This window comes from Candidatus Izemoplasmatales bacterium, assembly GCA_041649275.1.
Classification (GTDB): domain Bacteria; phylum Bacillota_I; class Bacilli_A; order Izemoplasmatales; family Hujiaoplasmataceae; genus UBA12489.
On sequence record JBAZNL010000012.1, the window covers coordinates 1 to 46,700 of the forward strand.

Annotated in this window: 37 protein-coding genes and 2 riboswitches; of the genes, 5 read left to right on the forward strand and 32 right to left on the reverse strand. The window is 62.1% G+C overall.

What is annotated here, in order from left to right:
• The 15 genes from WC509_06760 to WC509_06830 all read right to left on the reverse strand — a co-directional run.
• Positions 1 to 512, reverse strand: a 512-nt coding sequence (locus WC509_06760; protein MFA5007150.1) for a hypothetical protein, incomplete at its 3' end; no start/stop codon positions are given.
• 67 nt (positions 513 to 579) lie between these two features.
• Positions 580 to 1,524, reverse strand: coding sequence for a hypothetical protein (locus WC509_06765; GenBank protein MFA5007151.1), 945 nt, complete (start codon positions 1,522 to 1,524; stop codon positions 580 to 582).
• 45 nt (positions 1,525 to 1,569) lie between these two features.
• Positions 1,570 to 2,532: a hypothetical protein gene (locus tag WC509_06770; protein ID MFA5007152.1), complete on the reverse strand. Its 963-nt coding sequence runs from the start codon at positions 2,530 to 2,532 to the stop codon at positions 1,570 to 1,572.
• A 72-nt stretch (positions 2,533 to 2,604) separates the two neighbouring features.
• Entirely contained in the window at positions 2,605 to 3,369 is a 765-nt protein-coding gene (locus WC509_06775) for a hypothetical protein (GenBank protein MFA5007153.1), read from the reverse strand.
• Between the two features lie 163 nt (positions 3,370 to 3,532).
• A riboswitch (cyclic di-GMP riboswitch) is annotated at positions 3,533 to 3,610 on the reverse strand.
• 182 nt (positions 3,611 to 3,792) lie between these two features.
• Positions 3,793 to 4,674: an alpha/beta hydrolase gene (locus tag WC509_06780; GenBank protein ID MFA5007154.1), complete on the reverse strand. Its 882-nt coding sequence runs from the start codon at positions 4,672 to 4,674 to the stop codon at positions 3,793 to 3,795.
• A 16-nt stretch (positions 4,675 to 4,690) separates the two neighbouring features.
• Positions 4,691 to 5,512: an alpha/beta fold hydrolase gene (locus WC509_06785; GenBank protein MFA5007155.1), complete on the reverse strand. Its 822-nt coding sequence runs from the start codon at positions 5,510 to 5,512 to the stop codon at positions 4,691 to 4,693.
• Positions 5,499 to 6,821, reverse strand: coding sequence for an acetyl-CoA hydrolase/transferase C-terminal domain-containing protein (locus tag WC509_06790; GenBank protein ID MFA5007156.1), 1,323 nt, complete (start codon positions 6,819 to 6,821; stop codon positions 5,499 to 5,501). The genes WC509_06785 and WC509_06790 overlap by 14 nt, the downstream gene beginning before the upstream one ends.
• A gap of 94 nt (positions 6,822 to 6,915) precedes the next feature.
• Complete coding sequence (locus WC509_06795) at positions 6,916 to 8,295, reverse strand: ABC transporter substrate-binding protein (GenBank protein ID MFA5007157.1); 1,380 nt, start codon at positions 8,293 to 8,295, stop codon at positions 6,916 to 6,918.
• Positions 8,296 to 8,347: 52 nt separating this feature from the next.
• Positions 8,348 to 9,124 (reverse strand): ABC transporter ATP-binding protein, encoded by a 777-nt coding sequence (locus tag WC509_06800; protein MFA5007158.1) that lies wholly within the window; start codon positions 9,122 to 9,124, stop codon positions 8,348 to 8,350.
• A complete protein-coding gene (locus WC509_06805) occupies positions 9,124 to 10,707 on the reverse strand; it encodes an ABC transporter ATP-binding protein (GenBank protein MFA5007159.1) in 1,584 nt (527 codons plus the stop codon). The genes WC509_06800 and WC509_06805 overlap by 1 nt, the downstream gene beginning before the upstream one ends.
• Positions 10,691 to 11,761: a branched-chain amino acid ABC transporter permease gene (locus WC509_06810; protein MFA5007160.1), complete on the reverse strand. Its 1,071-nt coding sequence runs from the start codon at positions 11,759 to 11,761 to the stop codon at positions 10,691 to 10,693. Before WC509_06810 ends, WC509_06805 begins: the two co-directional genes overlap by 17 nt.
• A gap of 1 nt (position 11,762) precedes the next feature.
• Positions 11,763 to 12,848 (reverse strand): branched-chain amino acid ABC transporter permease, encoded by a 1,086-nt coding sequence (locus WC509_06815; GenBank protein MFA5007161.1) that lies wholly within the window; start codon positions 12,846 to 12,848, stop codon positions 11,763 to 11,765.
• Positions 12,841 to 13,872, reverse strand: a complete 1,032-nt coding sequence (locus WC509_06820; protein ID MFA5007162.1) for a 3-oxoacyl-ACP synthase — start codon at positions 13,870 to 13,872, stop codon at positions 12,841 to 12,843. Before WC509_06820 ends, WC509_06815 begins: the two co-directional genes overlap by 8 nt.
• Before the next feature lie 29 nt (positions 13,873 to 13,901).
• On the reverse strand, positions 13,902 to 14,621 hold the full coding sequence (gene fabG / locus WC509_06825) for a 3-oxoacyl-ACP reductase FabG (protein MFA5007163.1): 720 nt from the start codon (positions 14,619 to 14,621) through the stop codon (positions 13,902 to 13,904).
• Between the two features lie 39 nt (positions 14,622 to 14,660).
• Complete coding sequence (locus WC509_06830; GenBank protein ID MFA5007164.1) at positions 14,661 to 15,869, reverse strand: acetyl-CoA C-acetyltransferase; 1,209 nt, start codon at positions 15,867 to 15,869, stop codon at positions 14,661 to 14,663.
• 306 nt (positions 15,870 to 16,175) lie between these two features.
• Here WC509_06830 and WC509_06835 point away from each other — a divergent pair, with 306 nt between their 5' ends.
• Positions 16,176 to 16,802, forward strand: coding sequence for a TetR/AcrR family transcriptional regulator (locus WC509_06835; protein MFA5007165.1), 627 nt, complete (start codon positions 16,176 to 16,178; stop codon positions 16,800 to 16,802).
• Between the two features lie 78 nt (positions 16,803 to 16,880).
• Here WC509_06835 and WC509_06840 read toward each other — a convergent pair whose 3' ends face one another.
• Genes WC509_06840 through WC509_06855 form a run of 4 tightly spaced genes read right to left on the reverse strand, consistent with a single transcriptional unit; the run spans position 16,881 to position 28,962 of the window.
• Positions 16,881 to 18,392 carry a GGDEF and EAL domain-containing protein gene (locus WC509_06840; protein ID MFA5007166.1) on the reverse strand — a complete coding sequence of 504 codons (1,512 nt, stop codon included), beginning with the start codon at positions 18,390 to 18,392 and terminating at the stop codon, positions 16,881 to 16,883.
• Complete coding sequence (locus WC509_06845) at positions 18,389 to 20,962, reverse strand: EAL domain-containing protein (GenBank protein MFA5007167.1); 2,574 nt, start codon at positions 20,960 to 20,962, stop codon at positions 18,389 to 18,391. Before WC509_06845 ends, WC509_06840 begins: the two co-directional genes overlap by 4 nt.
• A gap of 27 nt (positions 20,963 to 20,989) precedes the next feature.
• Positions 20,990 to 28,270, reverse strand: a complete 7,281-nt coding sequence (locus WC509_06850; GenBank protein MFA5007168.1) for a hypothetical protein — start codon at positions 28,268 to 28,270, stop codon at positions 20,990 to 20,992.
• A gap of 14 nt (positions 28,271 to 28,284) precedes the next feature.
• Positions 28,285 to 28,962 carry a hypothetical protein gene (locus tag WC509_06855; GenBank protein ID MFA5007169.1) on the reverse strand — a complete coding sequence of 226 codons (678 nt, stop codon included), beginning with the start codon at positions 28,960 to 28,962 and terminating at the stop codon, positions 28,285 to 28,287.
• 187 nt (positions 28,963 to 29,149) lie between these two features.
• Positions 29,150 to 29,230, reverse strand: a riboswitch (cyclic di-GMP riboswitch).
• 183 nt (positions 29,231 to 29,413) lie between these two features.
• Here WC509_06855 and WC509_06860 point away from each other — a divergent pair.
• Positions 29,414 to 32,818 (forward strand): immunoglobulin-like domain-containing protein, encoded by a 3,405-nt coding sequence (locus WC509_06860; GenBank protein MFA5007170.1) that lies wholly within the window; start codon positions 29,414 to 29,416, stop codon positions 32,816 to 32,818.
• Positions 32,819 to 32,909: 91 nt separating this feature from the next.
• Here WC509_06860 and WC509_06865 read toward each other — a convergent pair whose 3' ends face one another.
• From WC509_06865 to WC509_06875, 3 genes are read right to left on the reverse strand one after another with little or no spacing between them, the layout of a single operon-like run.
• Entirely contained in the window at positions 32,910 to 33,836 is a 927-nt protein-coding gene (locus tag WC509_06865) for an HD domain-containing protein (protein MFA5007171.1), read from the reverse strand.
• Position 33,837: 1 nt separating this feature from the next.
• On the reverse strand, positions 33,838 to 35,928 hold the full coding sequence (pulA, locus tag WC509_06870) for a type I pullulanase (GenBank protein ID MFA5007172.1): 2,091 nt from the start codon (positions 35,926 to 35,928) through the stop codon (positions 33,838 to 33,840).
• Positions 35,915 to 37,108 carry a CCA tRNA nucleotidyltransferase gene (locus tag WC509_06875; GenBank protein ID MFA5007173.1) on the reverse strand — a complete coding sequence of 398 codons (1,194 nt, stop codon included), beginning with the start codon at positions 37,106 to 37,108 and terminating at the stop codon, positions 35,915 to 35,917. The genes pulA and WC509_06875 overlap by 14 nt, the downstream gene beginning before the upstream one ends.
• An 88-nt stretch (positions 37,109 to 37,196) precedes the next feature.
• Here WC509_06875 and WC509_06880 point away from each other — a divergent pair, with 88 nt between their 5' ends.
• A complete protein-coding gene (locus WC509_06880; GenBank protein ID MFA5007174.1) occupies positions 37,197 to 37,802 on the forward strand; it encodes a YigZ family protein in 606 nt (201 codons plus the stop codon).
• Between the two features lie 28 nt (positions 37,803 to 37,830).
• Here WC509_06880 and WC509_06885 read toward each other — a convergent pair whose 3' ends face one another.
• Together WC509_06885 and WC509_06890 are read right to left on the reverse strand one after the other, a co-directional pair.
• Positions 37,831 to 38,055 (reverse strand): hypothetical protein, encoded by a 225-nt coding sequence (locus WC509_06885; GenBank protein ID MFA5007175.1) that lies wholly within the window; start codon positions 38,053 to 38,055, stop codon positions 37,831 to 37,833.
• Positions 38,056 to 38,057: 2 nt separating this feature from the next.
• Positions 38,058 to 38,531, reverse strand: a complete 474-nt coding sequence (locus WC509_06890) for a NusG domain II-containing protein (GenBank protein MFA5007176.1) — start codon at positions 38,529 to 38,531, stop codon at positions 38,058 to 38,060.
• A gap of 110 nt (positions 38,532 to 38,641) precedes the next feature.
• On the opposite strand from WC509_06890, the gene WC509_06895 reads away from it, so the two are divergent.
• Both WC509_06895 and WC509_06900 read left to right on the forward strand, forming a co-directional pair.
• Positions 38,642 to 39,787 (forward strand): FAD:protein FMN transferase, encoded by a 1,146-nt coding sequence (locus WC509_06895; GenBank protein ID MFA5007177.1) that lies wholly within the window; start codon positions 38,642 to 38,644, stop codon positions 39,785 to 39,787.
• A gap of 137 nt (positions 39,788 to 39,924) precedes the next feature.
• Positions 39,925 to 41,595: a sensor domain-containing diguanylate cyclase gene (locus tag WC509_06900; GenBank protein MFA5007178.1), complete on the forward strand. Its 1,671-nt coding sequence runs from the start codon at positions 39,925 to 39,927 to the stop codon at positions 41,593 to 41,595.
• Between the two features lie 54 nt (positions 41,596 to 41,649).
• Here the strand turns inward: WC509_06900 and WC509_06905 are convergent, their stop codons facing one another.
• From WC509_06905 to rpsP, 8 genes are all read right to left on the reverse strand, one after another.
• Positions 41,650 to 42,180, reverse strand: a complete 531-nt coding sequence (locus tag WC509_06905) for a Gx transporter family protein (GenBank protein ID MFA5007179.1) — start codon at positions 42,178 to 42,180, stop codon at positions 41,650 to 41,652.
• A 41-nt stretch (positions 42,181 to 42,221) separates the two neighbouring features.
• Positions 42,222 to 42,644, reverse strand: a complete 423-nt coding sequence (locus WC509_06910; GenBank protein ID MFA5007180.1) for a permease prefix domain 1-containing protein — start codon at positions 42,642 to 42,644, stop codon at positions 42,222 to 42,224.
• Positions 42,641 to 42,973, reverse strand: coding sequence for a PadR family transcriptional regulator (locus WC509_06915; GenBank protein ID MFA5007181.1), 333 nt, complete (start codon positions 42,971 to 42,973; stop codon positions 42,641 to 42,643). Before WC509_06915 ends, WC509_06910 begins: the two co-directional genes overlap by 4 nt.
• A gap of 8 nt (positions 42,974 to 42,981) precedes the next feature.
• Positions 42,982 to 43,836 (reverse strand): DegV family protein, encoded by an 855-nt coding sequence (locus WC509_06920; GenBank protein ID MFA5007182.1) that lies wholly within the window; start codon positions 43,834 to 43,836, stop codon positions 42,982 to 42,984.
• An 85-nt stretch (positions 43,837 to 43,921) separates the two neighbouring features.
• The gene (locus WC509_06925) at positions 43,922 to 45,553 is read right to left on the reverse strand and encodes a DEAD/DEAH box helicase (protein ID MFA5007183.1); all 1,632 of its coding nucleotides are present in this window, start codon (positions 45,551 to 45,553) and stop codon (positions 43,922 to 43,924) included.
• Between the two features lie 116 nt (positions 45,554 to 45,669).
• On the reverse strand, positions 45,670 to 46,092 hold the full coding sequence (locus WC509_06930; protein ID MFA5007184.1) for a DUF523 domain-containing protein: 423 nt from the start codon (positions 46,090 to 46,092) through the stop codon (positions 45,670 to 45,672).
• Between the two features lie 37 nt (positions 46,093 to 46,129).
• Positions 46,130 to 46,378: a KH domain-containing protein gene (locus tag WC509_06935; protein MFA5007185.1), complete on the reverse strand. Its 249-nt coding sequence runs from the start codon at positions 46,376 to 46,378 to the stop codon at positions 46,130 to 46,132.
• 13 nt (positions 46,379 to 46,391) lie between these two features.
• Positions 46,392 to 46,658 carry a 30S ribosomal protein S16 gene (gene rpsP / locus WC509_06940; protein ID MFA5007186.1) on the reverse strand — a complete coding sequence of 89 codons (267 nt, stop codon included), beginning with the start codon at positions 46,656 to 46,658 and terminating at the stop codon, positions 46,392 to 46,394.
• Positions 46,659 to 46,700 lie beyond the last annotated feature (42 nt).

Below are 46,700 nucleotides of genomic sequence, written 5' to 3' on the forward strand. Positions count from 1 at the left end.
AGCCTTACGCAGTCGACGACCGCGTCCTGGAGCGGATTGACGTTCGCGGCGGAAGCCTCGTAGTTCATGACGGCGACGGTCACGGCCTTGTCCTGCGACAACAGCCAGACCGAGAATTCGATGTACTGGCCGGGAACTGCCGGATCGGCGGACGCCGCGGTCGTGAGGTCCTGTCGGATCCAGGAGGCGCCGTCTTCGGTCGTGATCGGCTGGAAGACGATGCTGTCGAAGAGATACTCGGCCTTGATCGCGTCGTTCGTCAGCAACGTCACATAGTTCGCGGGGTTGTCGAGGTACGCCTTGTCGGTCGGATCGCCGTAGTCGTAACCGCCGGCGCTCATGTCGTCCATCATGATCATGAGCGACGTCGAGGTCTGGATCGTCATGTCGATCGGACCGACGGCGGACGCCAGGCCGATCGTGAACCAGGCGTAGGTGGCGCCGATCATGGTGAGAAACGAGAAGATCGCGACCATGCCCGCGAGAAGGATCTTTTTCTTGAATGAGCTCATTCAGTTGCCTTCTTTCCGTCGATTCCGTCTCCCCGCCGTCGGACGGCGGGGAGGACCGGGATCGAACTCATTCGATGATCTCGAAATTGAACGAGACGTTGAATTTGGACGCGAGGATGGCGTTGGTGGTCTGGGCGTCCCAGCCCTCGATGTAGATGCGTACGGTGATGAGCGAGGGCGTGTCGGCGTTGAGGGCTGCGAGCGCGGTCGGGACCGTCGACGAGGAGATGTTGGCGGAATCGAGTCCGTAGAAGAGCGAGTGCTGTCCGATCAGCGCGGTGCGCTGGTCGACGGTCAGCGAGTACGGACCGGAGATGGTCGGCTCGTCGGGCGTGTCGGCGGCGCCGCGCATGCCGGCGGTGAAGGCGAAGGCGTAGTCCGGGTTGGTGCTGAAGATCAGGGCCGGATTGACGACCGGAGCATCGAGCTCCTGCGACATCCAGACGGCGAGATTGACCGCGTAGATGACGTTGTCCTGGGTGTCGAGATCGTTCGTGGCCGCCTCGACCGTGACGGCCAGGTCGGACAGGTAGATCGTGTTGTTGGACACCTGGGACAGGAGCCAGAACTTGAGTTCGACGAAATCGCCGGTGGGCGAGTTCGCGTTGGTGGTGGTCGTGAGCGCCTTGGTGATGACGTTCAGCGTCTTCAGATTCTGGCCGTCGAGGTCGTCGTAGGCGGCGTTGGCGGCCGTGACCGGGCCGAGCCGGTAGCCGGCGAGGCCGGCGTACTCGGTCGTGTCGGTGATGTCGGTGGAAACGAGATTGTTGCGGTACGTCGCCGCGTCGAGCAGGCTCTCCTCGTCGAGGAGGTCCTGCGCGGCGTCGCCCTCGAACTCCCCGTCGTAGACGCGGATGAGGAGCGAGGTGTCGGTCTTGACGTTGATCTGCATCTGACCGACTTCGACGGTGTTGGACACCGTGAACCAGGCGAAGGTCGTACCGAACGAGGCGATGATCGCGAACAGCAGGACGAGACCCGTCATGATGACTTTGGTTTTCAGGTTTGTCATGGTATCATGCCTCCTTCATATGATATGTGTCCTGAAGAAGGATTATCAGGCGATGTCCTGGAGCGAGAACTTGAAGGAGATGTTGAAAGCGGCGGCGAGCACGCCGTTGGTGGTGTCGGAATCCCAGCCTTCGATGTAGATGCGGACCGTGAAGAGGGTCGGAATGTTCTGCGAAAGGGTGTAAATGACATCCGCTTCGGCGAGGGTATCTCCAGAGACGTCGGCGACGTCGGCGGAACCCTTGAACAAGGCGTGCGCCGTCACGAGATCATCGCGGGAATCGGCAAGAATCGAGTTGTTGGTGGGAACACCGGAGTCATATCCTCTCATACCGGCGGTGAAGGTGAAGTCGTAATCCGGATCTTCTGAGTAGATGAACGCGGTGCCATCAACGGCATTCTCTTCGGTCTGGGAAACCCAAGTCGCGAGACGGACGGCATTCACGATGTTGTCTTGCGTATCGGAGTTCGCGACGACGGTGTCGATCGCGAGGTCGGAGAGGACGACGTCCTCGGTGCCGGTGCCCTGCGAGAGGACCCAGAACTTGAGTTCGACGAAGTTGCCGGTCGCGCTATTGGCAACGGTCGTGCCGGTGGCGGACCAAGCCTTGGTATCGATATTCAGCGTGCGCAGGTCCTTGACGTTCCCGAGCGTGGTTCCATCAAGGGCGGTCGTTGCGGTGACATCGGTCATGTACCAGGTCGAGAGATTCCAGTAGAGCTCGGTGGCGGCATGGGTGCTGTTGCCGTCGCCTTCCGGGTCGGTGATGTCGGTCAGAGCGAGGTTTGCCTTGTAGTTGTTGGCATCAAGCAAGGCGGTTTCGTCGCCGACTTCGTTCTCGTAGACCTTGATGAGGAGCGATTCGGAGGTCTTGACGTTCAGCTGCATCGCAGCGACGGTGACGGTATTGGACACGGTGAACCAGGCGAAGGTCGAGCCGATCGTGGCGACCAGGGCGAAGAGCAGGACGAGTCCGGACAGGATGATCTTGTTTCTGAGTGATTTCATGATTTTTCTCCTTTTCCCTATCTATCTTTTTTTTCGTATAACACTTTGTCTGTCGAATCTTGCTGCCGACCCTTAGAACTCCTCGTAAACGTGGGTCACCGTGAAGTCCATCTGGAATTTGATGCCGCCGCCGACGATGTTCAGGTTGTGGTCGGCGTCCTCGCCCTCGAACCACAGGACGACCGTGATCTTGAGGACGGCGCCCGGCTGGAGGGCGGTGTAGTTCTTCGTCATCACCGTCGTCATGCTCGTGAACGGTTCGGTGCCGATCTCCGGTTCCCCGGGGCGGTCGCCGTCGTCCGTCTGGAGCTTGGCGAAGGTGAGACCCACGTCGTCGAAGATGACGCGGACGCGGATCGCCTCTTCGGCGCCCTTGGTGGCGGACACCACCGTGATCGCGGCTTGCATGTCGACCATCAGGTCGCCCGCGTTCTCGAGGTAGAAGGTGTACACCATCAGCGATTCGCCGTTGTTCGACCCGTCGACCGAAGTCAGGTACGAATCGTCCGGGACGCAGACGTCGTGACCGAGTTCGAACGTCGAGTATTCGGTTCCGCACAGGGCGGTCATGCCGTCGGCGCTTTCGACCTTGCCGGAGATCAGGCGGGAGGTGTATTCCCGCGTGACCGCGCTCTCGTAGAGGGTGATGCCGGCGCTCTGTGCCATGCGGTCGACGGTGAAGGTGAAGTTGCCGACGACCTGGCCGTAGTACGAGATCGCGAAGATCAGGAAGGTGAGGACGCCGCTGGCGATGATGCCCCACCGGCTGGCTTTCGCGACCCGGGCGGCCCGCGACGCGGCGACGACGCGCTGCGCCAGTTTCGTTCTGAGGCTCATACCGTGCGTCCATCCCCCCGTTCCGACGTCGGATGTGGCTTTCCAACCTAATAAAAAAGCCACCATCCTTTTCCGACGGGGTGCGCTCCTTATGCCAGAACCGCGCGATGTGGATACACCGCGTCCCTGGAAATAAAAAAGCGCCCTCATCTCAGAATCAGATAACGGCAACTGGCTGCCATCTTGCGAAGGCCCTATAGCTTTGCGTCGCTAGATTTCTCTAGTTTTGCTCTTTACGGAAGTAATTATAAATCCGATTTTCGGCATTGTCAAGCGGATTGGATCGATTTTTTCATATTTCGCGCGATTTCATCCGCAATTCGGCTGCAAATCCGGGGAAAAAGCGGCATTCCCCCGAAGACGTCTCGCCCGGGGACGCGCGGCCTGCGCGTCCCGCGGGTGAAACGGAGCGTCAATAGGCGCTCAAAGGAGGAAACGGACGATGTGTTCGGCGAGTTCGTCGGGCTTGTCGACGAGCGGCGAGTGGCCGCAGTCCTCGAACCGGACGTACGTCGAGGGACCCGGGATCGCCCGGATGTTGTCCTGGACCATCGCTTCCGGGACGGTCCGGTCGAGCGTCCCCCAGAAATGCAGGACGGGGCAGTGGATCCTCGCGATCGCGTTGTTCCCGGGGCCGTAGAAGTTCGGTTCGGACGCCATGTTCAGGCTCGCGAGCGCGAAGTCGACGTCCGGCAGGTTGCGCTGCTTCATGGTCTCGCCGATCCAGCGGGCGTTCTCCTCGGGGGTCGGCTTGTTCTTCGCGTAGATCGTGACGTCGTAGATGTAGGTGAGGAACGCCGCGTTCTGCGCCGCGATCGCGTCGACGACCGGCTTCACCTGGAGCGGGTCCAGGGCCATCTCGTCGGCGGAGGCGTAGGCCTTGCCGACCTCGGGCTGGAAGGCCGCGTTCTTCCTGAAGATCGGGTAGCCGCGGTGGGTCGTCGAATCGATCAGGATCAGCCGTTCGGTGACCTCGGGCCAGGCCGCCGCGAACTCCATCGCGACGCCCCCGCCGAGGCTCCATCCGAGGATCGCGGCCCGCGTGACGCCGAGGGCGTCGAGGAACTGCTTCACGTCGCCGGCGAGTTCCCTGAGAGACCCGACGCGGGCGAGGTAGGTGGAGTCGCCGAAACCGCGCAGGTCGGGGGCGAGCACGCGCAGGTCCGCCGGAACCCGCGCGATCAGCGGCTCGTAGTAGAGCGACGAGGACAGATTGCCGTGGATCAGGACCAGCGTCTTCGGTCCCGTTCCGCTTTCGAGATACGCGTAGGTCTCGCCGTTGGCGAGGCGGATCTGCTTCTTCATGAGGTTTCCTCCCTGGTCAGATCTGGTATTCGGTGTCCGCGACGTTCACGAACCCGGTGACGAGGGTCGCGAACAGGAGCGGGCGTTCGTACATCGAGGCGTGGCCGGCGACCGGGATCTTGATCCATTCGGAGCCGGGGATCAGGCGGTAGAGCTCCTCCTGCCGGTCGACCGGGGTGAGGTAGTCCTCCTCGGCCGAGACGATGAGCGTCTTGGCCCTGATCCTGCCGAGGTCGGCCTTGACGTCGTAGTCCTCGGCCGAGAGCGTGAGACGCTCCATCGCGTCGAGGAAAGCTGGCGTCGAGAAGATCGGTACGAGCAGCTTCTCGCGGTTCTTCATCCACTCGAGGCGGGAACGGTAGTAGTGCGGGGAATAGATGACCGGGATCGTCGTCTGGTAATAGGCGGCGCCGTCGCGGGTGCGGCCGGTCGCGATCCAGCCGCGGCCGATGTCCCTGAGCCAGGGGCCGGTGGCGGCGGTGGTGTTGAAGAGGACGAGGCGGTCGACGCGGTCGGGATATGCGATCGCGAGCCGGATGGCGACTTCGCCGCCGTAGGAGATCCCGACGAACGAGGCCTTTTCAAGGCCGAGGTGGTCGAGGAGTCCAACGAGCAGGTCGACCTGGACGTCCTGGGTGTAGGTCTCGCCCTCGAGCCGGTCGCTCTGCCCCTGGTCGAAGAAGTCGACGCGGAAAAGCGTGTTGGCGGTGGACAGCGAGCGGACGAACGGCGTCCAGCTCTTCGTCGACATCATGATCCCGTTCAGGATCAGAAGCGGCTTGCCCGCCCCGTCGGTCGTGTAGAAGACGCGCTTCCCGCGATGCTCAAAAAAGCTCATGGAGGTAGCCCGCCTCGATCGCCTCGCGGGTCAGCTGTTCGCGGAATTTCGGATGGGCGATCGAAATGAGAAGCTGCGCGCGCTCGCGGATGTTCGTGCCGCGGAGGGCGGCGACGCCGTATTCGGTCACGACGTAGTCGACGTCGTTCCGGGAGAGCGAGACGGCCGCGCCCGGCTTGAGCGTGGCGACGATCTTGGAGGTCTCCTCCTTCTCGCCGGTGGCCGGGTTTTTGACCTGGGCGGTGGAGTAGAGGCAGATGAAGGAACGCCCGTTTCTGGCGTTCTGGGCGCCGATCGCGGTGTCGCTCTGGCCGCCGGTGCCGGAGAACTGGCGGGTGCCGATCGACTCCGAGCAGCACTGGCCGGTGAGGTCGATCTCGAGCGTCGAGTTGATCGAGACCATGTTGTCGTTCTTTCCGACGACGGCGGGGTCGTTCACGTACGAGCCCGCAAGCATCATCACGGACGGGTTCTGGTCGATGAAGTCGTAGAGTTCCCGGGTGCCGAAGGCGAAGGCGCAGACGTGTTTTCCGGGATGGAGGGTCTTCTTCCGTCCGGTGATGACGCCGGCCTTGATCAGGTCGACCATCCCGGAGGTGAACATCTCCGTATGGATGCCGAGGTCCTTCTTCCCGAAGAGCGCCTTCGAGACGGCGTTGGGCATTCCGCCGATGCCGAGCTGGATGGTGTCGCCGTCGTGGATCCGTTCGGCGACGAAATTGCCGATGATCGTGTCCTTCTCGGTCGGAACGGCGTTCGGAATCGTCGGCGCCGGATAGTCGGCGTCGACGAGGTAGTCGACATCGGAGAGATGGACCTCGAGGTCGCCGTAGGTGCGCGGGAAGTTCGGGTTGATCTCGACGACGACGATCTTCGCCGCCTCGATCATCTGCTTCTCGTAGACGTTCGAGAGCGACAGCGACATGAAGCCGTGCTTGTCCGGCGGCGTCGCCGCCGTCACGAAGAGGTCGGGCTTTTTATGGAAGAGACGTTTCGTCCCGGCGAAATGGAGATGGTTCGGGATGAACGAGATGTTTCCGTGTTCGTGGACCTTGCGCAGGACGTTGGTGTAGAACCAGCCGTCGAGGCTGAAGTTCTTGCGCCATTTCTCGTCCATGAAGAATTCTGCGTTCGCGATCGGAAGGCAGTTGGTGACGGTGACGCCGGTGACGCGGTCGCCGGCCTTGTGGAGGTTGGACATGAACAGCTGCGGTTCGTTCGCGGCCATTCCGACGACGATCTCGTCGCCCGACTTGACGAGCGCGATCGCCTCGTCGACGGTGATCTTCCGGGGGTTTTTTCCGTACATGGGCTCTTGTCCTTTCAGGCTCTGCGCATGCGCGTCAAGGGAGACCGGCGGCCGGTTCTCCCTTGACGGTTCATGCGGAATTCGTTTGCGCGGATTACTTGGCTTCGATCGTCGCGATCGTTTCGATCTCGCGGACCTTGGCGAACGCTTCGCGGAGGAAGTCGGTCTCGACGACGTCGGTGGTCGCCGGGTTGTCGCCGTAGGAGAAGCCGTACTTCAGGAGCGACATCGCGGCGATGCCCCAGCGGTGTCCGCCGGAGAAGTCGACGACGCCGCCCATCGGGATGGCGATCTCGCTGTCTTCCATGGCGGCGATGTAGTTCTCCCAGGTCAGCTCGACTTCGGCGTCGGCGACACGCTGGAGGCCTTCGACGAAGACGGTGGCGGCGATGTAGCCGGCCATCGCGTAGGCGTTCAGGGCGTACTGGGCCTGGCCGTTGGCGGTCATCGCGCCGGCGAAGGCCATGTAGCCGGCGAGTCCGGCCTCGGTGGAGGTGTCGAGCCAGGCGTTCGTGTAGATCGGCCGGGCGACGTTGTAGCGGAGGTGGTCGACGGCGGTGACGTCGGCGTTGACGTAGGACGTGAAGATCGGGACGTTGTAGGCGAGGTTGGCCATCGAGGTGAGGGCGTAGCCGAACGGTTCCTGGTTCATCGCGAGGATGACCGCGGCGCAGCCGGAGGCGCGCAGGATGGTGACGGCGGTGTTGTACGTGCCGGCGGTGATCGCCTGGTAGACCATGTCGGCGGTCTTGCCGAGGATTTCGGCTTCAGCTTCGATGCCGGCCTTGATCGAGAGTCCGACGTCGTCGTTCGTGTAGATGACGCCGATCTTGGCGCCGGCGGCGAGTTCTTCGTCACCGTTCACGCCGTAAACGGCTTCCTTGATCGCGCGGGCGGCCATGATGCGGCCGTCGGTCATGTAGATCGGCTGGACCGCCATGACGGGATTGCCGACGGACTCGGCGAAGTAGAGGCCGTTGATGCCGGTCGCGGCGTAGACCATCGGGATGCCGACTTCCTGGATCAGCGCGAGGGTGGCGCCGACGGTCGGAGTGCCGAAGTGGCCGACGAGGGCGAACACTTCGTCCTCCTCGATCAGCGTCTCGGTGAAGGCGAGACCGGTGGCGGCGTTGAAGGTGTCGTCGTAGGTGACGAACTGGATGGTCCTGCCATCGATGCCGCCCGCGGCGTTGACCTGGGCGAAGACGGCCTTCATGCCTTCGTTGAACGGCACGCCGACGGCGGCGTACGGACCGGAGGTGGCGGCGGTGTTGCCGACCTTGATCGAGGTGGCGGTGACGCCTTGGACGACGATCGGGGCCTCGGTGGTCGTGGTGATCGGGGCTTCGGTCGTTGTGGTGACGACGGCGCCGGACGTCGTGGTGACGACGGGGGCTTCGGTCGTCGCGAGTTCGCAACCGACGAACGCAAACGCCAGAAGCATGAATGACGCGATCAGAACTAGTTTCTTCATGTTTTCTCCTTTTTATTTTCTGCCGGCTTCACCGGCGATTTCCCTGTCTTGGTTACTTCTGCTTGCCGAGGTAGGCTTCGACGAGCGCCGCGTCCGCGAGCATCGTCTCCGCCTTGCCTTCGGTCTTGACCTTCCCGAGTTCGAGGACATAGACATAGTCCGCGATCTTGAGGGTCTGGTAGGCGTTCTGTTCGACCATGAGGATGGTGTTGCCGTCGGCCTTGATCTTCCGGATGATGGCGAAGATCTCCTGGACGATCAGGGGAGCGAGACCGAGCGAGGGTTCGTCGAGGAGGAGCAGCTTCGGCCGCGCCATCAGCGCCCGGCCGATCGCGAGCATCTGCTGCTCGCCGCCGGAGAGCGTCGACGCCTGCTGGGTGCGGCGCTCGCGCAGGACCGGAAAGTAGCCGTAGACCTCGTCGAGCGCCTCCCTGCGACGGCGGCGGACGGAGATCCGCTTGAAACGCGGCAGGCCGTCCTTGCCGACGGTCGCGCGGCGCTCCGGCTTGAGCGAATAGGCGCCGACCATCAGGTTCTGCTCGACGGTCAGGCCCTTCAGGATCATGCGGCCTTCCGGGGACTGGATGATGCCTCTGGAGGCGAGCCGGTAGGACGGCTTGCCGGTGATGTTCCTGCCATCGAAGACGATCGATCCGGAAGAGGGACGGACGACGCCGTCGATCGCCTTGATCGTCGTCGTCTTGCCGGCGCCGTTGGCGCCCAGGATGGCGACGATGGTTCCCTTCTCGACGGACAGGTTGATGCCCTTGACAGCGCGGATGATGCCGTAGTCGACCACGAGGTCGCGGATTTCCAGGATGCGTGCCATCACGATTCCTCCCCGAGATAGGCGCTCTTGACGGCCTTGTCGGCCTGAATTTCGGCCGGCGTTCCGATCGCGAGCATCTTGCCGAAGGAGATCGCGCAGACCGTGTCGCAGACGTCCATCACGAGCCCCATGTCGTGTTCGACGAGGAAGATCGTGGCGTGGTGATCGTCGCGGATCCGCTTGATCAGCTTCGCCAGGTCCTCGGTCTCGCGGTCGTTGAGACCGGCGGCCGGCTCGTCGAGGATGATCAGGCGCGGACTGGCCATCAGGGTGCGCGCCAGTTCGATCTTCTTGAGGATCCCGTAGGGCAGGCCGTAGGGAACCGCGTAGGCATAGGGAAGCAGGTCGAGGGTCTTCAGGACCGACAGCGCCTTCGCGCGGAGGACCTCCTCCTCGCGCTTCAGGCGCGGGGTATGCAGGAGCTGTCCGAAGAAGCCGGTGCGGTAGACGGTATGGGCGGCGACGAGCAGGTTGTCGAGGATCGAGAGTTCCCAGACGAGCTCGACGTTCTGGAAGGTGCGGACGATGCCCTGGCGGATGATGTCGTGCACCGGGTAGTCGTTCAGGCGGATGACCTGACCCAGGTTCTTGCGGTAGTACATCTCGCCGGAGGTCGCGCGGTAGAAGCGGGTGATGCAGTTGAAGATCGTCGTCTTGCCGGCGCCGTTCGGGCCGATCAGGCCGAAGATCTCGCCTTCCTTCACGTCGAAGCTGAGGTCGTCGACGGCGCGCAGGCCGCCGAACCGCATCGTCAGGTTGCGGACGCTCAGGATCACGCCGTCGGGCAGGACGTTCCCGTTTCCGTCGTCGCCGACGGGATTGAGCCTTGCGGTGCGTTTCGCGATTCCGGCGTCGATGCGGGCGATCCGCTCGGCGTACTTCGACCGTACCGCGGCGGATGCGCCGGCGGCGCTCTTCTTGTCGAGGGCCCTCGTGAGGGCGGCGATGCGACTCCGCAGCACGGTTTCGCGCCTGTCGCGCGGACTTGTTTCGAGTTCGGAGACGAGTTCCGCAATCCTTGCGTCGAGGCGGGCGAGCTTTGCGGCGTAGGTCGACCGCACCACCGCGAATCTGCGGTCGCGTCGGCGGACGATCGCGCCGACGACGGCGGCGGTGTCGGCGGTGACGGCGGCGAGCAACGACCGATAGGCCTGCGTCGCGGCGGGAAGGTCGGTCGCGCTCGGCGCGAACCGACGCTCGATGTCGGCGACGGCGGCGGCTTCGGCCGCAACGAGTTCCGCCAGCACGTCGTCGAAGAGCTCGGAGGCGGTCCTTTTCGCGAGGGCGCGCTTGCGGTTCTGGGCGTTGGCGCGCCGCTTCAAATCGAAGCGGACGCGGATGCGTTCGAGCGCGGCCGACCGTTCGGCCTCGATCGTGGGTTCGGCGATGCCCGCGGCGATCGCCGCGTCATGAAGCCGGGCGAGGTCGTCGCGCTGCCGGCGGGCGATGGCGGATGCGGCTTTCACCTCGATCGACTTCTCGAGGATGGGAAGGTATTCCGAGAGGAACGTGCGCTGTTCGCGCCGACGGGCGACGGCGTCGAGACGAAGCGAGTTCAAAAACGCGTCAATCATCTTCGCCATAGCGGTACGCTCTCCATTTCGCGCGGATTTTCCGGATCGCGGCGGTCAGCTTGAAGCGGATCGCGTTGATCAGGCGGATCAGGCCGCCGGGGTAGAACATGGTGATGAGGATGATGAGGAGGCCGCTCACGATCCAGGTCGCGTCGGGAAACTCACGGAAGAACGCGATCTCCTTCAGGACGGTCATGTTCAGACCGAAGATCATGAAGGTGCCGAGGATGATGCCGGTGATCGACTGGGCGCCGCCGACGACGACCGCGGCGAGGATGTTGAGCGAGAAGTCGAGGCTCCAGGTCGTCGGGATCGAGAACTTCTGGTCCATCATGTAGAGCAGGCCGCCGATGACGGCGTAGAGGGTCGCCAGGACGAAGGCGAGGAGGCGGTGCCGCATCAGGCCGATGCCCATCGACTGCGCGGCCGAGTCGCTGTTCTTCATCGCCAGGAGCGCCCTGCCGGTCGGACTCTTGATGATGTTCAGGGTCCCGAGGATGAGGAGGATGAAAACGACGATGACGATCATGTCGACGGCGAATTCCGACACCGGCGCGCCGAAGAGCGTGAAGTTGCGGAATTCGAGACCGTTGACGCCGTTGGTGAAGGCGGTGAAGCTCTTGAAGATCTCGCGCATGATCTCCGAGAGGCCGAGGGTGATGATCGCGAGATACATGCCCTCGATCCTCAGCGAGATGAATCCGACGACCGCGCCGAGGACGACGGCGCCGGCGAGCGAGACCGCAAGCGTGACCGCGAAGGTCTGCCCGAGGGTGCCGGAGAAATGACCGATGAAGTAGGTGCCGAGACCGACGAAGCCGGCGGTGCCGAGCGACGCGAGGCCGGCATATCCGAGCAGAAGCGAGAATCCGAGGGCGACGATCGCGTAAATCATGGTGACCGTGAGCGATTTCGCGAGGCTGTTCGGGACGATTCCGCCGAGGGCGAAAAGACGGAGGACGACGAGCGCGATGCCGAAGACGACGAACCCGAAGTAGGGGTGCCTGGAGAGGGCGGACAACCGTTTCACAAACGTCCTGAGACGGAGCGCGAGGAGGGCCATGTCACACCTTCTTGGCCGTCTTCCTGCCGAAGAGTCCGAGCGGTTTCACCAGCACGAGCAGGAGGACGAGCACATAGACGATGACGTTCGTCCAGACGGAGTTGATCGCGGACGCGATCGAGGAGAACAGGTTGATCATGACGGCGCCGACGAGCGGGCCGCCGAAGGTCGAGAAGCCGCCGAGGATCGACGCCAGGAAGGCGTTGACCTGGACCGGCGTCATGAACGCGACCGAGAGACCCGATCCGATCGGAGCGAAGAGGAAGGCGGCGACTCCGCCGAAGGTGCCGGCGATCGCCCAGCTGAGCGCGGTGATGACCTTCGTGTTGACTCCCATCATGCCGGCGACCGTCTCGTTCGAGGCGGTGGCGCGGACGCCGAGTCCCCATTTCGTGAAGCGGAGGGCGGCGAACAGGAGCACGAGCATCCCCACCGTGATCGCGAGCGCGATCAGATTGTGGTAGGGCAGATACAGAGGCATCATCCCCGGGATCTCGATGATCCGGCCTTCGTAGGAGAAGGCCTCGATCGTGAGCGGCAGGAGCCCGAAGAGGACCGGCATCAGGCCGAAGAGCACGAGGACGATGCCCATCGTGATCATCTGCTTTCCGACGGGATTGGAGTACTTGCTGTTGCGGAAGATGACGGTGTCGATGAAGAGGCCGATCAGAAACGTCACGACCGCCGAGGCGATCATCGCCAGGATCAGCTTGGTCGTCGTCGGCAGGTCCGTCTCGGCGGTCAGCCGGATGATCAGCTTGGCGGCGGCGTAGGCTCCGACCGTGGCGATCGTCCCCTGGGCGAAGTTGGTGGTCACGGACGTCTTGAAGATCAGGACGATGCCGGTGGTCGCGAGCACGAGGACGCACATCTCGACGATGTTGAGGAAGACGATCTGCAGGAACAGATAGAGCGTCATCTCGCGAATGGCGAGGAGCAGACCGACGACGATCGCGACCAGAAGCAGGGCGTTCTGGAGCCGGGTCCGGTAGAGCGGGCGCTTGGCGAGGCGGCGGAAGACGAGGAGGTCGACGGCGAAGTAGACGCCGACGGCTCCGAGGACGACGTAGAGGAGTTTCTCAAGCATCCTGCGACCCCCAGCGGACGATGTTCGCGGCCCACACGTAGCCGATCCCGGCCGCGAGCATGCAGACGACGGTGCCGTCCTTCACCAGCCCGCGCTCGAGCGCGAGATGGAGCGAGAGGATCTGGTCGATCTGACCGATGTGGCCGTAGTCCTCGAGGTAGATCGTCTGGTCCTCGCGGAGCCCGAGGTCGCGCACCATCTGGAGATGTCCGGAGCGCTTGATGTGGAGGATGTCGAGATAGCCGATGTCCTTGCGCGAGAGTCCCGACTTGCGGAGCGACTCGTCGATGCACTTGTACCAGTTCGGCATCGAGACCTCGTTCAGGCGGTTCTTCATCGCCACCGGATCCATCAGGCGGAGCGACTTCCGCGCCTCGAGGTAGTTTTCGGCGGTGATCGGGTTGCAGATGCCGCCGATCTCGACCCCCGCGGTGCGGGAGAGCGAGCCGTCGCCGATCACGTGGCTTCCGAGGAGGAGGTTTCTGCCGTAGTTCTTCTTCAGGATGATCGCGCCGCCGCCGGCGCCGAGGTTGTACATCATCGACATGTCCTTGTCGGCGTAGTCGACAAAGTCGCCGTTGCGGTATCCGCCGACGACCATGACGACCTCGATCTCGTCGTCCGCGACGAGCATGTCGCGCGCGATCTTCATCGCCGACACGGTCGTGCAGCAGCGGTTCTGGACGTCGATGCCCCAGGCGTTCGTGGCGCCGATCTTGTCCTGGATGTAGAGCGCGGAGGTGGTGAGGGGATATTCCTTCCACTCCTCGCCGACGCACAGGATGACGTCGATGTCCTTCGGATCCATGCCCGTGCGGGCTAGGGCGTCGATGGCGGCGCGGGCGCCCATCTCCTGGGTGCCGTCGTCCGGACCGGGAATCGATTTGGACCGGATGCCGAGTTTCTCGACGACGGCCGCCTCCGACCAGACGCCGTTCGTCCTGGCGCTGATCTCGGCCGCGGTGATGCGGCCTTCGGGGATGTAGACGCCGGTACCGACGATCCCGACGCTTGGGGTCTTCATGGGTATCACTCCTTGGGGTGGATGGGGGATTACAGGCGCATGCCGCCGTTGACGTTCAGGGTCTGGCCGGTGACGTAGGACGAATCGTCCGAGGCGAGGAAGAGGGCCGCCTTGGCGATCTCTTCGGGCTGCCCGAGGCGGCCGAGCATCGTCATCTTGGCGAAGGACTGGAGAAGATCCTCCGGAACCGTCTTGAGGATGTCGGTCATGACGTAGCCGGGCGCGATCGCGTTACAGCGGACCGGGATGCCCTTGCGGGCGAATTCCTTCGCCCAGGTCATCGTCAGGCCGAGGATGCCGGCCTTGGAGGCGGCGTAGTTCGCCTGGCCGATGTTGCCGAAGACGCCGACGACCGAGGAGATGTTGATGATCGAACCGCCGCCGATGGTCTCCATCTGCGGGCCGACGAGACGGGTGAGGTTGAAGACGCCCTTGAGGTTGACGTTCAGGACGGCGTCCCACATCTCGTCCGTCATCTTGCGCGTCATCGCGTCCTTGGTGATGCCGGCGTTGTTGACGAGGATGTCGATCCGGCCGTATTTGGCGACGATCTGGTCGAAGAAGGCCTGGACGCCGGCGACGTCGGTGACGTTCAGCTTCCAGCCCTCGACGCGTTCCTCCTGATAGCTCATCTCGCCCATGTCGGCGGCGATGACGGTGGCCCCTTCGCGGGCGAACGCCTTGCAGATCTCCATGCCGATTCCCTTGGCGCCGCCCGTGACGACGGCGATCTTTCCCTGTAGTTTCATGGTTGTACCCTCCGTAGGTAGAATGTGTTCCGATGTCGGTCAGGCGCGTTTCAGGACGACGGCGGTGCCCATCCCGCCGCCGATGCAGAGGCTGGCGAGCCCGAGCTTCCGGTCGTTCTTGATCATGTCGTGGATCAGGGTGACGACGATGCGGTTGCCGGACATCCCGACGGGATGGCCGAGCGCGATCGCGCCGCCGTGCTGGTTCGTCTTCGCGAGGATCGCCGCGCCGTCGAGGTCGTGTTCGGCGGCCAGTTCGGCGACGACGCCGAGGCTCTGCGCGGCGAACGCCTCGTTGAGTTCGATGACCTCCATCTCGGCGAGCGTCATCCCGGCTTCGCGGAGGACGTTCTTGATCGCCGGGACGGGGCCGAGGCCCATGTAGGCGGGGTCGACGCCGCCCTGACCGACGGCGACGATCTCGGCGAGCGGCTTGAGGCCGTATGTCCGGATCGCGTCCTCGGAGGCGACGACGGTGAACGAGGCGCCGTCGTTGATGCCGGAGGACGAACCGGCCGTGACCGATCCGTCGGGCTTGAAGGCGGGACGGAGCTTCGCCATCTTCTCGGGGTTGGTGGTGCGGTTCGGATACTCGTCCCTGGCGAAGACGAGGGTCTCCTTCTTGGTCCTGATCTCGATCGGGACGATCTCGCCGTCGAAGACGCCGGCGTCGACCGCGGCGATCGCCTTGGCCTGGGACGAAAGCGAGAAGGCGTCCTGGGCGTCGCGGGAGATCTGATGCTTGGCGGCGATGTTCTCGGCGGTGATGCCCATGTGCATCTTCCCGAAGGCGTCGGTGAGGGCGTCGAGCAGGATCGCGTCCTGCATCGCCATGTCGCCCATCTTGTTGCCGTCGCGGACCTTGCCGGAGACGATGAAGGGCGCCTGGCTCATCGATTCGACGCCGCCGGCGACGACGAGGTCGGCCATGCCGGCCCGGATGCCGGCGAAGGCGTTCATGATCGTCTTCATGCCCGATCCGCACACCATGTTCACGGCGTAGGCGGGGACTTCGGCGGGAATGCCGGCCTTGATCGCGATCTGGCGGGCGAGACCCTGTCCCGTCCCGGCGGCGATGACGTTGCCGACGATGACCTCGTCGATCTTGTCGACCGGCACGGCGGCTTCGGTCAGGACGGCCTTCAGCACCTGCGCGCCGAATTCGGACGGATGCAGGTCCTTGAGCGAACCGAGGAATGATCCGATGGGGCTCCGCTTCGCCCCGACGATGTAGACTTTCCGTTCCATGTTGCCTCCTATGTGATGGCGTCCGCGGCTCGCGGCGCCAAGTATCCGTTTCTTCAGTCCGGCCCGTCGCCGGCACATGAATAAAAGTTCATATCACGATCCCATTCTATCGGAACGAAATGGAAAAGTCAAGCGCTTTCACTAATGAAAGTGATGTAAATACTGAAAGGAAGGGGAAATCCGGAATCCGCAGACATGAAAACTTATTCATACGGACGGATTTCCGCGCTTTCGGCGTTCTTTTCGCCTTTTACGGGTTGAAATCCACCGTTTGATGGGTTACAATGGTACGAGGAGGCGATGCCCGTGGACAAAGCCGATTTCCGTCTGCCGCGCACCAAGGTGGGGCAGAAGACGTTCGACAAGATCATCCGTACCGGCCGCAAGCTGTTCGCCAACAACGGCTTCCAGGCGACGTCGGTGAACGACATCATCGCCAAGTCGAAGGTCGCCGCCGGCACCTTCTACATCTATTTCGACAACAAGCTCGCCCTCTACCTCTATCTGCTCGAGCAGTACAAGACCTCGATCCGCAAGGCGTCGGCGAACGCGATCGTCGGCCTCACCACGCGCCGCGAGATCGAGCGCGAGGGTCTGAAGGCGTTCATCCAGTACGTCCGCCGCGACCCGCTCGCCTACAAGGTCGTGTGGGAGTCGCTCTTCGTCGACTTCAAGATCTTCCGGGACTACTACGAGTCCTTCGCCGCCTCCTACGTCTACCATCTGAAGAAGTTCGCCGACAACGGCGAGATCCGCGGCGACGTCGATCTCGAGACCGTCGCCTACGTCCTGATGGGCGTCTCGAACTTCGTCGGTCTGCAGATCCTCTTCCGCAACGAGGCCGAGGAGGCCGAGGTCGACCGCGTCGTCGACGAGGCGATGAAGCTCCTCGACACCGGTCTGTTCCAGAAACGCGTCTCCATCCCATCGTGAAAAAAGGCAACCGGCGACGGTTGCCTTTTCACATGCCTCGGCCGGGAGATCCTGCTTCCGGCATTTTCGTTGTTTTCGTCAGCGCGTCTGGATGCCGAACTCGGCGACGCTCCAGGGCGTCTTCTTGAGGATCTGCGCGGTCTCCTCGATCGACTTCGGCGGGCTGAAGTAATAGCCCTGCATGAAGCGCACCCCGAGGCCCGCGAGGTCTGCGAGCATCGCGGTGTCCTCGACGCCTTCGGCGATGACGACCTTCTGGCGGGAGAGGGCGGCGGCGATGACGCGCTCGATCTTCTCGGCCTCCTCGAACTTGTTCATGATCTTGAGGACGTCCTCGCGGGCGATCTTGACGATGTTCGCGGGGATCCTCGTCATGTCCTGGATCAGTTCGAACTGGTCGCCGAGGTCGTCGATCGCGATCCGGAAGCCGAAGCGGCGGAACTCGTTCAGGTTCTGGACGCAGACGGGGTTCTTGACGACGGTGTAGTAGTCGATGATCTCGAGGCAGAACGCCTCGGGCTCGAAGTGCTGCTTCTTGACGATCTCGTAGAAGGTGCGGGCGAGGTTCTCGAGTTCGAGCTGCTTGGGCGAGAGGTTGGTGGAGATGAAGATGTCCTTGATGCGGAGCGACTTCTTCCAGGCGACGTACTGCTCGACGATCTTCTCGAAGCCCCAGGCGCCGAACCAGGTGATGTCGCCGGTCAGCTCCATCACGTTCAGGAACTTGCCCGGAGGCAGGATCCCGAGCGTCGGGTGGTTCCAGCGGAGGAGCGATTCGAGGCCGATCAGGCGGCCGGTCTTGACGTCGACGATCGGCTGGTAGTAGAGCAAAAACTCGTCGTTCTTGATCGATTCCTTGATCTCGTGGTAGTAGTTGGCGTTGAACTGTTCCTTCTCGATCAGTTCCGAGGAGTAGAGGGCGAACTGGTTCTTGCCCTTCTTCTTCGCGACGTAGAGGGCGATCTCGGCGTTCTTCACGAGCTGGGCGACGGAGATGCCGTCGAACGGGAACACGACCACGCCGATCGAGGTGGTGATGGCGCCGTCGACCGCCTTGAGCGGTTCGGCGACGGTCTTCAGGATCATCCCGGCGTACTGCTTGATGACGTCGTTGTCGACGGGACCGGGCAGATAGTAGAGGAACACGTCGTGCTCCTTGTGGCCGGCGACGGACCGCTTGTCGCCGAGCTTGCGGAGCCGGCCGGCGATCTCGTCGACGACCTTGTCGGCCTTGTCCTGGCCGTAGTCCTTGACGACGCGGCGGAAATCGTCGATGTTCATGTAGAAGAGGACGCTGACCTCGCCTTCCTTGGCGCGCGCCAGCTCCTGGTCGACGAGGGCGTAGATGTCCTTCGACTTCTTCGAGATCGCCTTCTTGTCGGCGAACAGCTTGTCCTTGTCGTCTCCCCCCTTCGCTTCGGCGAGGGCCTCCTTCATCAGCTTCCGGTTCTCGATCTCCTGCCTGAAGTCGGCGCGGACCGAACGGTAGAGCATGAAGGCGGCGAAGGCGGTGACGAGGATGATGACGACCGCGACGACGACCTCGAAGCCCTGGGAGAGGTAGATTTCCAGAATGAGCGGATTGATCATGATTCGGTCCCTTCTTTCGTGTAGTCGCGGGCGCCGAACACGTCGATGCGCTTCGCTTTGGCGACTTTGTAGAACTGGTCGACGAAGGTCGCGGATTCGTCGAAGGTGAGCGGCTTGGAGAAGAGGAAGCCCTGGTAGACGTCGGTGGTGATCTGCTTCAGGAACTCGTACTGCTTGCGCGTCTCGACGCCCTCGGCGATGACCTTCATGTTGAGGTTGTGGACCAGGTCGACGATGCTGCCGAGGATCGCGTGGTCCTTCTTCGAAGTGAAGATGCCGTCGACGAACGACTTGTCGATCTTGAGGTTGTCGAACGGCAGCTTCCTCACGTAGGTGAGCGACGCGTAGCCGGTGCCGAAGTCGTCGAGGGCGATCCTGGCGCCGATCTCGTGGATGAAGTCGATCGTTTCCTCGAGGTAGATCGTCGAGTCGATCAGGATGCCTTCGGTGATCTCGAGGACGAGGTAGCGCGGATCGATGTCCGACTCGACGACGACCTTGCGGAGGACCTCGATGAAATCCTTCTGGAGGATCTGCACGGGGCTCACGTTCACGGACATCACGAAGTCCTTCCCGAAGCGTTTCGCGAACGCCACCTGCGCCTTGCAGGCTTCCCGGAGGATCCACGTGCCGATCGGGATGATGAGATGCGACTCCTCGGCGTTGGAGATGAAGATCTGCGGGCTGATCTCGCCGAGCGTGGGCGATTTCCATCGGGCCAGCGCCTCGAAGCCGTAGATCTCGTTGTGGATGTCGACGAGCGGCTGGAACTTGAGCGAGAGCTGGTTCTTCTCGACGGCGTCGGCGAGCTGCTCGTTGATCTGGGCCTTGTAGTTCACCTCGCGGGTGATCTGGTCGTTGTAGAAGACGAAGCGGGCGTTGCCCTGCTCCTTCGCCTTGAAGAGGGCGGTGTCGCACTTCTTGACGAGTTCCTCGAGCTTCCGACCGTCGTAGGGATAGACCGCGACGCCGATGTTGCACTTGATCTCGACCTTGATGTTGCGGATGTCGATCGGCGCGCGGAAGCGGTCGAAGACCTTGAGGATCGTCGCCTCGACCGATTCGAGGGCGCGGATCCGGGGAAGGACGAAGAGGAATTCGTTGCCGCCGTTCGAGTAGACGCGTTCCTTCGATCCGAGCGCGTCGACGAGGCGGTCGGCGAATGCCCGGAGGAGTTCGTCGCCGACCGGCAGGCCCTTGGTCACGTTGATGTTCTTCAGGTTGTTCAGGTCGATCATGCAGAAGGCCGTCTTCTCGCCGCCCCGCAGGTACTGCTCCTCGATCTCCTGATGGCTGGCCCGGCGGTTCTTCAGACCGGTCATGGCGTCGTAGAGGAAGCTCTTGTAGACGAGGTCCATCTGGTCGCCGATCTCGCTCGACATGATGTTGATCGCGTCGGCGACGTGCTTGAGTTCGTTGTTCTCGGTCACGTTCACCTTCACGTCGTACTTTCCGCGCTTGATCTCCTCGATCGAATCGAGGATGTCGTCGATCGGCGAGAGCGAGCGTCCGATGCGTTTCGACAGGATCGCGCCGACGACGGCGAGGATCCCGAGGACGAGCGCGATCAGGACCGCGAGGGTGATCTCGAGACCGAATCCGGTCCCTTGGTCGACGAGCGCGACGACCGTCCAGCCGACGCGGTCGAGGGCGGTGAAGGAAAGCACGTATTCCGATCCGAGCGCGCGGACGGCACCGTCGCCGTCGCGCGCGGCGATGATTGCCGCGACGCCCGCGTCGCCATAGCCGTTGTCCGCGTCCGCGGCGGCGATCGCCGCCCCCGAGAGCATCCCGTAGGAAGTCGCCGCGGTTCCGGAATAGTACAGCACGGTCTCGTCGCCGGCGGATCCGGCGTAGATCAGGACCGGATTGGCGGGGTCGGCCGCAAGCAGCCCGGGCAGCGAGGAGAGCAGGACGTCGATCCCGACGTAGCCGATCGTGAGACCGGCCGCCTTCACGGTCGCGGCGATCGTGACGACATACTCGCCGGTGCGCGCGTCGACGTAGGGGTCGGAGACCGCGACACCGTCGGCGGATGCCTGGACGGCGAGGTACCAGGGCCGTTCGGTGAGGTTCCAGTCGGCGTCGGAGATGGCGTCGCCGGTGCCCACGTAGCAGCCGTCGTCGCCGGTCAGGCAGGAAGCTGTCGAGGCGACGAAGAGGAAATCGTAGGGGTCGCTGCCGCCGAGGCTGCCGGCGGTGTTCAGGGCCTCGTAGAAGCGGAGGACCATCGCGTAGTCGGGGTCGCCGGGGAGCGGGACCGAGGGATCGGCGCCGTCGTAGAGGCGGGCGAGGAACTCCTTCACCGTCGGATCGGCGGAAAGGCCGACGACGTCAGTCTCCGCGCCGCCGATCCACGCGTCCACCGCGGCGGTCGCCGCTTCGGCGCGCAAGGCGGCGTTCTCGGCCTCGGCGTTCTTCATCCCGACGTAGTAGAGGGCGGCGATCAGGGCCATCAGGAAGACGAGGAAGACGCCGTCGACGAGGATCGTCAGTCCGACGATCCGATGCGAGAGGCGATAGGGTTTGCCGGATTTCGGCGTTTTGGGAGCCTTGGCCTTTTTCGGCATGGGTCGCCCCCTCCTTTCATGCTGGAATCAGTCCCACCAGGACCGGAAGAAATCGAAGAGTCCCCACGGCGCGCCGGTTTCGGGGACGGCCACGGAGCGGATGTAGATGTTGAAGCGGCGGGTGCGGTTGCGGGTCGAAGGCTCGATGTAGAAGTACTTGCCCTCGAGGCCGGCGACATAGCCGGACGCATCGTAGAGGATGTAGTCGTCGAGGCCGTAGCTGAACTCGATCTCGTATTCGTAGAGCGCGTTCAGGTACTGGTCCTGGGGAAGCGCGACCGAGAAGACGTAGAAGCCCGAGATGTTGCGGCCGAAGCTGTAGCGGTAGTCGCCGTTGTAGGTGTAGTGGAACTGCGTCACGCGGTTGTTCAGCGCCTGGATCGCGGTGAAGACGGGGTAGTCGTCCGGATCGGTCACGTTCAGGACGGTGTCGTCGCCGTCGGTGTCGAAGTTGCGGACGGTGATGATGACGAGTTCGTTGTCGAACGCGGCCGACTCCTTCGCGAGCGTGCAGGTCTCGACGCCGGCGCCGGTGCAGTAGTAGACGTCGAAGACGAGGGTCACGTTGTAGGTGACGTCCGTGACGGTGGTGTAGTAGTAGGTGTGGGTGAGGCCGTCTTCGGCGGTGACGCGGTAGAGCACCATCAGGTCGGTGCCTTCCTCGGGTTCCATCCCGGTGACGGGATCGATCGTGTAGTCGGCGAGGAGCACGGCCTGTTCGCCGATCGTCGAAGCGGCCGTGACCTCGGCGGTCCAGTACCAGCTCGAGGTGCCCATGTTGTAGGCGTAGCGGGCGACGCTGCCGCCGTACGGCAGGTAATCCAGAAAGTACGGCATGTACGAGTCGAGCGGCGTGTTGGAGACCTGGCCGTCGACGCGGTAGTAATAATACGGATAGAGGTCGGCGCCGTCGTAGTCGATGCCGTTGAAGTAGACGAGCGGCGTGTAGCCGGTGCCGGTCAAGACCGTTCCGGAAGCGTCGGTGATGCGGATGATCGGGTAGTTGGTCTCGTTGGCGAGCTGGGAGAAGCGGATGTCGGAGAGGAACGAGTTCGTGCCCGGGCGCTTCGTGATCTCGAGCGGGGTCGCGATCGTGATGTAGTCGGTCGTCTGGCCGTCGCGGTAGAAGACGAACGAGAACGTGTAGATCCCGGGAATCGTCGAATAGGACATGGTGATGAGGAGGTAGTCGTCGGTGTCGTACGTGATGCCGACGATGTCCTCGCTCGCGATCGGAGTGACGCCGTCCATCTCGGTGGCGGTGACGGTGATCCCGAAGTAGGACCACGTGCCGCCGGAGACGACGCTGTAGAGCTCGAGGTTCTGGTCGAGGCCGAGGTCGACGGTGAAGACGGTCGATGCGTCCTCGCGGACCGCGAAGACGTCGTCGAGGAAGACCTCGTTGCCGTTCTTGAGGACGCTCACGAGGTCGATCTCGCGGCCCGTGATGGAATGGTGGTAGGTGACCTGGGTGGTGCCGTCCTCCGCGGTCAGGACGTAGACGATGTCGAACGTCTTGTAACCGTCGGTGATCGTCACCTGGTTCAGGTAGACGTTCGTGAGCGTCGCGAACGGCGAGATCACGAAGGACCCGGTCGTCATGAAGTCGGGGAGGTAGGTCGTGTCGTCGAGATACGACGCGATGCCGGTATCGGTGTCGGAAGTGAAGTTGGTGGTGCCGTTGGCGCCGATTCCGGGATCGTAGCCGACGTTCGCCGCGCCCGTGATCGTCGTCCCGGCGATGACCGTCGAATCGTCTTCCGAGTAATAGTCGAGGGCGCTGATCGCGGCCGCCGCGGAGGGCGCCTTGTCGAACATCACGTTGTTCTCGGAGCTCGAATTGAAATACTTGTAATACATGTAATAATCGCCGGCCCTCGTCGCGCTCGAGAAGGCGATCGTGACCGAATAGGTCCCCGATGCCGCCGGGACGCTCGTGATCGTGTAGTACGAGGAACTCACGACGGTGGCGTCCTGATACTTGACGGTGATCAGGTTCTTGAAGTCGTAACCGTCCGCGAGCAAATCGCCCGTGTAGGCGAAGTTGAATCGGATCGATCCGCCGGCGTTGACGTTTCCGAGGTCGGTGACGTCGGACTGGTTCGTCACGTTCGCGGCGGTCCCCCCGTTGAACTGGACGGTGTCGATTTCGATCGTGCTCGTGCCATAGCCGATGCGCGGGGTGAAGATGATGTAGACCTGATAGTCCGTGTAGTAGTTCGCGGAGGCGAACAGGTCGGACCCGACGAACGCCTCGGAATAGACGGTGAAGAAGCCGATCGACGTCGGGGCGGTGTTCGCCGTGATGTCGCGCGAAGGAAGACTGGCCGTCAGGAGCGCGGGGTAGGCGGTCGAGATGCCGTCGGCGCGTTCGGGGTAGAGCAGGTCGTTGTACGCTTCGAGCTGCGCCTGCGACGGTGCGCCGCCATACTGGTCGTACGCCCGTTTCGCGATCAGCGCGGAAGCGGACGTGAGCGCGCTCGTGACGGCGTAGCTGACGGTGGTCTGGCCGACGCCGAACGCTTCCATCGACACCGTGAAGGTGATCGTCTTCAGGTCGTAGTCGACGTCCGGATACGTCAATACGGTGTTCGATCCGCCGTTCTCGTCGAGGACGATCGTGCTTTCCGTCTCCTCGACCAGCGCGGACTTGTCGTTGAAGGTCGACTGCTTCAGGGTCTCGTAGGCGGTGAGGACACCGGCATCGAGCTCCTTCAGGTAGCTGACGCTCACCTCGTCGTAATCGATGAGCAGCGAGATCTCCGGATCGTGGTCTTCGTCGATCGGACGGATGTCGTCGGTGCGGATGTTGGTCGGCAGGACGAGGCCGTAGGTCGAACCGGCGGTCGTCGAGAGGACGTACATGCCGTTGGGACGGGGGTTCGTTCCACCGGTCTTGAAGCGGTCGGCGAGCAGGTTGTATTCAAGATAATAGATGTATTCAGTCAGCGCCGGGTTGGAACGCATCTGGAAATCCGGGTCATAGATGTACTGCGTGTTCGAATCGGTGAGATTGGGATCGCTTGGGTTTTCGGTGATCCAGGGGACGGTGATCGGCGCGTGATAGAAATAACGGATCGTTGAGCCCGCGTTGTAACTGCTTGTTGAATAGTATGTCCCCGATCCTCCCGGAGAACTGTACCAAGTGGAGACCGAGCCGATCTGCGAGTAGATGTTGTTGCGGGTGACCGTATACGTGTACGGGTTTCCCGTACCGCTGCGAAGCGTGACCGGACCGGCGACGTAATAGAATCCAGTGAACACGACCTGCGTCGTGTCATTCAGCTTGGCGGAGTAGTAGATGGCGCCGTTGAACTGGAAGTAGCGCGACGAGTTGCAGAACGCGTAGTCCTGGTCCAGGCGGCCGATGAGGTCGATGTTCGGGTTGGCGTTGACAATGAAGTCGAAACTGCCGTCTGCCGGCGACATGACGCCGCGGACACCGCGCTGGAGACGGCCGAAGATGCCACCGAATCCGCGCTTTCCGCGCGGTTCTTCGCGGGTATACCCCGACGGAAAAATGAAGGTGTTGCCGTCGGCTTGATAATAGTCGTCGATGTCGGTGATCGAAAGTGAAAACTTGTCGATGCTGGAGAAACTCGAGGTCGCAATCGACTTGATGCCGCCGTAGTTGATGGCGGTATTGATGTCGACGTCCGTGATCGGATAATCGACGCCGCCGAGCACGTAGGTGGCACCGACGATGCCGCCGGCGACGTCGGTCGCCGAGATCGTACCGTGGTTCACCATGCGACGCATCTTGCAGAGTCCGTATCCGATGATCCCGCCCGCGGAGGAATAGATTCCCGGGCGGTCGTTGGAGCCGACGGTCGTCGCGATCGGCCAGTAGTTCGCTCCGGTCGAACCTCCTCCGGGAGTGTCGGTACCAAACTTGATGGCGAACGTCTGGTTGGTCGATGTGGTCGAGTAGCTGGCGATCGTGCTGGTGATCGCGGAGACGTTGCCGTAGTTCAGGCAGTTCGAGAGAATCGAGTTCTCGATGGTGTCGGCGAGGCCGAGTCCGCTCGTCACGCCGCCGGAGGAAGCCTCCGAGTACAGGCTCGAGGCGAGAATTCCGCCGGCGCGCACATATCCTTCGGCGATGCCGATGACGCTGCCGTTGTTGGCGGAGTCGTAGATGCGCGAATTGCCGGAGAGCGTGATCGCATTGATGCCGGCGATGACGATCCCCGCCGTGTAGCCGGTCACCAAGTTGGCATAATAGGTGCTGGTCGTGTTAAACGTGGTCGTTCCACTCGTGGTTCCATTGTAGACGCTCAAATTACCCAGGTTGGCACAGTCCTGAATCGATCCCGAGTTAAGGGCCGAGATGCCGCCGACGAACGCATTCGACAAGCCTAAAATCCCATACAGACCCAACCCGACGGTTCCGTAGGAAGTCGTGACGTTTCCATAGTTGATCGTGTCGATGATGCCGATGGTCGCGATCGGCTGTGAGGAGGCGTCCTGCGACTGGAGGTCGCCGGAGTAGTTGTAGGAGGCGATGCCGGCGATGTAGAGGTTTCCGGATCCGGACATCTCAGCGATCACGATATTACCCTGGTTGATCGAGTCGATGATCTTCTTCCCGCTGGTCAGGGTTCCGGTGATGCCGCCGACGGTCAGGGTGTAGCTGCCGACGTTGCGGTTGACGATCGTGATGTCGCCCTTGTTGATCACATTCTGGAAATCCACGTTGGTCGATGCGGTGATGCCCGTGATGATCGTGTTCGCGATCTGCGTGATGGTCGTGGAACCAGAGGATGCGAGATACGAGAGATCGCCGAAATTGGCGGAATACCGGATCACGCTGTGGTTGTTGTTCATGGAGAGGTAGAAAGGGGAGAACGACAGGAAGTAGGCGGTCGCGAGGGTGAAGTCCGCGTAGTTATACGACCGCGAGATCGTGATCGTGTTCGCCGCGTTGTAGCTCGAGACGTCGAGGATCGTTCCCGTGTAGCGGAAGTGCGTGTACCCCGAAAATCCGGTGGAGTCGTAGGTGAACCCGGCGTGATTGAAGAGCAGGGCGTATTCCGCCGATTGCGAGGTGTTCGAAACCCCGATGCCGGCGGCGCGGATCTGAGCCCGCGACGAACCGTAGGCGGCGTCGATTACACCGCTGTTGTAAAGGTTTGCGAACAGGTAGTTGCCGGCGTTCTCGAGGATCGGCGCATAGCCGCCGAGTTCGCCGAAGACGCCGCCGACATTCTGCGTGGAGGTGTACCCGGAGACGTCGTTGGCGGAGGTGACCGCGCGGACGGCGAGGTCGCCCTTGTTCGAGACGCCGACGAGGCGATGGCGGATCGAGGAGGTGTTGATCATGTACCCGACGATGCCGCCCATCTTGACGCAGACGGCGTAATATCCCGTCGCCATGCCGAAGGTCGAGGTCGTCGAGAAGCCGTCGATGTCGGCGTTGTTCACCGAATCGGTGATCGAGAGCTGGTTGACGACGGCGGAACCGACAATGCCGCCGATGTAGTAGTTCGGGGCGATCGCGAGACTCGACTGGAAGACATGCACGCCGGCGTCGAGGGTGCCGTTCGTCGAGATCGAATCGATCGTTCCCGAGGCTCGCCCGACAAGCATGCCGACATGCGTTTCGCCGATCGAGGTCGTGCCGAGGTCGATCGTCGCGTCGATCTGGATGTCTTGCATCGTGCCGCCGATCATGCGTCCGGCGACGAGACCGATGCCGAAGACGTTCGAATAGTAACTTTCGCTGTCGGCGATCGTGATCGAACAGTCGGCGATGTTGAGGTCGGTGACGGTGGCGCCGGAGACGATGCTGAAAAGACCGGCATAATAGTTCGTCTCGCGGACGATGCCATTGGTCATGTGCAGGTTGTAGATGTAGAAGTTGTCCGCGAGGGTGCTGCCGTTCTGGCCGGTCAGGAACCCGGTGAAGTTGACGGACGGCGTGACGTAGGCGTCGGGGGCGACTTCGCTCATGTCGATGTCGTCGACGATGCGGTAATGCGCCGCGGGATAGGAGACGCCGTTGTTCTGGGTGAGGTATTCGATGACGCGCGAGAAGGCGACCATGTCGATCGCATCGGCGATCTCGTATTCGTCGTTGGTGTCGTTCCATGCGAGACCGAGCATCTGCGGGTAGGCATCGGACGCATAGAAGAACCAGCGGTCGTTCGCGGTGTTGAGGCTGGAAGAACTGGACTTGAGCGTCGCGGTCGTTTCTCCGACCGCATACGCGTTCGGGGTCGCGACGTAGAAGGTCGAGGTGCCGACCGTGACCGCGAGCAGGTAGACGCTCGAGTCGTATGCGAGGTTGGCGTAAGTTCCCGAACCGGTATTCGAATACAGGACCGGCTGGACGATGAACTTGTTGATGTAGGAACCGTTGACGACGACCTTGGAACTGTAGTAAGCGTTCGAGAAGGATCCTAGATTGGTATGGACGATGCCGGCCGCGGTGAAGGTGCCGGTGGAGGTGCCGACCTTGTAGCGGATGCCGGCGTCGGTGACGGAGGTCCGGGTGTCGATGACGAAGACATGGTCGACGACGCCCGTCGATTCGTTCAGGCCGACCAGATTCGAGGTCATGTTGAGGTCGATGTGGACGTCGAGGAGTTCGAGTGTCGGATTGACGAGACCGACGTTTTGGATCGTACCCTCGTTGTAGGTGAACATCGAATAGTAGTGCGAGACGGCGATGTCGATCCAGGTCGTCTCGTCGACCTGATCGACGAAGACCATGTCGTCGTAACCCGCCAGGTAGAGGTTCGAGACCACGAACCCGCGACCATCGAAAGTGCCGGTGAAAACGTTCTTGTGCAGGACGGAATCGACGTCGGTGAACTGATGCCCGATCGGAATGAAGGTCTTGGCGCCCATGACCGAATAGTCGATGTCGCCGCCCAGGATGTAGTTCAGGTCGAGCAGGAGGGCGATCTTCGCAGCGGACAGCTTGTAGTTCTCGGATGGCGTTCCCGATACGTAGACGTCCTCGTAGGAGACGTCGAGCGACCAGCGGTACAGTTCTTCCGCGGTGTCGAAGCGGATGTACTTGCCGCTCGCGGCGGTCGCACAGTCGACGACGGAAGTCGCATAGAGGCAGTAATCCTCGCGGAAATCGGTATAGGTGATGAAATCGGAAGCGCTGGTCGGCGGATTGAGAAGCGTCTCCCAGTCATGGATTCCGTCGAACTCATCATCAATGACGACATCGGTCGAACGTCCCGCCCAGACGGGATCGACGTTCAGGAGAACGGCGAAAACCGCGATGACGGACAACGCGGCGATGGCGAGCATGCGGGTGAAGCGGCGGCGACTGGGACCGGGTTTATACATCGTCGGTCACCTCCTTACCACGAGCCGCCCCACGGCGGCACGGAAAGACCCCAGACGTTCTCCGGTCCGCCTTCGGCCTGGACGGCTTCGACGGAGAAGGCGATCTGGAGGGAATAGCCCGGCGAATAGACGGCGAAGTTCGCGAGCTCGTAGGCGGTGATGAGGCCGATTTCGTACGGCGTGGTCTCGTCGACGCGCTGGACGGCGAGGCGATAGTACTGATAATTGTCGACGAGCCGGTTGTCGTACCAGTTCGTCGTCTCGTAGTCGAACGGCATGTATCCCTGGCTGAGGATCGACAGTTCGGTGATGTCGCCTTCGTAATTGACGTACGTAAGCGTCAGCTGTTCGTAGAGCTTCACGCGGATGTAGGTGTCGACGTTGCTCGCGACTTCGAAATACAGGCGGAAATTCTCGAAGAAGTTGTCGGCGGTGTTCGAGGTGATGTCGATGAGATACACGCCCGGCTTGTAGACGCCGGTGTCGATCTCGACCTCTTCGGCCTCGATCCGCGTGCTTCCGTCCCAGAAATAGGCATCGAGGGCCACGTCGACGAATCCGACCTCGACGTCCACGTCTTCCTGAAACAGTGTCGTGAGCCAGCTCCAGGAGGTAAACACGAAAAGGGTCATCGAGACCGTGAGCAGGGCCAATGACAGAACGAAGCGTTTCCGTAGACGGGCGTCGTTCATCGCGCCACCTCCTTTGTTCGTGTGCCTTTTTTATTCATTTTACCATAATATGGTGCGGATTTCGGGTGAAAAACCGGAAATCGCGTCTTGATACGAAAATCGCCATCATCCCGGAACGTTGGCCGTTTTCCATTCGCGGGACAGGGATGCCCCGAGAAATAAAAAACGCCCTCATCTTCTCCAAGATAACGGCAACTGGCTACCATCGACGAGCGAAGGCCCTATAGCTTTGCGTCGCTAGTTTTCACTAGTTTTGCTATTGACAAGTCCATTATATAGCAGGATATGCCGTTTGTCAATCGACATCACTTGAATTCGCATGTAAAAATATTCATATTTGAGAGCATTTGACACCGCTTCGCATCACTTAAAACTCAACATTTTTTTATTGTTTTTGGGGTGCTTTGATGATATGATAGATAATGCAGATTTCTTAAGGGGTGTTATACACATGAAAAGCCTGCTCATGAAGAAAGTCATCATCATCTTCTCCGTCATGGCCGTCCTCGTCCTTACCGCCATCGGCGTCTCGTTCGCGACCGGCAACAGCTCGTTGCCGCGCCTGAGCGATCCCGACGGCATTTTTTACGAGCGGACCGATGCGGAGGGGAACGTCATCTATTCGATCACCAACCAGGACCTGTACGATGAAATCAAGAGCAACGACGGTCTCGACCAGCTCCTGTACCTCATCGACGGTTATCTGCTTCAGGACTATGTCGCGGCCATCACCGACGCGGAGATCGCCGACAAGCTTCAGCTCCTGACGTACGGCACCGACGACGACGACGCGATCGCCGCGCTCGAGGAGGATGTTCGTGAGACGAACGAAACCACCTTCGCGCAGAGCATGATCCTCGCCGGTTATACCGGTCACGAAGAAGACTACGCCCGCATCGTCCTCGCCCGCGAAGCCTACGCCCGCTTCATGATCGACACCGAGGGCGACATCACCGACCTCAAGGTCGCGGCGCTTCACGTCTCCTCTTATTACGAGGATATCAAGGCGATCAAGATCCGCTTCATGAGCTCCGCCGAAGCGACCGCGACGCTGCGTCATTTCCACCTCGTCGCGTTCAGCGCCACAAGCCTTCGCGAGTATCTCGGCTACGTCTTCAAGACCGAAACCGAAGTCTGGGACCATGACGGGAACAGCACGACCGCCGAAGTGGTCGCCGATGCCTATACCACCGTCACGCCCTACTACTTCGACGCCGACGGCGACATCCTCAATCTCGACGACGAAGTCGAGTACAGCAACGAAGGCGACGGCATCTATGCCGATGCCAACGACGATGAGTTCACCCTCCTCGAGAACGGCGACCTCGTCGACAGCGACAGCGAGGTCGTGATCGCCGCGGCCCTCCTCTTTGATTCCGCCGAAGAAGCCCAGACCTACAAGGACGAGAATTCCGACTACTACACGATGTCCAAGGTCGACGCCTTCGACGAGACCGAGGAAGCCGAGGTCCGCAACGAGGCCGGCGATCTGGTCTACACCGTCTCCTTCGACGGCAAGATCTACGACCTGACCCACACCGACGTCACCGACACCGCCGACATCGTCATCAACAAGACCTACAAGGCGATCGAGAGCATGGGCACGGTCACCGTGAACAACTCCCGCGAACTCACCGACGCCGAAGTCCTCACCTTCTTCATCGACATCTACAACTACGTCTACGGCGGAATCCGCGACGCCGCCGACCTGCTCGATCCGGCCGCCGACGCCGCCGACCTGATCGCCTCCGACAATCCGTACCTGACGCACGTCTTCGACGACGTCAAGGCGGTCCAGAGCTCGCTGGCGACCTACATGTTCAAGACGCTCGACATCTCCGGCGAGGACAAGGTTCCCTACACGCCGACCGCGAAAAGCTTCGCCGGTTCGAACGACACCGACTATTACCTCATCTACAAGCTCACCCAGCCCGCCAAGATCAACGCCTACGAACGGATGCTCGACCTGATCGAGGACAACATCAAGCTCCCGGCCCAGACCGTCGACGATCTCGAACTGCCTTCGACCGGCTGGTACTCCGCGAAAATCACCTGGACCTCCGGAAACAAGGACTTTATCGCCAACGACGGCACCGTGACCCTCCCGACGGACGTCGACAAGGACGTCGTGCTGACCTACAAGATCACCGCCAACGGCGTCTCCCGCACCGGCACGATCACTGTCAAGGTCCTCGTCTCCGGCACGACCTCCGAGGTCGACTCTACCGATCCCGGCGACGCCCCGACCTTCCGGGAACTTCTGGACGACCCGACCCTGTACGAAAGCCTCTACCGTCAGCTCCTCGACGATGCGATGACCAACACCGACACCGCGTCCGACACGATCACCGCCAAGCTCGTCGCGATGCGCACCGCCGCCGGCTTCAAGATCTACGACAGCTGGGTGACGATCGACTACCAGGCCGTCGACACCGCCTTCACCGGCGTGAAGAAGGGATCGAAGACGCTCGTCGCCACGCTCGATTCGCGTCCGACCTACGAGTCCGACGCGATCGTCGAAACCGGTCTCGAGATCACCGCGGACGACCTCTTCGAGTACGCCCTCACGAAGAACACCGCCCTCTACGTCCTCTACGCCAGCCAGTACAAGGAACTGCTCTACTCGCCCTTCTTCGAGGAAGCCTTCGGCACCCAGAGGAACCTCGACCGGAACAAGAGCGACCGGATGCAGGAGATGTTCGCCTCCGTCAAGAATTCGAAGGACTACTACGCCTACCTCCAGCAGCTCTACGCCTCCTACGGCATCGACTTCACCTATGCGAGTTTCAGCGAATACGCCTACCAGCAGTACGGCACGAAGACCGAACTCGAACTGTTGCAGTACTTCGTCCAGGGCGAGCTCCAGCCGTACCTGATCGCCGAAACGATCGAGAACTACGACCTCGTCGAACTGCTCTATCCGACCGTCCTCGAGTTCTATCAGAACTTCTTCTCGCTTGACGTCTCGCATCTGATCATCCTCCTCGACTTCGACGAAGACGGTACGCCCGACGACTACTACGCCTACATCGACGCGCTCGACGAGACCGGCGTCGACGAATACGAGACCAAGCTCGCCGGCTTCGAGGCCGCGATCACCGAATACCTCGACGACGAGGATCACGATTTCGCCTCGCTCGTGACCGCGTATCGCGCCGCCGCCTACGACGACGAGACCTGGGGAACCTTCAAGCAGTTCGGCTTCCGGATCATGACCGAGGACCTCAACGTGGTCGACTCGGAGGACGACACCGTCACCCATTCGCTCACCTACAGCGGCGAATACGGCGTCTACGAGACCTACGTCCCCGAATACGTCGACGCGCTCGTCGCCCTCTACCAGGAATACCGCCTCGACCAGAACAAGGACCTCTCCGAGATGATGAGCTCGCTCGTCACGACGGTCTACGGCCAGCATCTGATCCTCGTCCAGAAGGGCGACGACTTCAACGGCTTCTCCGCGGCGTTCACCGAGGCCGACCCGGCCAATCCCGTCTATTCGGCGGGTTCCGAAAGCGCCGACGGCGAGCCGACCCTCGAACAGATCAAGCTCTACGCCCTCTACTACTTCTACAACATCGTCTACGATCTGACCGACGCCGACGTCGAGGAAACCTACGGCATCGTCGTCCCGAATCTGCCCGCCTCCGTCAAGACCGCCCTCGAGTTCTACTTCGACGATCTCTGCGCCAACCTCTACGTCGTCGGCACGCTGAACATCACGATGGCCGACCGTCTCGAAGTCGGAACCACCGCGAACAACGGCTACGGCATCACCGACGCCGCCTTCCAGGCCTCGCTTTCCGAGATCCAGGACGTCTACTACCAGGCGCTCTTCGGCCAGTATCTCGACTGAACCAGACCCCAGCATCGAAAAAGGCAACCGACCGCGGTTGCCTTTTTTTCCGTTTTCCTCGCCATGTAAACGAAAGCCGCCTTCCGGCGGCCTATTTCGAAAGCTTGTGCTTGTAGAAGCGTTCCTTGTCGATGACGCCGATCGGTTCGGTGAAGGCACCCGGGGCGACCTTCGCGAGTTCCTCGCCGACGACCGTGACCTTCGAATCGATGTTGTCGATGAAGTGGATCACGAGCGCCTCGACGACGTTCGGCTTCTTCGGCGAGCCGAAGTTGCCGTAGTAGTGGTGCGACAGGACGATGTGCTGCAGAAGCATCGTCTCCTCCGCGTCGGCAAAGCCGAGACGCTCGGCGGATAGGGCGATCTCGTTCGAGGTGAGCGAGATGTGGCCGATCAGCTTGCCCCGGAGGGTGTACTCGGCGCCTTCGTAGGAATCGAACTCGAGCGTCTTGGTGAGGTCGTGGAGGACGATCCCCGCCGTCAGGAGGTCCCGGTTCAAAAACGGATAGACGGCCGCAAACCCGTCCGCCATCTTGAGCATCGAGGCGGTATGGTAGGCGAGCCCCGAGATGTAGGCGTGATGGAACTTGGTGGCCGCGGGATAAAGGTAGAAGTCCTCGGAATACTTGTCGTACAGGTCGAACGTGATCGCCCGGACCACGGGATTCTCGAGCTTCGCGAGGCGCGATTCGATCGACGCGCGCAGCTCGCGCAGGTTCACGGGCGCGTATTGATAGAAGATGCGGAAGAGGCGCTCCTTCTCGTCGTCGTCGACCTTCTTGTCGGCGATCGACTGGAAGACGTCGGCGCGCAGCTGGACCTTCTCCTTGAAGGCGATCGCGACGCATTCGAACCAGTAGAGCTTGTTCAGGCTCACCGGGGCGGTCGCGGGGATGCGGACGACGACCTTCTCGCGGGCCTCGGTCTCGACGTTGATCGCGACGGTGTCGTAGGTGGAGGGGTTGACGGCTTCGACCTTTCCGAAGAAGTCGACCTTGGTGCCGATCTCGTAGTTCATCTCATTCATCTCGTTTCTGGAAGACGTAGGCGCCGATGTCGGGAAGCGTCCAGGAACCGGCGGCGTCCGTCTCGACGGCGGCGCCGAGGATCGGACGGTAGGAAGCGGGAACGACGACCGTCTCCGGCGCCGCAAGCGGCTTGAAGACGATCAACAGCGCGGCGCCGTCGTTGAGCGCGTAGAGCACCGACTGCGACTTCAGCCGGATCACGTCGGCGTCCTGGAGGAGTTCCGAGCTGGCCTTGAGGCGGAAGCCCCGATTGTCCCTGCGGATCCGGGCGGCGGCTCGGAAGAAGTCGACCTCGTCGTGGAACGCGTCCGCCCGCGACCAGTCGATCCGGTTCACGGCGTCGCCCGACACGAAGGAGTTCTCGTCGCCGCCCTTGGTGCGGCAGAACTCCTGACCGGAATGGATGAAGGGCATCCCCTGGGCGAAGAGCACCATCGCGGTCGCGAGCCGCTCCCATCTGGCGATGCGTCCGACGTCGTCGGTGAGCGACAGGCACTTGTCGAAGAAGGTCAGGTTGTCGTGGCATTCGACGTAGTTCACCGACTGCGAGGCGTATTTGAACATGAAGCGGTTCGCGGCGCTCCCGAGGAGCATCTCGCGCACGGTGTCGAAGTCGCTCGGGTCGCCGGTGGCGAAACCCGGAACCTTCGCGTCGAAGGTCTTGCCCTTGATCGTCTCGCGGAAGCGGTCGTTGAAGAAGCCGATCGTGTAGATCACGTTCTTGTTCATCATGTGCGCCATCCGGTCGGCCATGTTCCCGGAATGCATCTTCCAGCCTTCGCCGTAGACGAGGATGCGCTCGTCGAGCTCGTGGAGTTCCTGCCGGAGTTCGTTCATCGTCTCGACGTCGATCAGCCCCATCAGGTCGAAGCGGAAGCCGTCGATCTTGTACTCGGTCGCCCAGAAGAGGGTCGAGTCGATGATCAGCTTGCGGACCATCTTGCGATGGGTGGCGAGGTCGTTGTGGCAGCCGGAGACGTTCGTGTAGATCCCCTGGCGGTCGACGTGGTAGGCGTAGCCGGGAACGAGCAGTTCGAACGGGAAGGAATACTGGTCGAAGACGTGGTTGAACACCACGTCCATGACGACGCCGATGCCCTTCGCGTGGAGCGCGTCGATCGCCGTCCGGAATTCGTCGATGCGCTTGTAGGGATCGTTCGGATCGGTCGCGAACCAGCCTTCGGGGACGTCGTACTGCTGGGGGTTGTAGCCCCAGTTGTAGTCGTCGCCGGGATCGTTCTCGTCGATGCCGTCGAAGTCGAAGACGGGCATCAGCTGCACGTGGGTGATCCCGAGCGAGGCGAGGTAGTCGAGGCCCGCGGGATTCCCGGCGGGGGTCTTCAGGCCGGTCTCGGCGAGGCCGAGGAACTTGCCGGGATGCTTCGCCCCGATCGCGGGGTCGATCGTGAAGTCGCGCACGCTCGTCTCGTAGACGATCGCGTCGAGCGGGTCGCCGGAGAAGGCGAAGGGATGTTCCATCTTCCGGAACTTCGCCCTGTCGACGACGAAGGCGTAGTTGCCATTGGCGTCGGAGGCGACCGCATAGGGGTCGTTCACGATCTTCTCGGCGCCGTTCACGTAGACGCGGTAGCGGTAACGCCAGCGGTCGAGGTCGCCCTCGACGACGAGCCGCCAGACGCCCTGGTTGCGGTAGGGGACGTCGTGGAAGACGGTCGCGCCGTCCGGACTCACGAGTTCGAGCGTGACCTTCTTCGCGACCGGCGTCCAGATCTTGAACTTGGTCGACTGCGGCGTGTAGGTGAAGCCGAGGTCGTTCTTCTTGTAGGCGTAGATGTTGTCGAAGAGGTCGGTGCGGACGATCTTGCCGGTATAGAGTTCGGAACTGATCCCGTCGTCGTCGATGACGCGGTAGATCCGGTTCAGGGTGATGTAGGCGTCGAACTGGGCGACGAGCTTGACCTCGACGCCGAGGTTGATCTTCTCGACGATCTCGAGGTCGACGGTCTCGTCGTCGCCTTCGAGGCGGTAGGAGTTGCTGTCGCGGTAGTTCCTGAGGGGGACGATGATCGTGAGGCAGTCGAAGTCGTCGAGGTAGCAGAAGAATTTCCTAAGGTCGTCCATCGTGTCGCTCTCCCATCCGCCGGATCATGCCGAGGGCATGCTCGCGGAGCGGTCCGTATTCGTTCTTGAGCCGGCCGTGCAGAACCAGATCGACCAGTTCGTCGACGATCCCGCCGATCACGCGCGCGTCGGTGAGCGGCGTGTCGCGGAGGATGTCGTCGCCCTTGAAGGCGAGGTCGCAGACCCGCCGGATCGGCAGGGCCTCGTGGATCCCGCGGATCGCCGCCTCCTGGTCGCGCGCCGGATCGAGGCTCGCGTTCACGGCGTTGGCCGCGAGACAGAGGTCGAGACCGTTCACATAGACCTGAAGCACGTCGAAGGGATCGGCGGCCGTCACGTCGACGAGATCCATGATCCGTGCGATCGTCTGGCGCTCGCGGTTCGACAGACGCCAATCGGCGGGAATCGACCCGTCGCCGAGGGAAAAGCAGAGGGCGGCGAACTCCTCGAAGGACAGCTTCACGGGACCGCGCGCCGCGAGGAAGCGGACCCCGGCGGCGATCGGCCGCAGGATGTCGAGGACGCCGGAAACGGCCATCGCGGCGTACGCCTTGTCGGCGTGCGGACCGCGGACGATGTACTTGAGTTCCTGGAGGACGCGCTCGCTCGAGACCTTCTCGAGCAGGTCGGCGCTCTCGCGGATGCCGGCGAGCGTGTCCGGCTCGATCGTGAAGTCGAGTTTGGCGACGAAGCGGAACGCGCGCAGGATGCGGAGCGCATCCTCGGCGAAGCGTTTGCGCGGGTCGCCGATCGCACGCAGGATCCCATGCTCGAGGTCGGCCTTTCCGCCGAAATCGTCGCGGATCGTTCCGGCCGCATCCATAGCGAGGGCGTTCACGGTGAAGTCGCGGCGCTTCAGGTCCTCGGCGAGCGAATCGACGAAGCCGACGGCGTCGGGATGGCGGGCGTCGGCGTATCCCCCTTCGCTGCGGAAGGTCGTGACTTCGAACGGCCGGTCGTCGAGGAAGACCGTGACGGTGCCGAAGCGGATTCCCGTCGCCTTCGTCCCCGGGAACAGGCGGGTGACTTCGGCGGGCGTCGCAGAGGTCGCGACGTCGATGTCCGACGAAACCGTCCCCAGCAAAAAATCGCGGACGAAACCGCCCACGAAGTATGCAAGATGTCCGTTTTCGTTCAGTCTGGCCAGCACTTTCCGGCCGATTTCGAGATATTCGCTCATGGCGGACCACCGGCATCATTATACCATGCCGGACGGCTTTATTCTACCATTTTATGCGCTCCGTGCTATAATGGGGACGGTGATTCCGATGCGTTCGATCCAGGCTGCGACCGTCGTCGAGACGACGGTATCCAAATCCCGCTTCATCGCCCATGTCGCACCCGTGCGGTGCGCCGCGGACGCCGCCGCGTTCCTCGCGGAGGTCAAGCGTCTTCATCCCGATGCGACCCACCACTGCCATGCCCACGTCCTCGGCGCCGACGGCTCCGTCCACCGCGCCTCCGACGACGGCGAACCGGGCGGGACGGCGGGCACGCCGATGCTCGAGACGATCCGCCGGACGGGCATGACCGACGTATGCGCCGTCGTCGTGCGCTATTTCGGCGGCGTCAAGCTCGGCGCCGGCGGGCTCGCGCGGGCGTATGCCGGAGCGGTCCGGGCCGCGCTTGCGGCCGCCCGGCCGACGGACCCCGTCCGCTACCTGCGGATGGAGACGTCCGCCCCGCCGGCATCGGCCGGCATCGTCGAGCACATTCTCCGGGAGACCGCGATCGAACTGTCCGCCGCCTACGGCGAACCGACCGTCTTCCGCTTTCTTGTCCGCGACCGCGACGCCGACGCCCTCCGGGAACGCCTGGTCCGGATCGAAGCCGTCGCGACGGCGGAATCGGGCGCCGACATCCGCTATGAATGAAAGGATCCGTCCGGAAGGGCGGATCCTTTCACGACAGGATCGCATTCACCTGTTCGAGGAGGCCGACGACGGCGTCGACGAAGAGGTAGGAGGCGACGAAGGCGAGGACGACGAGGACGAGGCGGATCTGCCTGGGATCGTCGTTTCGGAAGAGGCGGGAAAGGTCGAGCGACTGGAACGCGCGATAGACGAACGGCGTCACGGCGAAGAAGAGGAGGAGACGGATGATCGCGAAGACGGCGGGATCGAACACGGCTACTCCATCACGACGTCGGGCACGAATGCGTCCGGATCCATGTCGGTCCGGACCGTCACGACCAGTTCGTTGGGAAGACAGACGAGCGGGGAGAGCGCGGAGTCGGTCGGGGGCTGGTACTCGCAGATGTCCTTCGGACTCTCCTGGAAGGCGACGGAGATCTTCCCGTCGGCCACGCGGAGCTTGACGCCGGGGATCATGCGGTCGTCGGCGAACGCCTCGGTCGTCGTCCCCGGGACGTAGAAGGTCCCCTCGTCGGCGTAGTCGACGTTGACGAAATCCTCGTACTCCGTCGGAAACACGGTATAGGAGCCGGTGTCGAGGTCGATCATCAGGATCAGTTCGTCGCGGTAGTAGACCTGCGCGAAGGCGCCGCCCGCGACCGAAAGGCGGTCGTAGAGGGTGAAGCCGAGAAGCGAAAGCAAACCGAGAAGCAGGGTCGCCCCGATGAAGATCAGGTCGTTCCTTTTCATGGGATCCTCCCCCCTTTCCGTCAAGATCATTATACACCATCCGCGCGGCTTCCGCGATTTTGTTTGTCGGCGGGCGAAAGATTTGCTATAATGGAACGCGGTGAACCGACATGAAAAGAATCCTGCTTGCGCTTCTTTCCCTCATCGCCGCCGCCGCGCTTCTGGGCTGCGGAACATTCGCGAATCCGAACGAGACCTACTGCACGGAAGGGCGCGTCGACGGCGTCTATCTTTGTTCGCGCCCGTGGAGCGTCTATTTCGATACGTCGATCTCGCTCACGCTCTACGTGACCGAGGACGACGCCTACGACGTCGCCGCCGTCTTCGACGAAGTCGAGGCGACGCTGTCGCGCTATCACGAGTGGTTCGACAAGTACCATGAATATGCCGGCGTCGCGAACCTCTGGACGATCAACCAGTCCGGCACCGCGCCGACGACGGTCGATCCCCTCTTCTACGATGCGCTCGAAACCGCCTTCGCGATCGCCGGCGACATCGTGAGCGACGGCGTCGATCTGTTCAATCCGGCCCTCGGACCGGTGCTTTCGATCTGGCACGACGCACGCGAGAGCGACCTCTGCGAGGAAACCGGGATCGGCGTCTCGACGTGCCCCGTCCCCGATGCGGCGGCGCTTGCGGGACCGTTTTCAATCGATCCGGACGACGTCATCCTCGATCCCGTCCTCCATACCGTGACCTTCGCGAAACCGGGGATGAGCCTCGACCTCGGCGGCTTCGCGAAGGGGTTCGTCTCCGAGATCATCACCGACCGGCTCGACGCGATGGGCGTGACCTACCTGCTCAATTCCGGCAACTCGAACGTGAAGGCGGGCGGCGTGAACCCCAACAACGACACCGGTCTCTTCTACATCGCGCTCACGAAGCCTTCGTTCGATCCGTTCGCGACCGGCTACTACGTCTATCTCAAGGTGCCGGCGGACGTCTCGGTCGTCACCTCCGGCAACTACCAGCGTTTCTTCTACGGCGCCGGGGACGGCGAAGTCTACCACCACATCGTCGATCCGCGCACGTTCTTTCCCGGCGGCGAGGCGATGGCGGTGACGATCCTGATCGAGGACGGAGCCAGGGGTGACGCCTACTCCACCGCGATCTACCTGCTTTCGATCGAGGAGGGACGCGCCTTCGTCGAGGCGACTCCCGGTCTCGAGGCGATCTGGTATCGCGCGGACGGAACGGTCGTCTATTCCGACGGGATCGGCACCTACGTCCATCAATGGCTCGTCGACGTCGAATGAACCGACGGAATCCTCGTGATTCCGTTTTTTCATGGCCGAAGGCGGCGCGTCGTTTACATCGGCGGCCGCATCGGGTATAATATGAACATCAAACCATCTGCCGTCCGCATCCCGGGCGGAGGAAGGGGAGCTCCCCGATGGACGGATTGCGCGCTTTCCTGAAACGCCTCGAAGAAGATTTCCGAACGATGTCCAGCCAGTCGACGACGCGCGTCTACGACGTGATGATGGGCCTGCTTTCGGCGTCGCTGCTCGGCCTCGTCGAACTGCTTTCCTATTTCCTCTTCGCCGACGGCGACGTCGCCTATCGGCCGATGTTCCTCTTCACGGGAGCGCTGATGGAGAGTCTCTTCGTCGTCTTCGTAATCGTCTACCGGTCGCGGTTCGGAACACGCTCGCGCGTCTGGAACGCGCTTCTCCATCTCTATCCCTATTTCGTGATCCTCGTCGGGCTGGCGATCACGTCGATCGGCCTCGGCCATGCGGACGGGATCGAATCCTATCTGCTCGCCGTCTTCGCTGCGGCCTTCATCCGCATCTACCCGAGGCGCCACCGGATCGCCGTGTTCGCGATCGGCTTTATGGCCTTCATGACGATGATCCTGTTCTACCACGGGTTCTCCGCCCCAAGCCTGTCGGCGCTTCGCCTCGGGCTGATGGTCAACCTGCTCAGCTACCTCTACGCGACGCTCAACTACCAGTCGCACATGAACCGCATCGGGATGATGGAGGCGCGCGACGTCGAAGTGCGACGCCGCGACGAGGCGCTCGTCGAGCTGCGGCAACTCAACGACCGGCTCGCCTCGAGCCAGCGCGTGACCGAGGCGATGATGCGGACGACGACCGAGATCCTCAAGAACGACCGGCTCGACGACGTCCTCCAGCTCGTCCTCGACGAGGCGATCCAGCTGATCCCGGCCGGACAGGCCGGTTCAATCCTCACCCTCGAGCAGGGAAAGATGCACTACCGCGCCGCCATCGGTTACAACCTCAAGCGTTTGAAACTGATCACGCTCGACGAGAAGGACCTCCTGCAGGCAAGACAGGAGAACCTCTATGAACCGACGATCATCCGCGATCTCGAGGTGTTCGACGCGGCCCATCTTCCCAGCGACAAGTTCGAGCAGTTCAAGGAACATGGTGCCCTCGTCGCGAAGTCGGTCCTCACCTGTTCGTTCAAGGCGGACGGCGCCTTCTTCGGCACGATCAACGTCGACAACTTCGAATCCGAAGACGCCTTCGGCGAGAACGACCGGGTGATGATCGGGACTCTCGCTCTCCAGCTCGAGAACGTCATCGCGATCCACAACCTCTACGAACGGGCCATGCTTCCGATCCGTTATGACGAGCTGACCCAGGCGATCTCCCGTCGTCAGCACCGGACGCTCGCGACCGAAGCGATCGCCGCGGCGGCGGAGACCGGCGGGACGCTGACCCTCGGCTCCCTCGACCTGAACGACTTCAAGTCGGTGAACGACACCTACGGCCACGACGTCGGCGACGAATGCCTGCGCGCCTTCGCCGACGGCGTCCGCGCCAATCCGACCGACGGAATGGTCCTTTCGCGCATCGGCGGCGACGAGTTCACAATCGTGCTTCCCGGAATCGGGAAGAAGGAGGCGGAAGCCTACGCCCGGAAGGTGCGCGCATATTTCACCGACCATCCGTTCATGATCGGCGAGGTCGCCTACATAATCCGTTTCGCGATCGGCTTCTCCTGCTTCCCCGAGGACGGCCGCGACCTGTCGGCGCTGATGCGGATCGCCGACCAGCGGATGTACCTCGACAAGGCCGACGCGAAACGCTGAGGATATGGAAAAGAAGGAACGGTTCCGACGTCGGAACCGTTCCTTCTTTTCCTGTCAGTCCTCGCCGGCGCCGGAAGCGCGCGTCTCGAAGACGGCGACGAGCTTCTTTCCGACGAGGCCGGTGAAGATGCCGGTCGGAACCGAGAGGAGGATCATGTAGGGGAGGTAGTACACGAGCGCGGCGGTCGAGAGCACGACGATCGCGGCGCCGATCTGACCGACCATGTGGAAGAGCGAGCCGGCGACCGAGACGCTCACGAGCGAGAAGCGCCCGAGCGCCTTCATCCCGATCATCGCGAGGTACGCGAGAAGGCCGCCGAAGAAACTCATGAACGAGGCCGGCGAGAACAGGCCGCCGCCCGCCACCGGCGTGATCAGGACCACGAGCACGATGCGGAGGAACTGGACGACGGCCGCTTCCTTCGGCCCGTACGCGTAGAGGACGAGGAGGGTGACGATGTTGGCGAGGCCGAGCTTGACGCCGGGGATGATGAAGACGAAGGCCGAGATCGTCGATTCGACGATCGAGAGCACGATCGAGACGGCGACCAGGACGGCGATGGTGACCAGTTTGCGAAGCGCCATGACGGCCTCCCTTCCAAAAAAACAGACTTGATCGCTCAAGCCTATTTCTTGACGGTGCGATAACGGTAGAGCATCGCCGCCGGCCAGAAGAGGGTGCCGATGGCGACGATGACGAACCAAAGGAAATCCTTGAAGAAGGAACGGAACCAGAGGTTCACGAAGAGCGCGAGGCCGACGACGACGACATAGCCGAAGACGGCGAAGAGGAACCCGCCCCTGCGCTTGCGGACCAGGTTCGCGCGGAACTCGGTCGACTTGCCCGGAAACGCCTGGAGGACGTCGTCGGTCGAGCCGAACTCCTCGATCGAGCGGCGGACCGCCGCGTCGACGGGGGTGCCCTGCTCGACCAGGTCCTCGACCTTCTCCTCGAGCGAGATCGAGAGGATGTCGATCAGCTCGCGCTTGTCCTGTTCGTTGAAATAGTCCTTGAGGAGCTTCGATACGAACTTCTTGATCCTGTTCATCGGATGTCGTCCCCCATGATCGCGCGCATGATGTCCTGGAGGACCTTCCATTCGGCGATGGTTTCGCGGAAGTACGCCTTCCCGAGCGGCGTGATCCTGTAGTAGCGGCGCTGGCCGCCGTGCGATTTCTCCCCGGTGTAGGAGGAAATCAGTTCGCGCGCTTCGAGACGCTGCACGACCGAGTAGAGGGTCGCTTCCCTGATGTCGAACTTGTTCGCGGTGCGCGTCTTGATCTCGCCGGCGAGTTCATAGCCGTACATGTCGCGCTCCAGGAGCAGTTTCAGGATGATCGTGTCGATGTGCCCCCGGATGATGTCGCTCGAGATCATCGGGATCCTCAGTGCTTCTCGACGTATCCGATCGTGATCGCCTTGGGACCGCAATGGGCGCCGACGGCGGGCGTCAGGAGGTAGTCCTTGATCTCCTTGTACTGCGGCCGGGCGGCGAGGACCTTCGCGCGGATGACCGCGACGGTCTCGGGATTCTTGGCGTGGATGATGAACGGTTCGATGTCCTTGCCTTCGGTCTCCTCGAGGAACTTCTCGATGACGCGGTCGACGGCGCGGGAGAAGGTGCGGATCTTCTCGACGGTGACGACGGCGCCGTTCTTGTCGATCTCGAGCAGCGGCTTGATCTTGAGGACGTCGGCGACGAAGCCGGCGGCGTTCGAGAGGCGGCCGTTCTTGACGAGGAACTTGAGGTCGGCGACGGCGAAGTAGATGTGGTTGTGGTCGCGGATGAACTCGAGTTCCTTCAGGATCTCTTCGAGCGAGCAGCCGCGCGCGGCCATCTCGGAGGCGGTGAGGGCCATCTTCACCTGGAGGTAGCCGACGGTCTTCGAGTCGAAGACGGTGACGTGTACGCCTTCGGCCATCTTCTTGGCGATCATCGCGTTCTCGTAGATGCCCGACATCTTCGAGGAGATCGTGATGAAGAGGACCTCGTCGCAGCCCTGGTCGCGGAAGCGTTCGTAGACGGCGAGCATCTCGCCGGTCGAGGCCATCGCGGTCCGCGGGAAGAGCGAGGGATCGTTCTCGATCATCTCGTAGAAGCGCTCGGCGGTGAGTTCCTCGTAGTCGACGTATTCCTTGTCGCCGAAGAGGATCCGGGAGCGGATGATCGGGATGTCGTAGGGATGGGAGATGTAGTCGATCGCGGAGTTGGTGCACACCATGACGCCAAGCTTCTTCATAGGGGTTTCCTCTCTGTTCTCTCTGGAATCAACTTCTATTATACCGTAAGGATCGGGAAAGTCAACCGAACCCCCGGAATCGGGGTCAGGCGTGCGGCGGGCGGGTCGTCCACTCGCGTCCGAGCGGTTTCGAGGGCGAGAGTTTCGCGATCTTGCCCTTCAGGCGGGTGCCGGAGAGCTTCGCGTAGGCCTCCTCCTTGGCGGCGGCGGGGACGCTGAAGAAGGTGAATTCGGTGAGGATCGCGATGTTCTGGACCTCGCGGCGCTGGAGCTTCACCTTTCCGCAGACGAAGTCGAGGACGTCGGAGACGAAGAGCCCGTCCTGCTTCCCGACGTTCAGGTGGAAGCGGGCGAGACCGGTCGTGTCGGCGGTGGAGGGGTAGCCGGGCTTCTTCGCCTCGAACTCCTCGTTGATGTCCGCCTCGTTGGCCGGGGCGGCGCTCTCGCGCACGATCATCTTGAGGAGGCCGGCGATGATCTCGTCCTCGGTCAGGCCGGTCTCGATCATCTTGTTCATGATCGCGTACTCCTTGTCGAGGTCTTCGGCCTCGACGAGGTCCCGGACGCGCTGGATCAGCTTGTCGTTCTTGACGTCGAGGACCTTCTCGTAGGTCGGGATCGCGCGCTTCTTGATCTTCGTCTTGAGGATCCGCTCGATCTCCTCGATCTGCTTCATCTCGCCCTTCGAGACGAGCGTGAAGGAATAGCCGACGTCGCCCATGCGGCCGGTGCGGCCGATGCGGTGGACGTAGTAGTCGGCCTTCTCGGGGACGTCGTAGTTGAACACGGCCTCGACCTCGCGGATGTCGAGTCCGCGGGCGGCGACGTCGGTCGCGACCATCACGTCGATGATGCCGTTGTGGAACTTCTTGAGGACGTCGAGGCGCGTCGTCTGCGGCAGGTCGCCGTGGATCTTGTCGCAGTTGACGCCGCGTTCGATCAGTTCCTGGGTGAGTTCGTCGACCTTGACCTTGGTGTTGCAGAAGATGAGCGAGAGCTTCGGGTGGTAGACGTTCAGGAGGCGGTAGAGGGCTTCCGTCTTGTTCTCGCGCTTGACCTTGTAGTAGTACTGGTTGACGTCGGTGTTGGTCTGTTCCTCGCCGATCACCTTGACGAGTTCGGGCTCGCGCATGTAGGAGGTGGCGAGGCCCATCACCGACCGCGGCATGGTCGCCGAGAACATCATCGTCTGGCGCTCCGCGGGGACGTGCGAGAAGACCTTCTCGATGTCCTCCTGGAAGCCCATCTTGAGCATCTCGTCGGCCTCGTCCATGACCATGATGCGGACCAGGTCGAACTTGAGGATCCCGCGGTCGAGGAGGTCGATCGTGCGCCCGGGGGTGCCGACGACGATCTGCGGCTTCTTTCTGAGGGCGAAGATCTGGTTCTGGATCGGGTCGCCGCCGTAGACCGTGGCGATCCGGCAGTCGGGGACGTACTTGGCGATCCGCCCGAACTCGTCCTTGATCTGGACGGCGAGTTCGCGGGTGGGGCAGATGACGACGGCCTGAACCGCGGGGACGGAAAAGTCGATCCGTTCGAGGATCGGGATGCCGAAGGCGGCGGTCTTGCCGGTGCCGGTGTGGGAGTGGCCGATGACGTCCTTGCCGGAAAGTAAAAGCGGGATCGTCAGTTCCTGGATCTCGGTCCAGGCGACGAAGCCCATCTCCTCGACCGCCTTCTGGATCTCGGGTCTGAGGCCGATGTTGAATTCCATGGGAATCATTCCTTTCGGTGAAGCGTATCGTATCGGGAGCGCGCCTTGCGCGTCCCGTCCGTTTTCATGTCGGGTGAATGCGGGCCAAAGAAAAGGTCAGCGCACGGCTGACCTCGTCATTTGACTTCCACGATGCGGACGCCGCCGGCCAAGAGGTGAGATGCCGTTTCGCCGCGGCCGGGGATCGTGGTTCCCGAAAACGTCCCGTCGTATACGTAGGAAAAACCGCAGGACGGGCTGCCGTCTTTCAGGATCGCCTGGGTGCAACGGTGCTTCTTGAGCAGTTCGAGCGTGACTTTCTTGCCGCGGTCGAAATAGGCCGTGACGTCCTCGCCCCGCGCGTTCTTCACGAGCGCGCCGGGCGTGACGATCTCCGAGGGGATCCGGGGCGTGGGCAAACCGCCGAACGATTCCGGACAGATCGGGATCACGGTCTTGTTGCGGACGTATTCGACGACCCTGGGGTCCAGGTTGTTGCCCCCGTCGTACTTGCAGTTGAAACCGAGCAGGCATGCGCTGACCGCGATGACTTCGTCCATTTCACACCTCAAGTTGCGTTCGTCGGTACCGGTGATGCTAGAAAGCGTCGATGTCGATGTTGATCTTCTTGCCGAGACGCGAGGCGGCCGCGTAGGCGATCGTGCGGATCGCGTTCGCGATCTTCCCGCCCTTGCCGATCACGCGGCCCAGGTCGTCCTGGTTGACGAGTACCTGGATCGTGACCGATTCGTCGTCCTCGGCGAACTTCTTCACGACCAGATCCTCGGGATGCACGACCAGCGGCGTCACGAGGTCCGATATCAGTTTTTCGAAGTTGATCGCCATTTCGATGTCCTGCTTACTTCTTCTTCGAATCGGTGTAGGCGGCGATGATGCCCTGCCGCGTCAGCAGATTCTTGACCGTGTCGGTCGGCTGCGCGCCGTTCTGAAGCCACTTCATCACGGCATCCTTCTTGATGTCGAGATGGATCGGTTCCTTCGTCGGATCGTAGACCCCGACGATCTCCAGGAACCGGCCGTCGCGCTTCTGAGAAGCCTCGGCGGCGACGATGCGGTAGAACGGTTTCTTCGTCGTGCCGAAACGCTGCAATCTGATTTTGACCATGGATTTCCCTCCTGATTAGCAAAGTCACCTTATTGTAGCAGA

Excerpts from the sequence above, each read along its gene's own strand:
- WC509_06765 (MFA5007151.1), bottom strand. The coding sequence starts at position 1,524 with ATGACAAACCTGAAAACCAAAGTCATCATGACGGGTCTCGTCCTGCTG.
- WC509_06770 (MFA5007152.1), bottom strand. The coding sequence starts at position 2,532 with ATGAAATCACTCAGAAACAAGATCATCCTGTCCGGACTCGTCCTGCTC.
- WC509_06775 (MFA5007153.1), bottom strand. The coding sequence starts at position 3,369 with ATGAGCCTCAGAACGAAACTGGCGCAGCGCGTCGTCGCCGCGTCGCGG.
- WC509_06780 (MFA5007154.1), bottom strand. The coding sequence starts at position 4,674 with ATGAAGAAGCAGATCCGCCTCGCCAACGGCGAGACCTACGCGTATCTC.
- WC509_06785 (MFA5007155.1), bottom strand. The coding sequence starts at position 5,512 with ATGAGCTTTTTTGAGCATCGCGGGAAGCGCGTCTTCTACACGACCGAC.
- WC509_06790 (MFA5007156.1), bottom strand. The coding sequence starts at position 6,821 with ATGTACGGAAAAAACCCCCGGAAGATCACCGTCGACGAGGCGATCGCG.
- WC509_06795 (MFA5007157.1), bottom strand. The coding sequence starts at position 8,295 with ATGAAGAAACTAGTTCTGATCGCGTCATTCATGCTTCTGGCGTTTGCG.
- WC509_06800 (MFA5007158.1), bottom strand. The coding sequence starts at position 9,124 with ATGGCACGCATCCTGGAAATCCGCGACCTCGTGGTCGACTACGGCATC.
- WC509_06805 (MFA5007159.1), bottom strand. The coding sequence starts at position 10,707 with ATGGCGAAGATGATTGACGCGTTTTTGAACTCGCTTCGTCTCGACGCC.
- WC509_06810 (MFA5007160.1), bottom strand. The coding sequence starts at position 11,761 with ATGGCCCTCCTCGCGCTCCGTCTCAGGACGTTTGTGAAACGGTTGTCC.
- WC509_06815 (MFA5007161.1), bottom strand. The coding sequence starts at position 12,848 with ATGCTTGAGAAACTCCTCTACGTCGTCCTCGGAGCCGTCGGCGTCTAC.
- WC509_06820 (MFA5007162.1), bottom strand. The coding sequence starts at position 13,872 with ATGAAGACCCCAAGCGTCGGGATCGTCGGTACCGGCGTCTACATCCCC.
- fabG (MFA5007163.1), bottom strand. The coding sequence starts at position 14,621 with ATGAAACTACAGGGAAAGATCGCCGTCGTCACGGGCGGCGCCAAGGGA.
- WC509_06830 (MFA5007164.1), bottom strand. The coding sequence starts at position 15,869 with ATGGAACGGAAAGTCTACATCGTCGGGGCGAAGCGGAGCCCCATCGGA.
- WC509_06840 (MFA5007166.1), bottom strand. The coding sequence starts at position 18,392 with ATGATCAATCCGCTCATTCTGGAAATCTACCTCTCCCAGGGCTTCGAG.
- WC509_06845 (MFA5007167.1), bottom strand. The coding sequence starts at position 20,962 with ATGCCGAAAAAGGCCAAGGCTCCCAAAACGCCGAAATCCGGCAAACCC.
- WC509_06850 (MFA5007168.1), bottom strand. The coding sequence starts at position 28,270 with ATGTATAAACCCGGTCCCAGTCGCCGCCGCTTCACCCGCATGCTCGCC.
- WC509_06855 (MFA5007169.1), bottom strand. The coding sequence starts at position 28,962 with ATGAACGACGCCCGTCTACGGAAACGCTTCGTTCTGTCATTGGCCCTG.
- WC509_06860 (MFA5007170.1), top strand. The coding sequence starts at position 29,414 with ATGAAAAGCCTGCTCATGAAGAAAGTCATCATCATCTTCTCCGTCATG.
- WC509_06865 (MFA5007171.1), bottom strand. The coding sequence starts at position 33,836 with ATGAACTACGAGATCGGCACCAAGGTCGACTTCTTCGGAAAGGTCGAA.
- pulA (MFA5007172.1), bottom strand. The coding sequence starts at position 35,928 with ATGGACGACCTTAGGAAATTCTTCTGCTACCTCGACGACTTCGACTGC.
- WC509_06875 (MFA5007173.1), bottom strand. The coding sequence starts at position 37,108 with ATGAGCGAATATCTCGAAATCGGCCGGAAAGTGCTGGCCAGACTGAAC.
- WC509_06880 (MFA5007174.1), top strand. The coding sequence starts at position 37,197 with ATGCGTTCGATCCAGGCTGCGACCGTCGTCGAGACGACGGTATCCAAA.
- WC509_06890 (MFA5007176.1), bottom strand. The coding sequence starts at position 38,531 with ATGAAAAGGAACGACCTGATCTTCATCGGGGCGACCCTGCTTCTCGGT.
- WC509_06895 (MFA5007177.1), top strand. The coding sequence starts at position 38,642 with ATGAAAAGAATCCTGCTTGCGCTTCTTTCCCTCATCGCCGCCGCCGCG.
- WC509_06900 (MFA5007178.1), top strand. The coding sequence starts at position 39,925 with ATGGACGGATTGCGCGCTTTCCTGAAACGCCTCGAAGAAGATTTCCGA.
- WC509_06905 (MFA5007179.1), bottom strand. The coding sequence starts at position 42,180 with ATGGCGCTTCGCAAACTGGTCACCATCGCCGTCCTGGTCGCCGTCTCG.
- WC509_06910 (MFA5007180.1), bottom strand. The coding sequence starts at position 42,644 with ATGAACAGGATCAAGAAGTTCGTATCGAAGCTCCTCAAGGACTATTTC.
- WC509_06915 (MFA5007181.1), bottom strand. The coding sequence starts at position 42,973 with ATGATCTCGAGCGACATCATCCGGGGGCACATCGACACGATCATCCTG.
- WC509_06920 (MFA5007182.1), bottom strand. The coding sequence starts at position 43,836 with ATGAAGAAGCTTGGCGTCATGGTGTGCACCAACTCCGCGATCGACTAC.
- WC509_06925 (MFA5007183.1), bottom strand. The coding sequence starts at position 45,553 with ATGGAATTCAACATCGGCCTCAGACCCGAGATCCAGAAGGCGGTCGAG.
- WC509_06930 (MFA5007184.1), bottom strand. The coding sequence starts at position 46,092 with ATGGACGAAGTCATCGCGGTCAGCGCATGCCTGCTCGGTTTCAACTGC.
- WC509_06935 (MFA5007185.1), bottom strand. The coding sequence starts at position 46,378 with ATGGCGATCAACTTCGAAAAACTGATATCGGACCTCGTGACGCCGCTG.
- rpsP (MFA5007186.1), bottom strand. The coding sequence starts at position 46,658 with ATGGTCAAAATCAGATTGCAGCGTTTCGGCACGACGAAGAAACCGTTC.